The organism is Streptomyces sp. NPDC048002, from assembly GCF_040653275.1.
In the GTDB taxonomy this organism is placed as follows: domain Bacteria; phylum Actinomycetota; class Actinomycetes; order Streptomycetales; family Streptomycetaceae; genus Streptomyces.
Genome location: NZ_JBEZNL010000045.1, coordinates 1 through 57,106 on the forward strand (window position 1 = coordinate 1; position 57,106 = coordinate 57,106).

Sequence of the window (57,106 nt, forward strand, 5' to 3'; positions counted from 1 at the left end):
GCGACCTCCGGCGCAGCCGCCTCCGCCGCCTCCGTGGCCGCGCTCTGGCTCGCCGAGCCCTCCGTCACGGACCGGGTACGGCGTACGGGACGGTCCCCCGCGGCCGTGCCACGCGCCGGACGCTCGCCCGCCGCGCGGCCCGCTCCCCGGGCCGGACGGGCCGGGGCTGCGGGCAGTTGGCCCTTGAGCGGGCCCCACTCGTTGGGGTCGGGGACGCCGGGGGGAAGCATCTGGCGGCGCTTGGGGCCGCCGTGGTCGGACTCGCCGGGCTCCTTGGCGCCCGGCCATGCCTTGGCGACGCGCGCGGCGAGTACGAAGTCCTTGCGCAGGGGGTGTCCCTCGAAGGTCTCCGGGAGGAGGAGGTGGTCCAGTCCGGGGTGGCCCTCGAAGGTGACTCCGAACATTTCGTGCGTCTCGCGCTCGTGCCAGGCCGCCCCCGCGAAGACGGTGACCGCGGACTCCAGTACCGGGGCCTCGTGCGGCACCGTGGTGCGCAGGAGCAGTCGGCGTACCGGGGCCAGGGCTGCCACGTGGGCGGCCACGCGGAACCCGGTGCCGGGTTCGTCGACGGCGCTCAGCCAGTCGAAGTAGGTGCAGCCGAGTTCGTCACGCGCCGTGCGGAGCGCCGCGGTCCAGGACGCCGGCGGTACGTCGACGGTCAGGACCTCGTAGGACTCCTCGGCGGTGGCCCCCGTGCCGAACAGTTCCTCGGCGGTGGCCGGCAGCCAGCCGATCGTGGTCATCTCGCCTCCCCGGAGCCGGAGCCGGAAGCGGACTCGGAGTCAGCCCTGGACCCGGACTCAGACCCGGACCCGGACTCGGCCCCGGAACCCGGAGCGGATTCCCCCGCGGATCGGGAACTCGGCTCCCCGGCCGAGCCGTTGGAAGAAGCAGACCCTGACCCAGCCGCAGGCCCCTGCACCAGTCCGCTCTGCAACGCCGCCGCAGAAGGACGCGTCACCCCGTACCGCTCCCCCAGCGACTCCCGGGCGATCTTCTCCTGGAGCTTCAGGATGCCCTGGAGCAACGCCTCGGGGCGGGGCGGGCAGCCCGGTACGTAGACGTCCACCGGGATGATCTGGTCGACGCCCTTGGTGACCGCGTACGAATCCCAGTACGGGCCGCCGCAGTTGCTGCACGCGCCGAAGGAGATGACGTACTTCGGCTCGGGCATCTGCTCGTACAGGCGCTTGACCGCGGGTGCCATCTTGTCGGTGACCGTGCCGGATACGACCATCAGGTCGGCCTGGCGCGGGCCCGGCGCGAAGGGGATCACGCCGAGGCGGATGAAGTCGTGGCGGGCCATCGACGCCGCGATGAACTCGATCGCGCAGCAGGCGAGGCCGAAGTTGAAGACCCAGAGCGAGTAGCGACGGCCCCAGTTCAGGACCACCTTCATCGGCTCGGGCGCCAGTCGGGCGAGCGCGCCCAGCCGCTTCGGCTCCGGCAGCGGCACGGGCTCGGAAGGGGAGGGGGTCACGTCCATGCCAGGACGCCCTTCTTGTATGCGTACAGCAGCCCCACGGTCAGGAAGCCGAGGAAGATGAACATCTCGACGAGGGTGGTGGCGCCGTAACCGGGCGCGGCGAAGACCGTCGCCCAGGGGAACAGGAAGATCGAGTCCACGGCGAAGATCACGTAGAGGAAGGCGTAGACGTAGTAGCGGACCTGGGTGTGGGCCCAGCCCTCGCCGACGGGGTCGACGCCGCACTCGTACGTCATGAGTTTCTCGGGGGTCGGGACCACGGGGCGCAGCAGGCGCCCGGCCCCGAAGGCGACCGCGACGAACAGCACGCCGACCAGGGCGAGCAGTCCGACGACCGAGTAGGACTGGAAGTAATCCGCCGAGACGACGACACCCTTGTCCGCCGCGACGACGACGGTCGTTTCCGGCACGTCCGTCCCTCGCTCCCTGACCTCAGTGAACACAGCCGTTCGACGATCTATACGCACGGGAGTCTAGGCCCTGCTAAAGCGAGCGTAAGCAGCCTGTCACGGCTTGTGGGGCGTGGGTGGGGTTTTCCCCAGGGGAGCGCGGCGGTCCGCCTCATGGCGCGAGGGCGGCTCGACCGGCACGCTAGCCCATATGACCGAACGCCATCCGTCTCCCCAGCACGCCCCGAGGGGCGGCCGAGCCCAACGGGCGGACACCGCCGAGCCGCTGCCGCCGGCCCGTTTCGCGTACGACCGGCACACCTGGAAGGAGATCGCGCACCTCCTGGTGAACCTGCCGGCTTCCCTGTTCGGCTTCGTCTATGTGGTGACGATGCTGTGCACCGGGGTCGGGATGACGGTGACGGTGGTCGGTTTCCCGCTGCTCGCGCTGGGGCTGCTGGGCGCCCGGCAGCTGGGCAAGCTGGAGCGGGCGAGGGCCCGCGCGCTGCTCGGGGTGCGGGTGGACGAACCGAGCCCGTTGCGGCTGCGCGGCAGCCGCAACGGCTTCTTCGCACAGTTGTGGCTGATGCTGAAGGACCCGGTGGGCTGGCGCACGGTGCTCTACGACTTCATCCGGCTGCCGTGGGGCATCCTCACCTTCACCATCACGCTGACCTCGCTGTTCGTGCTGTGGCCGGTGCTGCCGTTCATCGCGCGGGGCCTCGCCAACGCGGACCGGGCGATGGTGCGCGGGCTGCTGTCCCCGTCGGACGAGTTGGAGCGCCGGATCGCCGAACTGGAGTCCGACCGGGGCGTGGTGGTCGACACCGCCGCCGCGGATCTGCGCCGGATCGAGCGCGATCTGCACGACGGGGCGCAGGCCCGGCTGGTGGCGCTGGCCATGGGGCTCGGTCTGGCCAAGGAGAAACTCCTGGAGGACCCGGACTACGCGGCCGCGATGGTGGCGGAGGCGCACGGCGAGGTGAAGCTCGCGCTCCAGGAGCTGCGGGATCTGGCCCGCGGGATCCATCCGGCGGTGCTGACCGACCGCGGCCTGGACGCGGCCCTGTCCTCGGTCGCCTCCCGGTGCACGGTGCCGGTGAAGGTGACGGTCGACGTGGAGGAGCGACCGGCCGCCGCGATCGAGGGCATCGCCTACTTCACCGTCTCCGAGCTGCTCCAGAACATCAGCAAGCACAGTGGCGCGCGCTCGGCCTCGGTGGAGGTCTGGCGGACGGACGACCGGTTGCTGCTCCAGGTCTGGGACGACGGACACGGGGGCGCGCGGCTGGACGCCGGGACCGGGATGCGCGGGCTCGCCGACCGGCTCGGCGCGGTGGACGGGCTGTTCGTCATCGACTCCCCGCAGGGCGGGCCCACCACGGTGACGGCCGAGCTGCCCTGGCGCGACCGGGTCCCGGAGCGGGGGTAGGGAAAACCCCCCTTCGAAGACGCCGGACGACTCCATGTCGCCGGGACCTGGGACGCAGGAGGGTGGAGGTACGCACCCGAGGTACGCACCCACCCGCAGGACACGAGCAGAAACGGACGACGTCGATGGCCATGGAGTACGGACAGGGGTACGGGCTCGACATGACGGAGCGGCACCGGCTGCCCGCCGGGCTGCGGGCACCGTTCGAGGCGCGGCACTGGCGGGAGCTGAGCTTCGTCCTGCTGAGCCTGCCGATCAGCGTCCTGTTCTTCACGTACGCGGTCACCATGGTGTCGCTGGGCGCGGGACTGCTGGTGACCTTCCTGGGGATCCCGGTGCTGGCGGCGGGTCTGGCCGGCTGCCGCGGGCTGGGCTCGCTGGAGCGGGCACGCGCGCGTGGGCTGCTGGATCTGGAGGTCTCCGAGCCGGAGCCGCTGCGGATGCGCGGGCGGGGTTTCATGGCGTGGATGGGCGCCGTGCTGAAGAGCGGCGTCTCCTGGCGCTCGCTGCTGTACGCGGTGCTCCAGCTGCCGTGGGCGACCTTCGCCTTCGTCGTCGCGGTGAACTTCTGGGTCATCGGCTGGACCCTGCTGACGTACCCCCTGTGGTTCTGGGTGTTCCCGCTGTACGGCGGCCAGGGCGGCATACAGCTCTACGGCGACGAGACGCACCGTATCTATCTCGACAACGCGTTCGAGATCACGGTGACGGCGCTGGTGGGACTGCTCTTCACGCTGGCCACGCCCTGGATCGTGCGGGCGCTGACGATGGTGGACCGGCTGCTGGTGCACGGGCTGCTCGGGCCGTCGCGGCTGGCGACGCGGGTGGTGGAGCTGGAGTCGGACCGCGGGGTCGTGGTCGACACGGCCGCCGCCGACCTGCGGCGCATCGAGCGGGATCTGCACGACGGGGCGCAGGCCAGGCTGGTGGCGCTGGCCATGGACCTGGGGCTGGCGAAGGAGAAGCTGGCCGAGGACCCGCAGGCCGCGGCGCGCATGGTGGACGAGGCGCACGGCGAGGTGAAGACGGCCCTTCAGGAACTGCGCGACCTGGCCCGTGGCATCCATCCGGCGGTGCTGACCGACCGGGGCCTGGACGCGGCCCTGTCCTCGGTGGCCTCCCGGTGCACGGTGCCGGTCGAGGTGCAGGTCGATCTGGCCCAGCGGCCGGTGCCCGCCATCGAGGGCATCGCCTATTTCACCGTCTCCGAGCTGCTCCAGAACATCAGCAAGCACGCGCGGGCCACCTGGGCGGGCGTGGACGTCTGGCGGGTGGAGAACCGGCTGATGATCCAGGTGGTGGACAACGGCGTCGGCGGCGCGGACACCTCGGCCGGCTCGGGTCTCGCGGGTCTCACGGAACGGCTGGACGCGGTGGACGGGATCCTGGTCGTGGACTCGCCGGCCGGTGGTCCCACCCGAATCACGGCCGAGCTGCCCTGGCGGGCGGTGTAGCGCCTCTCGCTCTCCGTGTCCGTCTCCCGGGTTCCGGCCCGGGCGGCGGACACTTTCGCGCGTCCGGGCGGACACGTTCGGGCCGTCCGGGCGGACACGTTCGGGCCGTCCGGGCGGACGTTTGCGCGTGCCGCGGGTGCCCCCGCCCGTCGGACGTTCCCCGCCGGTCACGGGTGCCCGGAAATCGGCAGGCCAGGTTATCCACAGGCCCGGTGAGGAAAGGCCGATCGCGGGATACTGAGGAGCCGTGGGGCAAGGCCGGGGACAACCGGCCGAGGACAACAGGCTCGGGGGGCCGGACGTCGTGGAGGACAAGGTGCGGGTGGTTATCGCCGAGGACTCAGTGCTGCTCAGGGAGGGCCTGACCCGGTTGCTGACCGACCGCGGGCACGAGGTGGTCGCCGGCGTCGGCGACGGAGAAGCGCTGGTCAAGACGATCACGGACCTGGACGCGCAGGGCGCACTGCCGGACGTCGTGGTCGCGGACGTACGGATGCCGCCGACCCATACCGACGAAGGGGTCCGGGCCGCAGTGCAACTGCGCAAGGCCCATCCGGGACTCGGTGTGCTCGTGCTGTCACAGTACGTGGAGGAGCGCTACGCCACCGAACTGCTGGCCGGTTCCAGCCGTGGTGTGGGGTATCTGCTCAAGGACCGGGTGGCCGAGGTCCGGGAGTTCGTCGACGCGGTGGTGCGGGTCGCCGAGGGAGGCACCGCGCTGGACCCGGAGGTGGTGGCGCAGCTGCTGGGGCGCAGCCGCAAGCAGGACGTGCTGGCGGGGCTCACCCCGCGGGAGCGGGAGGTACTGGGACTGATGGCCGAGGGGCGGACCAACTCCGCCATCGCCCGTCAACTCGTGGTCAGCGACGGGGCGGTGGAGAAGCATGTCAGCAATATCTTCCTGAAGCTCGGACTGTCCCCGAGCGACGGGGACCACCGGCGGGTCCTGGCGGTGCTGACCTACCTGAACTCATGACGAACTGACACTGTGTCAGCCAGGGTCGACGGGTGCCGCCGGCCGGAGAACCACACCACGAGCGGGGAGCGTCTTCACAGAGAGCGTCGGGGGGCTCGTAAATCATGACAAGTCAGGGTGGCAAAGCGTCTCAAAACCGTGTCCGTCATGCGAATGGCCCGGGGAATGCGACCTTTACGGACGTAGGGTTGATCCTGTGGGGAGGGCCTGCGGGAAGGCCCCTCCCCGACAGCCGCCTCGAGGGAGGTCCAGTTCAGTGACCAGCCAGGTCAGCAGCCCAGCGGAGCAGGCCGACGAAGCAGTAGTGGGAGAACAGCGCAATCCGGCGACGGGCAAGGACGTCCGCCGGCTGGACCGGGTGATCATCCGGTTCGCGGGGGACTCGGGTGACGGTATGCAGCTCACCGGTGACCGGTTCACCTCGGAAACGGCATCCTTCGGCAACGACCTTTCGACGCTGCCGAACTTCCCCGCCGAGATCCGCGCTCCCGCCGGGACCCTGCCCGGCGTCTCCTCCTTCCAGTTGCACTTCGCCGACCACGACATCCTCACTCCGGGCGACGCACCGAACGTGCTGGTCGCGATGAACCCGGCGGCCCTGAAGGCGAACGTCCAGGACCTGCCGCGCGGCGCGGAGATCATCGTCAACACCGACGAGTTCACCAAACGGGCGATGCAGAAGGTGGGCTACTCCTCCTCGCCCTTGGAGGACGGCTCGTTGGACGGCTACCACCTGCATCCGGTGCCGCTGACGACACTGACGGTGGAGGCCCTCAAGGAATTCGACCTGTCCCGCAAGGAGGCCGAGCGCAGCAAGAACATGTTCGCGCTCGGCCTCTTGTCATGGATGTACCACCGGCCCACCGAGGGCACGGAGAAGTTCCTGAGGTCGAAGTTCGCCAAGAAGCCGGAGATCGCGGCGGCGAACCTCGCGGCGTTCCGCGCGGGCTGGAACTTCGGTGAGACGACGGAGGACTTCGCGGTCTCCTACGAGGTCGCGCCGGCCGCCAAGGCGTTCCCCGTCGGCACCTATCGGAACATCTCCGGGAACCTGGCGCTCTCCTACGGCCTGGTCGCCGCCTCCCGGCAGGCGGATCTGCCGCTGTTCCTGGGCTCGTACCCCATCACCCCGGCCTCCGACATCCTCCATGAGCTGAGCCGGCACAAGAACTTCGGAGTGCGGACCTTCCAGGCCGAGGACGAGATCGCCGGTATCGGGGCGGCGTTGGGGGCGGCGTTCGGCGGTTCGCTCGCGGTGACCACCACCTCCGGTCCCGGTGTGGCGCTGAAGTCGGAGACGATCGGCCTCGCGGTGTCGCTGGAGCTGCCGCTGCTGGTGGTGGACATCCAGCGGGGCGGCCCGTCGACCGGTCTGCCGACCAAGACGGAACAGGCGGACCTGCTCCAGGCGATGTACGGCCGCAACGGCGAGGCCCCGGTGCCGATCGTGGCGCCGCGGACACCGGCGGACTGCTTCGACGCGGCCCTGGAGGCGGCCCGTATCGCGCTGACGTACCGGACTCCGGTGTTCCTGCTCTCCGACGGCTACCTGGCCAACGGGAGCGAGCCCTGGCGCATCCCGGAGCTGGACGAACTCCCTGACCTCCAGGTGCAGTTCGCGCAGGGGCCGAACCACGTGCTGGAGGACGGCAGCGAGGTCTTCTGGCCGTACAAGCGCGACCCGCAGACGCTCGCCCGGCCCTGGGCCGTGCCCGGCACGCCCGGTCTGGAGCACCGCATCGGCGGCATCGAGAAGGAGGACGGCACGGGGAACATCTCCTACGCCCCCGCCAACCACGACTTCATGGTGCGCACCCGGCAGGCGAAGATCGACGGCATCGACGTGCCGGACCTGGCGGTCGACGACCCGGACGAGGCCGACACCCTGGTCCTGGGCTGGGGTTCGACGTACGGCCCGATCACCGCGGCCGTCCGCAGGCTGCGCACCGCCGGGCACCGCATCGCGCAGGCTCATCTGCGGCACCTCAACCCCTTCCCGCGCAATCTCGGTGACGTTCTGGGGCGCTACGACCGCGTCGTCGTCCCCGAGATGAACCTGGGTCAGCTCGCCACGCTGATCCGGGCCAAGTACCTGGTGGACGCCCACTCGTACAACCAGGTCAACGGAATGCCGTTCAAGGCCGAACAGCTCGCAACGGCTCTGAAGGAGGCCATCGATGGCTGAGACGTCCAGGGAAGGCACGGGCACGGTCGAGGCGCTCTCGCTCGTTCCCAAGGCCGAGGCCAGGCAGTCCATGAAGGACTTCAAGTCCGATCAGGAGGTGCGCTGGTGCCCGGGGTGCGGTGACTACGCGATTCTGGCGGCGGTGCAGGGCTTCATGCCCGAACTGGGCCTGGCGCGCGAGAACATCGTGTTCGTCTCGGGCATCGGCTGCTCCTCGCGCTTCCCGTACTACATGAACACGTACGGGATGCACTCGATCCACGGCCGTGCGCCCGCCATCGCCACCGGGCTGGCCGCCAGCCGCCGCGATCTGTCGGTGTGGGTGGTGACCGGGGACGGAGACGCGCTGTCCATCGGCGGCAACCACCTCATCCACGCCCTGCGCCGGAACGTCAACCTCAAGATCCTGCTGTTCAACAACCGGATCTACGGTCTGACCAAGGGTCAGTACTCCCCCACCAGCGAGGTCGGGAAGGTCACCAAGTCGACGCCGATGGGCTCGCTGGACGCGCCGTTCAACCCGGTGTCGCTGGCGATCGGGGCGGAGGCGTCCTTCGTCGCCCGCACCGTGGACTCCGACCGCAAGCACCTCACCGAGGTGCTGCGCCGGGCCGCTGCCCATCCGGGCACCGCGCTGGTGGAGATCTACCAGAACTGCAACATCTTCAACGACGGCGCCTTCGACGTCCTCAAGGACCGGCAGCAGGCCGAGGAGGCGGTGATCCGGCTGGAGCACGGCGAGCCGATCCGGTTCGGCGCCGACGGTGCGCGGGGTGTGGTCCGGGACCGTGCGACGGGCGATCTGAAGGTGGTCACGGTGACGTCGGAGAACGAGGGGGAGATCCTGGTCCACGACGCGCACTCCGCGTCGCCCACGACCGCCTTCGCGCTCTCCCGCCTCGCCGACCCGGACACGCTGCACCACACCCCGATCGGGGTCTTCCGCAGCGTGGACCGGCCGGTCTACGACACGCAGATGGGCGAGCAGTTGGACGCGGCCATCGAGCAGAACGGCAAGGGCGACCTCGCGGCACTGCTGGCCGGCGGCGACACATGGACGGTCGTCGGCTGACCACCGTGCCGGACAGCGGGAATGGGCCCGGTCACCTCGGAGGTGACCGGGCCCTCGCCGACTCGACCTCGCCGACTCTCCCTAGCCGCGGGCCTTCTCCGCGTCGTACCGCTCCCGGGCCTCCCGCACGTCGGCCATCCGGACCTGCGTCCACTCCGCCAGCCCCCGTACCTGTTCCGCCGCCTCGCGGCCCAGGTCGGTGAGGGAGTAGTCGACGCGGGGTGGGATGACCGGCTTGGCGTCGCGGTGGATCATGCCGTCGCGTTCCAGGGTCTGCAGGGTCTGGGTGAGCATCTTCTCGCTCACCGGACGGACCCGGCCGATCGCCCGGCGCAGCTCACTGAAGCGGTGGGGGCGCTCCAGCAGACCGATCAGGACGAGCACACCCCAGCGGCTGGTGACATGCTCCAGCACCAGCCGGTAGGGACACATGGTCTCACCGTCGGGCTTCCATTCCTGCTCCGTGACACTTACCACCATGGAAGTACCTTACTTCAAAGTGGGTACTTTCCAGAAGTTAGTACTCCTCCTACGGTGAGTACCAGACCACCCCACGAGGAGTTTTCATCATGAGCATCGTCGTCACCGGAGCCACCGGACACCTGGGCCGCCACGTGGTGGAGCAGTTGCTCGACCGGGTGCCGGCCGACCGGATCACCGCCGTCGTCCGCACCCCGGAGAAGGCCGCCGACCTCGCCGAACGCGGGGTGCGCATCGCGGTCGCCGACTACAACGCGCCCGAGACCTTCGACGGCCTGTTCGCGGCCGGCGACAAGGTGCTGCTGATCTCCGGCAACGAGTTCGACAAGGGCCGCGTCGCCCAGCACCAGGTGGTCATCGACGCAGCCAAGGCGGCAGGTGTCGCGCTGCTCGCCTACACCAGCGCCCCGGGCAGCCTGACGGCCGCGCTCGCCGACGACCACCGCGGCACCGAGAAGGCGCTCACCGCCTCCGGCGTCCCCTACGTGCTGCTGCGCAACGGCTGGTACCACGAGAACTACACCGAGAACCTCGCCCCCGTCCTGGAGCACGGCGCCGTCGTGTCCGCCGCCGGAGAGGGCCGGGTCTCCTCCGCCTCACGCGCCGACTACGCCGCGGCCGCCGTCGCCGTGCTCACCGGCGAGGGGCACGAGAACCGGACGTACGAACTGGGCGGCGACGAGGCGTGGAGCTTCGCGGAGTACGCCGCCGAGGTGGGCCGGCAGACCGGCCGGGAGATCGCGTACAACGCCGTCTCCGGGGAGGTCATGAAGGGCATCCTCACCGGCTCCGGCATGCCCGAGATGTTCGCCGACGTCCTCGTCGGCGTCGACGCCTCGATGGCCAAGGGCGAACTGGTCGTCTCCTCCGGGGATCTGTCCCGGCTGGCGGAGCGTCCGACGACGCCGTTCGCCGAGGCCGTCGCCGCGGCCGTCAAGGGCTGACGGCCCGCTCGGGACCCACACCCTCGGGTGTCATGACCGTATGGCGATACGGGCATGACAGCCGAGGGCGATCGGCGCTACCTTCTTCCCGGCGAGTACGACCAGAGGGAGGGCCCGTGAGCGGGAAGCCGAGGGGCGAGCGGCACATAGGACTGCTGAACGGCTTCGCGGCTTATGGGATGTGGGGGCTGTTCCCTCTGTTCTTCCCGCTGCTCAAGCCCGCCGACCCCTTCGAGGTGCTGGCCCACCGGATGGTGTGGTCGCTCGTCGTGGTCGTCCTGGCCCTGCTGGTCGTACGGCGGTGGCGGTGGGCCGCCGAGCTGCTGCGGCAGCCGAGGCGCCTGGCGCTGATCGCGGTCGCCTCGGCCGTGATCGCCGTGAACTGGGGCGTCTACATCTGGGCCGTGAACAACGACCGGGTCGTCGAAGCCTCCCTCGGCTACTTCATCAACCCGCTGGTCACCATCGCGATGGGCGTCCTGCTGCTGAAGGAACGGCTCCGGCCGGTGCAGTGGGCCGCCGTCGGGGTCGGCTTCGCCGCGGTCCTGGTCCTCACCGTCGGCTACGGCCGTCCCCCGTGGATCTCCCTCGTGCTGGCCTTCTCCTTCGCCACCTACGGTCTGGTCAAGAAGAAGGTCAACCTCGGCGGCCTGGAGTCGCTGGCCGCGGAGACCTCGATCCAGTTCCTGCCGGCGCTGGCCTATCTGCTGTGGCTGTCGGCCGACGGCGGCTCCACCTTCACCACCGAGGGACCGGGCCACGCGGTGCTGCTGGCCATGACCGGGCTCATCACCGCGCTGCCGCTGGTCTGCTTCGGAGCGGCCGCGATCCGCGTGCCGCTGTCCACCCTGGGCCTGTTGCAGTACCTGGCGCCCGTCTTCCAGTTCCTGCTGGGCATCCTCTACTTCCACGAGGCCATGCCCGCCGAGCGCTGGGCCGGGTTCGCGCTCGTCTGGCTGGCGCTGACGCTGCTCACCGCCGACGCCTGGCGCTCGGCACGGGCCGCGCGGGTCACCCGGTCCCTGCGGGCCGAGATGGTCAGCCCCACCGCCGCCGCCGGCCCCGTAGGAGACGCCGACAAGGTGGCCTCGGGGCCCGATCCGGTGGACGCCAGGCCGTAGCGTCCGCGCCCCGCCGACGCGGTTCTGTCAGTGGCGGCGGCTATAAGTGACGGCATGACGCAGAGCCCTGAAACCGCATCAGCACCCGCTCCGCTGCACTGGAAGCTCGTCGTCGACTGCGCCGAGCCGCAGTCCCAGGCGGACTTCTGGGCCGCCGCGCTGCGCTACGAGGTCGAGGACAACGGCGCGTTCATCGAACGGCTGCTGGAACTCGGCGCGCTGCCGCGCGCGGCCACCGTCGAGTTCCATGCCCGGCTCGCCTTCCGGGACCTGGTCGGCGTACGACATCCCGAGGACCCCTACGACGAGGACAGCGGGACCGGCCTCGGGCGCCGGGTGCTGTTCCAGCGCGTACCGGAGGAGAAGACGGTCAAGAACCGGCTCCATCTCGATCTGCACACCCCGTCCGGACAGCGGGAGGCCGAGGTCGCGCGGCTGGGTGAGCTGGGCGCGAGCGTCCTGCGGGAGGTCGCGGAGCCGTCCGGATCCTGGGTGGTGATGGCGGACCCGGAGGGCAACGAGTTCTGTGTGCACTGAGGTGCCACGCGTTGTGCGTGCCCTGACGTGCCACGGCCCGGCCGGGACCCCATGGCCCAGCCGGGGCGCCGCGGTCTAGCCGGGGCTCCGGGCGGCGTCGGCGGCCCGCGCGGTGAGGCGGTCCATGCGGGCGTGCGCCGACTCCAGCTGCTCGGAGTCCTCGGCGGCCGGGCCGCCCTCCGCCACCAGTTCCTCCCACAGCGCGATCAGGTCCCGGCCGAAGCGAAGGCCGGACTCGGGATCGCGTACGCCACGCCAAGCGGTCGCCGCGCTCATGACGTTGCCGTAGGCCGACTCGGCGTCCCGGGATCGGTGGTGCGTGCGTGCCAGGTCGAGGGAGAGGGCGAAGGCGCGGGCCGGTTCGCCGCTCAGGTAGGCGATGTAGGCGCTCAGCTCGCGGAGGCGCAGCACCTCGGGGTGGTCCGGGCCGAGCGTGCCGGTCGACTCGGTCACGGTGCGTTCCGCGAGTTCCGCCGCGTCCTGGGTACGGCCCTGCCGGACCGCCTCGTTGATCCGGGCGACCGGTTCCGCGAGGAGCGCGGTGCCGCGGGGCGGGGTCTCGTCGCCCAGCACCGCCTCGGCCACGGCGTCGAAACCCCGGGGCGGCGTGGGCGCCTTCGGACTCACGTCGGATCCCGAGGCGTAGGCCGGGCCCATGGGCGGGGTCTGCGTACGGGCGGGCGTGGGGGTCCGCCGGGAACCGGAGGTGGTGGCGGGCGCCGGGGGTGGGGTCGGGGTCGAGGGTCGGGCGGCCGGTGATGCGGTCGGGATCGGCTTGGGCGGCGGGGGCGGCTCGTCGAGGTGGGGGCGGACCTGGGTGACCGGGCGGGTGTAGGCCCCGACGTGGGAGTGGGCGCCGGGAGGGGTCGCCGGGTGCACGTTCATCACCGGCGGCGGTCCGAACACGCCCGTGGGCGGGGCCACCGTGCCGGGCGCCGCGCCCGGTCCGGACGACGGGGGAGAGGCCGGAGCGGGGTGGTCGGCCGACGGCGGAGAGGCCGGAGCGAGGTGGTCGGCCGACGACAGAGAAGCCGGAACACGGTGGTCGGCCGACAACGGAGAAGCCGGAACACGGTCGGCCGACAACGGAGAGGCCGGAGCACGGCGGTCGGCCGACGACAGAGAAGCCGGAACACGGTGGTCGGCCGACGACGGAAAGGCAGGCTCGGAGCCCGGCAGCGGGCGCCGGAGATGGGTGGGGCTGTCCCGGCGAGCGGGGGCCGTCGGCTCGGGTGCGGCCGCCCCCGGCGAGGACGTCCCCGAGAAGGCCGGTCCGACCGGGCCCTGGGGGGCCACACCCGCCGCAGGCACCCCCGATGGGCGCACCCCCGGCGCGACCGGAAGAGTCGTGTCCTCCGGGTCCCCCGTCAGTTCGCTCGATCCGTCCAGGTTCACGCGGAGCGGTACGGCGTAGCCGGTCCGGTCGTCCCGGATCGTGGCGAACACGGGGCGGCCGGCGGCGAGCGCGACGCGATGCAGATGGCGCAGCACCGCCTGCTGGATCTCCTGCCCGGCGGCAGCCACGACAGGGACACCGTCCACCGAGGCGCGGCCGGGGCCACCCGCGGGGACGCGGACCTCGATCGGAGCGGTGCCGTCGGCACCCGCGACCACGGGCGCGGGCGCGGCGGGAACCACGGGGTCCTCGACAGCGGCGGGATGCGCGATCCCGTCCTGTCGTCCCCGTCCCCCCTGCCCACCCATCGCCCGATTCTCCGCACGGCTGAGTCGAGTCATCGGTTCCTCACTCGCTGGCAACACCTACGTCGAGTGTCTCCGCCGGCCCCCCTCCCACACGTCACCGGCGCGTCACAGCCTCGTTCCAGGACCTCACCCCCCGTGACTCGACAAATGCTTGCGTACGCATATAATGCAGATGCAGTTTGTTCGCGTACGCCGACCAATCGCATCCCTGGGGGACCCATGACCCGCCGTTTCCTGTTCGTCCTCGGCAGTAGCCGCCCCGACGGCAACACCGAACTGCTCGCCCGCCGCGCCGCCGAACAGCTCCCCGCGGACGTCGAGCAGCAGTGGGTCGAGCTGGCCGCGCACCCGCTGCCGGACTTCGTGGACCTGCGCCACGACAGCGACCACGTCCGCGCGACGGAGGGCGACACGGCCCTGCTGCTGGACGCCACCCTCGCGGCCACCGACATCGTGATCGCGTCCCCGCTGTACTGGTACTCGGTCTCAGCCCACACCAAGCGCTACCTCGACTACTGGTCCGGCTGGCTGCGCACCCCCGGCCTGGACTTCAAGGCGACGATGGCCGGGCGCACCCTCTGGGGCGTCACCGCCTTCGCCGACCACGAACCGGCCGTCGCCGACCCGCTGGTCGGCACGCTCAACAACTCGGCCGCCTACCTGGGGATGCGCTTCGGCGGGGTGCTGCTCGGCAACGGCAGCAAGCCCGGCGACGTACTGAAGGACACGGAGGCGCTGGCCCGCGCCAAGACGTTCTTCCAGGGCGAGACCCCCCTCGCGCGGTTCCCGCACGAGGGCTGACGGCTCAGGCGGTGATGTCCTTCGCCATGAACCGCGCCCAGGCCGCCGTGCCGAACACCCCGGCGTACAGGGCCTGGAGACCGAGGTTCCTGACCAGGTCGTCCCAGTAGACGGGTTCGCGCATCAGGTCGGCGAAGGACAGCCAGTAGTGCGAGAACAGGTACGGGTGGATCGCGTGCAGCTGGGGGATCTGGTCGAGGATCTGGACGGTGATCAGCAGCCCCACCGTCGTCGCCATCGCCGCGATGCCGCTGTTGGTCAGGGTCGACACGAAGAGGCCGAGGGCCGCCACCCCGGTCAGTGAGGCGGCGACGACCAGCGCGATCAGCAGGGCGCGGCCCAGTCCCTCGGCGAAGCTGATCCGGGTTCCGGAGATCGTGGTCAGCTCGCCCAGCGGGAAGAGCAGCGCGCCGACCGTCAGCGCCGAGACCGCGACCGTCAGCGTGGCCAGCAGACAGAAGGCCATGGTGGTCGTGTACTTGGTGAGCAGCAGCCGGGTGCGGCCGGCGGGGGCGACCAGGAGGTAGCGCAGGGTGCCCGCGTTGGCCTCGCCGGCGACGGCGTCGCCCGCGACCACCCCGACGGCCATCGGCAGGAAGAACGGCAGGGTGGCGGCGAGGGCGGTGAACACCAGGAACAGGCCGTTGTTGGTGATCTGCGCGATGAACGCGGGTCCTTCGCCGCCGCCTCCCCCGCCGACCGATCCGCCGTCCCCGGTCTCGATCCGGACGGCGACGCCGACCAGGACCGGAACGGCGGCCAGCACCCCCAGCAGGGCGAGGGTGCGCCAGCGGATCAGCGTCGTGCGCAGCTCGCTGCGCAGCAGGCCGAACGTCCACAACGGGCTTGCCGGACGGACCGGTTCAGCGTGCGACATCGAAACCCTCTCCGGTCAGTGCCACGAACGCGTCCTCCAGCGATGCCCGCTCCACGCCGAAACCGCGGACGCGGACGCCCGCGGTCACCAGGGCCGCGTTGAGTTCCGCGGGATCGCGGTCGGGGGGCTCTGCGGTGACCCGGTCCTCGGTGACGACGACGTCGGCGGCGCCCTGTTCCTTCAGGATCCGGGCGGCGTCGGTGGTGTCGGGCGTGGTGACGGAGAGCCGGCCGCGCATCCCGGCCGCCAGCTCGCCGACCGCGCCCTGGGTGACGAGCCGGCCCTGGGTCATCACGGCCACATGCGTGCACACCTGCTCGATCTCGTCGAGCAGGTGCGAGGAGAGGAAGACGGTGGTGCCGTCGGAGGCCAACTCGCGTATCAGGGAGCGGATCTCGCGCATGCCCTGCGGGTCGAGGCCGTTGGTCGGCTCGTCCAGCACCAGCAACCGGCGCGGCTGGAGCAGGGCGGAGGCCAGCCCCAGGCGCTGCTTCATGCCGAGCGAGTACGCCTTGGCCTTCTTGCCCGCGGCGGCCGTCAGGCCCACCCGGTCCAGTGCCGCCGCCACGCGTCGGCCGCGGGTGCGGGGGTCGGCGGTGGGGTCGGCGGCGTCGTAGCGCAGGAGGTTGTCGCGGCCGGAGAGGAAGCCGTAGAGCGCGGGGCCCTCGATCAGGGCGCCGACGTGCGGCAGGACGGACCGGGTGGCGCGGGGCATGGGGCGGCCGAGCACCCGGGCGGTGCCGGAGGTGGGTTCGATCAGGCCCATCAGCATGCGGATCGTGGTGGTCTTGCCGGAGCCGTTGGGGCCCAGGAAGCCGAAGACGCTGCCCGCCGGGACGGTCAGATCGAGTCCGTCGACGGCGAGCTGTCCGCCGCGGTAGCGCTTGGTGAGCGCGCGGGTGACGATCACTCCGTCACCCGCGCGAGGCCCTTCGGGCGCCGGCTCCGCGGCGGACGTCTCTGTCATGGGTGCCTTACTACCCGTCCTTCACGGTGCCTCGCCACCATTCCGTCATGGACGCCCTACTGCCCGGCGTCGGCGGCCTTGACCAGCGCGTCCTTGGTGACCGCGCCGACGTAGACCGTTCCGTCCTCGGTGATGAGGGCGTTGACCAGGCGGGTCTTGAAGACCGTGCCCTCGCCGAACTCTCCCTTCACCTTGTCCCCGAGCGAGTCCATGAAGCCGCCCAGGTCGCCGCCGACCTCGGAGCCGGAGGGGATGCCCTCACCGCCGGTGTCCAGGACGGCGATGGAGTTCCAGCCCTCGCCGATGACCTTCGGCTCGCTCTCCGGGGCCCGCTCGGGCGCCTTGGAATGCTTCTCCTCGGGGGCCTCGAACTCGCCCTCCTCGGTGACCTTCGCGCCCTTGGGCGGGCTGAAGTCGAAGGTCGAGGCGGCCGGCTTGGCGAAGCTGACCTGGGTGAAGCCCGCGTCCACCACGGCGGCGCCGCCGCTCGCCGGGGTCAGCGTGAACTTCAGCGGCATCCCGGTCCCGGCGTCCACGGCGACGGTGATCTGGCCGACCGTGGTGCCGGACTGCTTGGGTTTGATGACGAGGCGGTAGGCGTCCCGTCCCGCGACGTGCGCGGTGCCGTCGACGGTGACGGACGTGGTGTCGTCGACCGCCTTCAGGGCCTCCTCGGTGAGGTCCTTGGGCGTGGCCGGGACCTCCTTCTGGCGCTCGGCACTCTCGTCGGCGGTGCCGTGGAAGACCTCGTTGGACGCGCTGTCGTAGCCCCAGACGTCCTTGCCGTTGTGGATCAGGCTGTACTCGGCGGCGTTCTCCAGCACCGAGAGCTTCTGCCGGTCGGGGCCGTCGGCGGCGACGCGCAGCGTGTGCGTACCGGAGACCAGCTCGGTGAGCTTGGCCGACGGGTCGGCGGCCGAACCGTCCCCGGAGTCCATCGCCCCGGACGCCAGCGAGCCCCCGAGCCCGCCGAGGTCGGGCAGCCCCAGATCGGTGCTGATCTTCACCGTCCCGGACAGCTGCTGTACGTCGGACGCGGCGATCTTCTCGATGAGCCGCTGCGCGCTGATCTCCGGCAGGTCGGGGTCGCCGGAGTCGGCGAGCGCCGGGACCAGGCCGATGGTCGCCGCCGCCACGCCCACCACCGCCACGGGGACGACGTACCGCGCCGCCTTGCGCCGCCCCGATCGCAGGTCGTCGGTCTCGTCCCCGGTCGTGCTGTCGTCGGATCCGTACGGTGCCATGTGTGCCTTACCTCCGTCGTCGGCGGCGGCCTGCCAACTCCCGTGCGTCCAGCCCGTAGCCGCCATTCTCACCCGAATCGGTGAGGAGTGGTGTTTTCCGTAGTCACCATCTGACCAAATCGGCGGCGACGAAGCGTCAGACCCCGGACTCAACTCCGTGTACACCTGCGGTATGACACGAGAGGGCGGCACCTCCCCCGACCCGTAGGGGTCGCGAGCGGCACCGCCCTCTCAGGGCCGGTGGCCGGCCCTGGACGTACGGAGGGGTCCGGGCGGTCAGCCCGCCCGGTGGACCACGGCGTCGCACAGCTCCATGAGGGACGCCTTCGCGTCGCACTCGGGGAGCGGCGCCAGGGCGGCGCGCGCGTCCTGCGCGTAGCGCACGGTGTCGCGGCGGGCCTGCTCCAGCGCCGGGTGCGCCCGGAGCGCGGCGAGGGCCTCGGCGTGGCGGGTGTCGTCGGTCAGGTCGGAGTCGAGCAGCTCGCAGAGCGCGATGTCCTCGGCGAGGCCCAGCCGCTCCGCCCGCTCCCGCAGCCGCAGCACCGGCAGGGTCGCGATGCCCTCGCGCAGGTCCGTGCCCGGGGTCTTCCCCGACTCGTGGGAGTCGGAGGCGATGTCCAGCACGTCGTCGGCGAGCTGGAAGGCGACCCCGAGCCGCTCGCCGTACTGGGTGAGCACGTCCACGACCGTCTCGTCGGCCCCCGACATCATCGCGCCGAAGCGGCAGGACACGGCCACCAGGGAGCCCGTCTTGCCGCCCAGCACGTCGAGGTAGTGGCTGACGGGGTCGCGGCCGTCCTGCGGGCCCGCCGTCTCCAGGATCTGGCCGGTGACCAGCCGCTCGAACGCCTCGGCCTGCACCCGGACCGCCTCCGGGCCGAGGTCGGCGAGGATGTGCGACGCGCGGGCGAAGAGGAAGTCCCCGGTGAGGACGGCGACGGAGTTGCCCCAGCGGGTGTTCGCGCTGTCCACCCCGCGCCGGACGTCGGCCTCGTCCATCACGTCGTCGTGGTAGAGCGTCGCCAGGTGGGTCAGCTCCACCACCACGGCCGACGGCACGATCCCCGGCGCGTACGGGTCGCCGAACTGCGCGGCGAGCATCACGAGCAGCGGCCGGAACCGCTTCCCGCCCGCGCGCACGAGATGCTGGGCGGCCTCGGTGATGAAGGGGACCTCGCTCTTGGTGGCCTCGAGCAGTCCCTCCTCGACAGCCGCCATCCCGGCCTGGACATCGGCTTCCAGAGCCTGGTCCCGCACGCTCAGCCCGAACGGCCCGACGACGGTCACGAGGGGTCTCCTGTCTGCTGGTGTCTTCCGGCGATTACGCGGTTTGTCGATAGGTCGCTGCCTTCACTCAAGTCAGCGTATCCGGTCAGGTTTCGATCACCGATGCCGCCCGCCGGTCCACGACGGGCGGTATCGGATCATGGCGTCCATGTTTTTTGATCACCCGATAAGACCCGATATCGACCGACTTACGCGGCCACGGTGGAGTCCGCCTCGAATCGAGGCCGATCGGCGCACCCTCCGGAACACCTTCCGGCACGCCCTCCAGCCCTGCGAACGAGTCGGCGATAAAACACCATTGAGCCTATTGCCCGATTTGATACTCCTTGCGCGCACGCGTGACTTGACTCACGCACATCCACCCACAGCCCGTCCGCAGAATCACGCCGACATGCGTCCCCCGCTTCCCAGTTGAGCCTTGGCGACAGCAAACGATCATTTGCCCCACACCCCCCGATGAAGATCAAAACCCTGGATATGTGAATCCGCTACTTGTTTCGGACATGCGCTCTCGCATACGTTCCCGGCCTGTCGGGCGGACGCCGAATCCTGCCGCCGCCCGATTCCACCGAATTTTCTTCGTACGGCAGGAGCGGGGGACCCACAGGTAAGCCGCCGGACCGGACGTCCTCGGACGCGCCGGAACGGCTCGGGGTGCAGTCGCGTGTCCTTCGGGGTGCGCGGCCGGGCAGCTCCCGCCCGAACCCGACAGCTCACCTCGCAGGCGCCGGAGAGGAACACAGTCATGCCTGCTGCCGCTCAGCGCCGCACCCGTATCGCCCGCAAGCTCGCCGTCATCGGCACCGGAGCCGCCGTACTGGCGCTCCCGCTCATCGGCTCCACCACCGCCTCCGCGGCCACCCCGACGGTCACCACGGCCACCTCGCTCGGGTACTCCAACACCCTCGACGGCTGGATCCGCGCCTCCCTCCAGGTCATGGCGGAGAAGGGGATCCCCGGCACCTACAACGGGATCTACCGCAACGTCATCCGGGAGTCCTCGGGCAACCAGTACGCGATCAACAACTGGGACTCCAACGCCGCCGCCGGCACCCCGTCCAAGGGCCTGCTCCAGGTGATCGACCCGACCTTCCGGGCCTACCACGTGGCCGGCACCTCGTGGGACCCGTACGACCCGGTCGCCAACATCACCGCCGCCTGCAACTACGCGGCCCAGCGGTACGGCTCGATCGACAACGTCTTCGGCGCCTACTGATCAGACGCCCCGCGGGAAGAGTCTTTCGAGGACGACGGCGATGCCGTCGTCCTCGTTCGACGTGGTGACCTCGTCCGCCACCGCCTTGAGTTCGGGGTGGGCGTTGGCCATCGCCACCCCGTGGGCCGCCCAGTCGAACATCGGGATGTCGTTGGGCATGTCGCCGAAGGCGATGGTCCGCTCCGGGCCGAGGCCCAGATGGTCGGCGGCCAGCGCCAGGCCCGTCGCCTTGGTGATGCCGCACGGCTGAAGCTCGACGGTCCCGGGTCCCGACATGGTGACCGTGGCCAGCGAGCCCACCACCGTGCGCGCCGTCGCCGCCAACTCGTCGTCGGACAGCTCCGGATGGCGCAGCAGCACCTTGCTGATCGGCTCGCACCACAGATCGTCGCGGCGCCCGACCCGCACCGCGGGCAGGGTGGGGTGCGGCATCAGATAGCCGGGCTCGATCAGCGTCAGCCCGTCGACGCCGTCCTGGTCGACCGCGGCGTAGACCTGACCCACCTCGGCCTCGATCTTGCCGAGCGCGGTCTCCGCCAGCTCCCGGTCCAGGGTGACGGACCACAGCAGTCGGTCCGCGCCGGCGTCGTACACCTGCGCGCCCTGCCCGCACACCGCGAGCCCCCCGCGGCCCAGGTCCTCCAGGAGCGGCCGGACCCGGGGAGCCGGGCGGCCGGTCACCACCAGATGCCGGGCTCCGGACTCCGCCACCCGCGCGAGCGCGGCGTACGACCGGTCGGAGAGCGTGTCGTCGCCACGGAGCAGCGTGCCGTCCAGGTCGGTGGCGACAAGTGAATATGCGAGGGGTGCGGCCATGATCAGAGAATACGGACAGGACGCGCTCCCGACTCAAGCGGGAACCGGCCGAGCACGAGTCCACCGGACCCCGCCAACTCCCCTGCCGCCGCACGGCGTTCGCCCGGGGACCGGAACGGACCGCGGCGGAGTTGGAGTGCGGCTCGCACGACGGCCGACCGCGGGCGACTCGGCGGCCGCTTCTTCGGCCTCCTCGCCGGCCTCCTCCCCTGCCTCCTCCCCTGCCGACGGCACCGCACCATACGCACTGCCCAAGACGGGTGCCCCACCCGTAACGTGTGCGGCGACGACACGGACCCGTGGCACGCACGAGAGTGAGGCAGTACCCATGCCCCCCTTTGATGTCCCCGAGGGCGACCCCTTCGGCCCGCACAACCTTCCGTACGGTGTCTTCTCCGTCCCCGGCGACGACAGCGGGCGGCGGGTCGGCGTACGGCTCGGCGATCACGTCCTCGACGCGGGCGCGGCCGCGCTGGCGCTGGGCTCCCCGTACTCCTCCCTGCTGGCCCGGCCCACGCTGAACCCGCTGCTGGCCGCCGGCCGCACCGCCTGGTCCGACGTGCGCCGCGCGCTGACGGCCTGGGTCACCGTCCCGTCCCACCGGGAGACCATCGAGCCGCTGTTCCACCCGCTCTCCTCGGTGACCCTGCACCTGCCCTTCGAGGTCGCGGACTACGTCGACTTCTACGCCTCCGAGAACCACGCCCGCAACGTCGGCCAGATCTTCCGCCCGGACGCGGCGGACTCCCTCACCCCGAACTGGAAGCACCTCCCGATCGGCTACCACGGCCGCTCCGGCACCGTCGTGGTCTCCGGCACGGACGTCGTACGGCCCTCGGGCCAGCGCAAGGCACCCACCGACGCGGCCCCGGTCTTCGGCCCCTCGGTCCGCCTGGACATCGAGGCCGAGGTCGGTTTCGTGGTGGGCGCGCCCTCGGCGATGGGCAGCCCGGTCGCCCTCGCCGACTTCCGCGAGCACGTCTTCGGCCTGTGCCTGCTCAACGACTGGTCCGCGCGGGACGTCCAGGCCTGGGAGTACGTCCCCCTCGGCCCGTTCCTCGGCAAGTCCTTCGCCACCTCGGTGTCGGCGTGGATCACCCCGCTGGACGCCCTCGACGCGGCCCGTGTGGCGCCGCCGGAGCGCACCCACGCACTGCTTCCCTACCTGGACGACGCGTCCGAGGAACCCGGCGGCTACGACCTGCGCATCACGGTCTCCCTCAACGGCCATGTGATCTCCGAACCCCCCTTCTCCACGATGTACTGGACCGCCGCCCAGCAGCTGGCCCACATGACGGTCAACGGCGCCTCCCTGCGCACCGGCGACCTCTACGGCTCCGGCACCGTCAGCGGCCCGGCGGAACACGAGCGCGGCTCCCTGCTGGAGCTGACCTGGAACGGCCGCGACGCCCTCGAACTCCCCGACGGCAAGCGGACCTTCCTGGAGGACGGCGACGTGGTGACCCTGTCGGCCTGGGCGCGGGGCACGGACGGCTCCCGGGTGGGGCTCGGCGAGGTCACCGGACGCGTGGTGTCCGGCTGACCCCTCGGGCTCGCCCCCGCTGAAGAGCAGCGGTCCGCAGGGGAGTTGAGGCTCGTGGCCGACTCCCCCGGGCCGCTACCCGGCCGGTCCCGGTCCTGCCGCGGGTGGTTCCCGACCACTGCCGTGCACCGTCCGCCGCCGTCATACTGGGCGGTGGACGGTACGCGCGGCACCCGCCGCACTTGGCCCGCGCGCTCCCGCCCCGAGCCGCACTCGTCCCGATCAGGATCCGGAGCCCGTGGCATGACCGTCTGCCTGCTCCTGCTGAGCGCCGTCGCGCTGACGGCCGCCGTGCCGGTGCCGCGTTCCCTGACCCGGGCCGCCTGGCCCGAACGGGAGCCGGTGGTCGGCCTGTGGGTGTGGCAGTGCCTGGTCGCCACCGTGCTGCTGTGCTGTCTGACGGCCCTGGTCCTGGGCGCGGCCGCCGTCTTCCACACCGTCCGCGACCATGTCTTCGCACCCGCGCCGCCCGCGGTGACCGCCGCCTACGACCTCTCCGCGGCGCCCCTGTGGGCCTCCGGTCTCACCCTGCTGCTGGCCTGCGGCGCCGCCTGGACGACGGCGATGCTCGGCCGGCAACTGGTCGAGGCCCGCCGCGGCCGGGGTGTGGCCAGGGCGCATCTGCAGGAACGCGCCCCGGACCTGCCGCCCGGCCTGCCCGCCGCACGCGGCCCCCTGCTGGTGCTGGAGGACGAGTACCCGGACGCCTGGTGGATGCCGGGCAGCCCACCCCAGCTGATCGTCACCACGGGTGCCCTGCACCGGCTGACCGACCACCAGCTGGACGCCGTCCTCACCCACGAACGCGGCCACGCCCGCGCCCACCACGACTGGCTGCTGCACCTCTCCACTGCACTGGCCACCGGCTTCCCCCGTATCCCGCTGTTCGCCCACTTCTGCGACCAGACCCACCGCCTGGTCGAACTGGCCGCCGACGACACGGCCTCCCGCCGCTGCGGTCACCTGACCACGGCGCTGGCGCTGATCGAGCTGAACCAGCACCGAGGCGTGCTCTCCTGCGCCTCCAGCCGCCGCCTGCTGGGCGAGCGGGTGGACCGTCTCCTGGCTCCCCCGCCCCGGCTGACCCGCCACCGCAGGGCGCTGACCACGGCAGCGGCGGCGCTGGTTCCGCTGCTGCCCCTGCTGATCACCTTCGCGCCGGGGCTGACGGCGCTGGGCTGATCCCTGACGGCCGCCGGGCCCTCACCTGGTCAGCCACGCCCCGCGGCGGCTACGCCCAGTCCTCCGGTTCCGGTTCGAAGTCGGGCTCGGTGTCCGGCTCGGGCCAGTGGTCGTCCTCCGGCCCCGCGGCCGGAGTCTTGGTCGGCGCCTCGGTCGGCGCCTCGGCCGGCGCCTTGGTCGGCGCCGCGGCCGTCCCGGCGGCCGCGCCTTCACCCGCCGTGCCGTCCAGCCCCGCCAGGACCTCGATCACGCCCTCACCGTAGGTCGCCAGCTTCTTCTCCCCCACTCCGCCGACGCCTCCCAGCTCGCGCACCGACGAGGGCCAGACCGTCACGATCTCCCGCAGGGTCGCGTCATGGAAGATCACATACGCCGGAACACCCTGTTCGCGGGCGCGCTCGGCCCGCCAGGCCCGCAGTGCCTCGAAGGCGGGCTGGAGCTGCTCCGGCAGCTCTGCCGCCGCGGCCTTCGCCCTGCCCTTCCCGGACGCCCCGGACGACCCGGACGCCCCCGACGAGGAGCGGGCGGCCGTCGGCTTCTTCGGCTCCTTGCGCAGCGGCACCTCCCGCTCGCGCCGCAGCACCGCGCCGCTGGCCTCGGTGAGCACCAGCGTGCCGTACTCCCCCTCGACCGCCAGCAGGCCCTGCGCCAGCAACTGGCGGACGACCCCGCGCCATTCGCCGTCGCTCAGCTCCTCCCCGATGCCGAAGACGGACAGCTGGTCGTGATCGAACTGGATCACCTTCGCGGTGCGCTTGCCGAGCAGGATGTCGACGATCTGCACCGCCCCGAACTTCTGCCCCCGCTCCCGCTGCAACCGGACCACCGTCGACAGCGCCTTCTGCGCGGCGACCGTCCCGTCCCAGGTCTCGGGCGGGGTCAGGCAGGTGTCGCAGTTCCCGCAGCCGGACGGGTCGGGCTCCTGGCCGAAGTAGACGAGGAGCTGGCCCCGCCGGCACCGCACGGTCTCGCACAGCGCCAGCATCGCGTCCAGATGCGCCTGCGCCCGCCGCCGGAAGGCCTCGTCGCCCTCGCCCGACTGGATCAGCTTGCGCTGCTGGATGACGTCGTTGAGGCCGTACGCCATCCATGCCGTGGACGGCAGCCCGTCCCGCCCCGCGCGGCCCGTCTCCTGGTAGTAGCCCTCGACCGACTTCGGCAGGTCCAGGTGCGCGACGAACCGTACGTCCGGCTTGTCGATGCCCATGCCGAACGCGATGGTGGCCACCACGACCAGGCCGTCCTCGCGCAGGAACCGGGACTGGTGCGCCGCGCGCGTCCCCGCGTCCAGGCCCGCGTGGTACGGCACCGCCTCGATGCCATGGGCACTGAGGTACTCCGCGGTCCGCTCCACGGAGTTGCGCGACAGGCAGTACACGATGCCCGCGTCCCCGGCGTGCTCCTCGCGCAGGAAGCCCAGCAGCTGCTTCTTGGGGTCGGCCTTGGGCACGATCCGGTACTGGATGTTGGGCCGGTCGAAGCTCGCCACGAAGTGCCGGGCCGTCGGCATGTTCAGCCGCTCGGTGATCTCCCGGTGCGTCGCGTCGGTGGCGGTCGCCGTGAGCGCGATCCGCGGCACGTCCGGCCAGCGCTCGCCGAGCAGGGACAGGGCCAGGTAGTCGGGGCGGAAGTCGTGGCCCCACTGGGAGACGCAGTGCGCCTCGTCGATCGCGAACACGGAAATCTTGCCGCGGGACAGCAGTTCCCGCGTGGACTCCAGGCGCAGCCGCTCCGGCGCGAGGTACAGCAGGTCCAGCTCACCGGCGAGGTACTCGGCCTCCACCACCCGGCGCTCGTCGAAGTCCTGCGTGGAGTTGATGAAGCCCGCCCGCACGCCGAGCGCCCGCAGCGCGTCCACCTGGTCCTGCATCAGCGCGATCAGTGGCGAGACCACGACGCCCGTACCGGGTCTGACCAGGGACGGAATCTGGTAGCAGAGGGACTTTCCGCCACCGGTCGGCATGAGCACGACGGCGTCACCGCCGGCCACCACATGCTCGATGACCGCTTCCTGCTCGCCCCGGAAGGACTCGTACCCGAAGACCTTGTGGAGCGTGGCCAGCGCCTCGCTGCTCTCGGCTGTCGCTGTCATGCCACCGATCCCGCCCGTCCCGCCCATCGCCGTGCCCCCGTACGTCGCTCCTCGACCACTGCGTCCACGATAGGGGCCCCGACTGACAGCGACGGAGTTATCCACAGGCTGCCCCGGATCGGGAGCGGGCGGTGCCGCGCGGACGGCGAGCGGAGGACCGGGCGTCCCGGAGAACGCGGCCGCCCGGCACCCCTGGAGCGGGATGCCGGGCGGCCGTGGGTCCGGACCGGGTCGGCGGTCAGTGGGTCGGCGGGCAGGGGGTCAGCGGTTCAGCGCACGAACACGCCCGCCTGCCCGGCCAGGTCCAGGAAGTACTGCGGCGCCACACCGAGCACCAGCGTGACCGCCACCCCGAACCCGATCGCCGTCATCGTCAGCGGCGACGGCACGGCGACCGTCGGGCCCTCGGGCCGCGGCTCGCTGAAGAACATCAGCACGATGACGCGGATGTAGAAGAACGCCGCGATCGCCGAGGAGATCACACCGACGACGACCAGCGGGGCCGCTCCGCCCTCGGCCGCCGCCCGGAACACGGCGAACTTGCCCGTGAACCCGGAGGTCAGCGGGATGCCCGCGAAGGCCAGCAGGAACACCGCGAAGACGGCCGCCACCAGCGGCGACCGCCGGCCGAGCCCCGCCCACTTGGACAGGTGCGTCGCCTCGCCCCCGGCGTCCCGGACCAGCGTGACCACCGCGAAGGCGCCGATCGTCACGAAGGAGTAGGCGGCCAGGTAGAACAGCACCGAGGAGACGCCGTCCGGCGTGGTCGCGATGACACCGGCGAGGATGAAGCCCGCGTGTGCGATCGACGAGTACGCCAGCAGCCGCTTGATGTCGGTCTGCGTGATCGCGACGATGGCGCCGCCCAGCATGGTGATGATCGCGACGGCCCACATCACCGGCCGCCAGTCCCAGCGCAGCCCCGGCAGCACGACGTACAGGACGCGCAGCAGGGCGCCGAACGCGGCCACCTTGGTCGCCGCCGCCATGAAGCCGGTCACCGGGGTCGGCGCGCCCTGGTACACGTCCGGCGTCCACATGTGGAACGGGACGGCGCCGACCTTGAACAGCAGGCCCATGACGAGCAGCGCGGTGCCGATGAGCAGCAGCGCGTCGTTGCCCATGGTGTCGGCGAGGGCCGGGTCGACGGTGGTGAGGGTGCCGTCGACGACCTGGGCGATCGTGGCGTAGGACACCGAGCCCGCGTAGCCGTAGAGCAGGGCGATACCGAACAGGGTGAACGCCGAGGCGAAGGCGCCGAGCAGGAAGTACTTCACGGCCGCTTCCTGCGACATCAGCCGCTTGCGGCGGGCGAGGGCGCACATCAGGTACAGCGGCAGCGAGAAGACCTCCAGCGCGATGAAGAGCGTCAGCAGGTCGTTGGCGGCCGGGAAGACCAGCATGCCGGCGACGGCGAAGAGCAGCAGCGGGAACACCTCGGTGGTGGTGAACCCGGCTTTCACCGCGGCCTTCTCGCCGTCGCTGCCCGGCACGGAGGCGGCCTGCGCGGCGAAGGAGTCGACCTGGTTGCCGTGGGCCGCGGGATCCAGCCGCCGTTCGGCGAAAGTGAACAGGCCGACGAGTCCGGCGAGCAGGATCGTGCCCTGGAGGAACAGGGCGGGACCGTCGACGGCGATGGCGCCCATCGCCGCGATGCCCGCCTTGGTGGTGGCGTATCCGTCGGCCGCGAGCGCGACCACCGCGGCGAAGGCGGCGGTCAGCGCGACGGCGGAGACGAACAGCTGCGCGTGGTAGCGCAGTTTGCGCGGGACGGCCGCCTCGATGAGCACGCCCACGACCGCCGCGCCCACGACGATCAGAATGGGTGACAGCTGTCCGTATTCGATCTTCGGCGCGTCGATCTTGGAGATCGGGTCGGCCGCGGTTGTCCACAGGCTGTGGACGGCTGATGCGCTCACTTGGCCGCCTCCACCTCGGGCTGGGGGTCCTTCTTCTGTACGTCGGACAGGGTCTGCTCGACCGCCGGGTTGACGATGTCCGTGACGGGCTTCGGGTAGACGCCCAGGAAGATCAGCAGTACGACCAGCGGGGCGACGACGGCGAGTTCCCTCACCCGCAGATCGGGCATCGTGGAGACCTCGGGCTTCACCGGGCCGGTCATCGTCCGCTGGTAGAGGACCAGGGTGTACAGCGCGGCGAGCACGATGCCGAAGGTGGCGATGATGCCGACCACCGGATAGCGCGTGTACGTCCCGACCAGGACCAGGAACTCACTGACGAACGGGGCCAGTCCGGGCAGCGACAGCGTCGCCAGACCGCCGATCAGGAAGGTGCCGGCGAGCACCGGTGCCACCTTCTGCACTCCGCCGTAGTCCGCGATGAGCCGCGAGCCGCGCCGGGAGATCAGGAAGCCCGCCACCAGCATCAGCGCGGCCGTGGAGATCCCGTGGTTGACCATGTAGAGCGTCGCGCCCGACTGGCCCTGGCTGGTCATCGCGAAGATGCCCATGATGATGAAGCCGAAGTGCGAGATCGACGCGTACGCCACCAGGCGCTTGATGTCCCGCTGGCCGACCGCGAGCAGCGCGCCGTAGATGATGCTGATCAGCGCGAGGACGAGGACGGCGGGCGTCGCCCACTTCGACGCCTCGGGGAACAGCCCGAGGCAGAAGCGGAGCATCGCGAAGGTGCCGACCTTGTCGACGACCGCGGTGATCAGGACGGCGACGGGGGCGGTGGCCTCACCCATGGCGTTGGGCAGCCAGGTGTGCAGCGGCCACAGGGGCGCCTTCACCGCGAAGGCGAAGAAGAAGCCCAGGAACAGCCAGCGTTCGGTGTCGGTCGCCATGTCCAGCGAGCCGTTGGCGCGGGCCTCGGCGATCTCGGGGAGCGAGAAGCTCCCGGCGACCACGTACAGGCCGATCACCGCGGCCAGCATGATCAGCCCGCCGGCCAGGTTGTAGAGGAGGAACTTCACCGCGGCGTAGGACCGCTGGGTGGACGCCACCTCCTCGCCGTGCTCGTGGGCACGGTCCCCGAAGCCGCCGATGAGGAAGTACATCGGGATGAGCATGGCTTCGAAGAAGATGTAGAAGAGGAAGACGTCGGTGGCCTCGAAGGAGAGGATCACCATCGCCTCGACGGCCAGGATCAGGGCGAAGAAGCCCTGGGTGGGCCGCCACCGCTTGCTGCCGGTCTCCAGCGGGTCGGCGTCGTGCCAGCCCGCGAGGACGATGAACGGGATCAGCAGCGCGGTCAGCGCGATGAGGGCCACCGCGATGCCGTCCACGCCCAGGTCGTAGCGGACCCCGAACTCCCTGATCCAGGAGTGGGATTCGGTGAGCTGGTAGCGGTCGCCGTCCGGGTCGAAGCGGACCAGGATCGCGACGGCGAGCGCGAGGGTGGCGAGTGAGAAGAGCAGCGCCAGCCACTTGGCGGCGGTGCGCCGCGCGGCCGGTACGGCGGCCGTGACGATCGCCCCGATCGCGGGGACCGCCGCCGTCGCTGTCAGCAGGGGAAAGGACATCGGTATCAGACCGCCCTCATCAGCAGGGTCGCGGCGACGAGGAGTGCCGCACCGCCGAACATCGAGACCGCGTACGACCGCGCGAAGCCGTTCTGGAGCTTGCGCAGCCGTCCGGAGAGGCCGCCGACCGAGGCCGCCGTGCCGTTGACGACGCCGTCGACCAGGGTGTGGTCGACGTACACCAGGGAGCGCGTGAGGTGTTCGCCGCCGCGGACCAGGACGACGTGGTTGAAGTCGTCCTGGAGCAGGTCGCGGCGGGCGGCCCGGGTGAGCAGCGAGCCGCGCGGGGCGACGACCGGCACCGGGCGGCGCCCGTACTGGAACCAGGCCACCGTCACTCCGATGACGAGCACCACCACGGTGGACAGGGTCACCGTCAGCGCGCTGATCGGCGGGTTTCCGTGGGCGTGGCCGGTGATGGGCTCCAGCCAGTGAACGAAGCGGTCACCGATGCTGAACAGGCCGCCCAGGAAGACCGATCCGAAGGCCAGCACGATCATCGGGACCGTCATGGAGCTGGGCGACTCGTGCGGGTGCGGCTCGTGGCCGTGCTCGTCGGGCTGCCAGCGCTTCTCGCCGAAGAAGGTCATCAGCATCACGCGCGTCATGTAGTACGCGGTGATCGCCGCGCCCAGCAGGGCGCAGCCACCGAGGATCCAGCCCTCGGTGCCGCCCTTGGCGAACGCCGCCTCGATGATCTTGTCCTTGGAGAAGAAGCCGGACAGGCCCGGGAAGCCGATGATGGCCAGGTAGCCGAGGCCGAAGGTGATGAAGGTGATCGGCATGTACTTGCGCAGGCCGCCGTACTTGCGCATGTCGACCTCGTCGTTCATGCCGTGCATGACCGAGCCCGCGCCGAGGAACAGCCCGGCCTTGAAGAAGCCGTGCGTCACCAGGTGCATGATCGCGAAGACGTAGCCGATCGGGCCGAGACCCGCGGCGAGGACCATGTAGCCGATCTGCGACATGGTCGAGCCGGCCAGCGCCTTCTTGATGTCGTCCTTCGCGCAACCGACGATCGCACCGAACAGGAGCGTGACGGCGCCGACGATGGTGACGACGAGTTGCGCGTCCGGGGCGGCGTTGAAGATCGCGCCGGAGCGGACGATCAGGTACACGCCCGCGGTCACCATGGTCGCGGCGTGGATCAGGGCCGAGACCGGGGTCGGGCCCTCCATCGCGTCCCCGAGCCAGGACTGGAGCGGCACCTGGGCCGACTTGCCGCAGGCGGCGAGGAGCAGCATCAGGCCGATGGCGGTCAGCGTGCCCTCGGAGGTCTCACCGACCAGGCCGGGCTCCTCCAGGGTGCCGAGCACCGGACCGAAGGCGAAGGTCCCGAAGGTCGCGAACATGATCATGATGGCGATCGACAGACCCATGTCGCCGACGCGGTTGACCAGGAACGCCTTCTTCGCGGCCGTCGCGGCGCTGGGCTTGTGCTGCCAGAAGCCGATCAGCAGGTAGGAGGCGAGACCGACGCCTTCCCAGCCGACGTACAGCAGCAGGTAGTTGTCGGCGAGGACCAGCAGCAGCATCGCCGCGAGGAACAGGTTCAGGTAGCCGAAGAAGCGGCGGCGCCGCTCGTCGTGCTCCATGTACCCGATGGAGTAGATGTGGATCAGGGATCCGACACCGGTGATCAGCAGGACGAACGTCATCGACAGCTGGTCCAGGCGGAAGGCGATGTCCGCCTGGAAGCCCTCGACCGGGATCCAGCTGAACAGGTGCTGCGTCAGCGTCCGGTCCTCGGCGCCCTTGCCGAGCAGGTCGAAGAAGAGGACCGCGCCGAACACGAAGGACAGGGACGCCAGCAGCGTGCCGATCCAGTGCCCGACGGCGTCCAGGCGCCGGCCACCGCACAGCAGGACCGCCGCTCCGAGCAGAGGCGCCGCGATGAGCAGCGCAATCAGGTTCTCCACGATTCAGCGACCCCTTACAGCTTCATCAGGCTGGCGTCGTCGACCGAGGCCGAGTGGCGGGAACGGAACAGCGACACGATGATCGCGAGCCCGACCACGACCTCCGCGGCGGCCACGACCATCGTGAAGAAGGCGATGATCTGGCCGTCTAGATTGCCGTGCATGCGGGAGAAGGCCACGAGCGAGAGGTTGCAGGCGTTGAGCATCAGCTCGACGCACATGAACACGACGATCGCGTTGCGCCGGATCAGTACGCCGGTGGCGCCGATCGTGAACAACAGGGCCGCGAGATAGATGTAGTTGACGGGGTTCACTTCGACGCCTCCTCGGCCCGCTTGAGGTTCGCCGGCTCCGCCTCGGTCCGCTCCAGGCGCTCCTCGGCACGCTGCTCCAGGGCCTTGAGGTCGTCCAGCGCCTCGGTGGACACGTCCCGGATCTGGCCGCGCTCGCGCAGCGTCTTGCTGACGGTCAGCTCGGAGGGGGTGCCGTCGGGCAGCAGGCCCGCGATGTCCACGGCGTTGTGCCGCGCGTACACACCGGGCGCCGGCAGCGGCGGCACGTGCTTGCCCTCGCGCACCCGCTGTTCGGCCAGCTCGCGCTGGGTCATGGCGCGCTCGGTGCGCTCCCGGTGGGTGAGCAGCATGGCGCCGACGGTGGCCGTGATCAGCAGGGCGCCGGTGATCTCGAAGGCGAAGACGTACTTGGTGAAGATGAGGGTCGCGAGACCCTCCACGTTGCCGTTCGCGTTCGCCTGGGCGAGGCCGTTGAACTCGGTCAGGGCGGCGTTGCCGATCCCGGCGAACAGCAGGATGCCGAAGCCGAGACCGCACAGCAGGGCCAGCCAGCGCTGGCCCTTGATGGTCTCCTTCAGGGAGTCCGCCGCGGTCACGCCGACCAGCATCACCACGAAGAGGAACAGCATCATGATCGCGCCGGTGTACACGATGATCTGCACCACGCCCAGGAAGTAGGCGCCGTTGGCGAGGTAGAACACCGCAAGGATGATCATGGTTCCGGCCAGGCAGAGCGCGCTGTGCACGGCCTTCTTCATGAAGACGGTGCACAGGGCGCCGATCACCGCGACCGTGCCGAGCACCCAGAACTGGAACGCCTCGCCGGTGGAGGTGGAGTAGGCGGCGAGCTGCGCGCTCATGCGTCCACCTCCCGGTCCTCGGTGGCGTCCGCGCGGCCCGCCGGCGAGGGCTCCTCGCCCTTGGAGACGGCGACCTGGACCTCCGTACCGGGCGCGGCCTCCGTCACCAGGCCCCGGTAGTAGTCCTGTTCGTCGGTGCCGGGGTAGATCGCGTGCGGGGAGTCCACCATGCCGTCCTCAAGACCGGCGAGCAGCTGCTCCTTGGTGTAGATGAGGTTGGCGCGGCTGGAGTCGGCGAGCTCGAACTCGTTGGTCATCGTCAGCGCGCGCGTGGGGCACGCCTCGATGCACAGTCCGCACAGGATGCAGCGGGCGTAGTTGATCTGGTAGACCCGGCCGTACCGCTCGCCCGGCGAGTAGCGCTCCTCGTCGGTGTTGTCGGCGCCCTCGACGTAGATCGCGTCGGCGGGACAGGCCCAGGCGCACAGCTCGCAGCCGACGCACTTCTCCAGGCCGTCCGGATGGCGGTTGAGCTGGTGCCGTCCGTGGAACCGGGGAGCGGTTGTCTTCTGCTGCTCCGGGTACTGCTCGGTCAGCCGCTTCTTGAACATGGCCTTGAAGGTCACGCCGAAGCCGGCCACCGGGTTCTGGAAGCCGGACTGCGACTGCCCGGTCTCCTGGGGCTCCTCAGCCATCGGACGCCTCCTTTCCATCCAGAGATTCGTCGTCACTCTGAGTATTGATCCCGCCACTGACAATCAGCTCCCGCTCCCGGCGCGAACGGCGTCGCGGCACGGGCGGCAACTCCTGTCCGGGCAGCGGCGGCACGGGGAATCCGCCTGCCATCGGGTCGAATCCGGCGGCCGGACCGGTCTCCTGCTCGTCCTTGGGCTTGCCGCGGAACATGTCCGCGACGAAGGAGAGCAGCAGGAGCACCAGGACGCCGCCGCCGACGTAGAGGGCGATGTCGGCGAAGTCGTAGTTCTCGTTGCGCAGGGTCCGCACGGTCGCGACGAGCATCAGCCAGGCCACGGAGACCGGGATGAGGACCTTCCAGCCGAGCTTCATCAGCTGGTCGTAGCGGACCCGCGGGAGCGTGCCGCGCAGCCAGATGAAGAAGAACAGCAGCAGCTGCACCTTGATCACGAACCAGAGCATCGGCCACCAGCCGTGGTTCGCGCCCTCCCAGAAGGTGGAGACCGGCCAGGGGGCCCGCCAGCCGCCGAGGAAGAGCGTCACCGACACCGCGGAGACCGTCACCATGTTCACGTACTCGGCGAGCATGAACAGCGCGAACTTGATCGACGAGTACTCGGTGTTGAAGCCGCCGACCAGGTCGCCCTCGGACTCCGGCATGTCGAAGGGGGCGCGGTTGGTCTCACCGACCATCGTGATGACGTAGATGATGAACGAGACCGGCAGCAGCACCACGTACCAGCGGTCCGCCTGCGCCTCGACGATCGTGGACGTCGACATCGACCCCGAGTAGAGGAAGACGGAGGCGAAGGCGGCGCCCATCGCGATCTCGTAGGAGATCATCTGCGCGCAGGAGCGCAGGCCGCCGAGGAGCGGGTAGGTGGATCCGGAGCTCCAGCCGGCGAGGACCATGCCGTAGATGCCGACCGAGGCGACCGCGAGGACGTAGAGCATCGCGATCGGCAGGTCGGTGAGCTGCATCGTGGTGCGCTGGCCGAAGATCGACACCTCGTTGCCCGCGGGCCCGAAGGGGATCACCGCGATGGCCATGAAGGCGGGGATCGCGGCGACGATCGGCGCGAGGACGTAGACCACCTTGTCCGCGCGCTTGACGATGACGTCTTCCTTCAGCATCAGCTTGACGCCGTCGGCGAGCGACTGGAGCATCCCCCAGGGGCCGTGCCGGTTGGGGCCGACGCGCAGCTGCATCCAGGCGACGACCTTGCGCTCCCAGACGATGGAGAACAGCACGGTCACCATCAGGAAGGCGAAGCAGAAGACGGCCTTGACGGCCACCAGCCACCAGGGGTCGGTGCCGAACAGGGAGAGGTCCTCAGCGGCGAGGTACGGGCTCATGCCTCCACCTCCTTGGGGGCCCGGGCCGACGGGGTCGACGGGCCGATACGGACGAGGGAGCCGGGCCGCGCCCCGGTGTCGGAGGCGACACCGCCACCGGTGGAGTTCAGCGGGAGCCAGACCACCCGGTCGGGCATCGCGGTGATCCGCAGCGGGAGTTCGACCGTCCCGGCGATGCCGGTGACGGCCAGGACGTCGCCGTCCTTCACGCCCGCCTCGGCGGCCGTCGCGGCCGACACGCGCGCGTGGGCCGCGTGCCGGGTCCCGGCGAGCGCCTCGTCGCCGTCCTGGAGGCGGCCCTGGTCGAGCAGGAGCCGGTGCCCGGCCAGTACGGCCTCCCCGGCGGCCGGCCGCGGCAACTGCACCGCAGGCTCCACGGGTTCACCGGCCTTCGGACCGTCCCAGGCGCCCAGCCGGTCCAGCTCCGCGCGCGTGGTGCGTACGTCCGGCAGACCGAGGTGGACGTCCATGGCGTCGGCCAGCATCTGAAGGACCCGGCCGTCGGTCGGGGGCAGCGGGCGGGTCATCTGCTCCGGCTTGAGCGCGGCCTCGAAGAAGCGCACCCTGCCCTCCCAGTTCAGGAAGGTACCGGTCTTCTCGACGACGGCCGCCACGGGCAGCACCACGTCGGCCAGTTCGGTGACCTCGCTCGGCCGCAGCTCCAGCGAGACCAGGAACCCGGCCTCGGTGAACGCCTCACGCGCGCGTGCCGGATCCGGCAGGTCGGCGATCTCGACGCCCGCCACCAGCAGGGCCTGGAGTTCGCCGGCGGCGGCGGCCTCCACGATCTGCCCGGTGTCGCGGCCGTAGCGGTGCGGGAGTTCGGCCACCCGCCAGACCTCGGCGACCTCCTCCCGCGCGCGCGGGTCGGTCGCCGGGCGGCCGCCGGGAAGCAGCGACGGCAGCGCGCCCGCCTCGACGGCTCCGCGCTCACCGGCCCGGCGCGGAACCCAGACCAGCTGGGCGCCGGTCGCCGACGCGGCCCGTACCGCGGCGGTCAGTCCGCCCACCACACCGGCCAGCCGCTCACCGACGACGATCACCGCGCCCTCGGCGCGCAGCGCCTCGGCGGCCCGGGTGCCGTCCTCGTCGAGGCCGACGCCGCTCGCCAGCGCGTCCAGCCACTCGGTCTCGGTGCCCGGAGCGGCCGGCAGCAGCGTGCCGCCCGCCTTCTCCAGGCCGCGCGTGGCGTGGGTGGCGAGCGAGAAGACCTTCTGGCCGTGCTGACGCCACGCCTTGCGCAGCTTCAGGAAGATCCCGGGGGCCTCCTCCTCGGCCTCGAACCCGGCCAACAGCACCGCGGGCGCCTTCTCCAGCGCGGTGTACGTGACGCCCTTGCCGTCGAGGTCCCGGCCGCGTCCGGCGACCCGGGCGGCGAGGAAGTCTGCCTCCTCGCCGCTGTGCACGCGCGCGCGGAAGTCGATGTCGTTGGAGTCGAGCGCCACGCGTGCGAACTTGCTGTACGCGTACGCGTCCTCGATGGTCAGCCGGCCGCCGGTCAGGACGCCGGCCCGGCCGCGCGAGGCGAGCAGTCCCTGGGCGGCGATCTGGAGCGCCTCCGGCCAGGAGGCCGGCACCAGCTCACCCTCGGGATTGCGGACCAGGGGGGTCTGCAACCGGTCGCGCTGCTGCGCGTACCGGAAGGCGAACCGGCCCTTGTCGCAGATCCACTCCTCGTTGACCTCGGGGTCGTTCGCGGCGAGCTTGCGCATGACCTTGCCGCGGCGGTGGTCGGTACGCGTGGCGCAGCCGCCCGAGCAGTGCTCACACACGCTGGGCGTGGAGACCAGGTCGAAGGGGCGGGAGCGGAACCGGTAGGCGGCCGAGGTGAGCGCGCCCACGGGGCAGATCTGGATCGTGTTGCCGGAGAAGTACGACTCGAAGGGGTCGCCCTCGCCGGTGCCGACCTGCTGGAGCGCGCCCCGCTCGACCAGCTCGATCATCGGGTCGCCGGCGATCTGGTTGGAGAAGCGGGTGCAGCGGGCGCACAGCACGCACCGCTCGCGGTCGAGGAGCACCTGGGTGGAGATCGGGACCGGCTTCTCGTACGTCCGCTTGCGGCCCTCGAAGCGGGACTCGGCCTGGCCGTGCGACATGGCCTGGTTCTGCAGCGGGCACTCGCCGCCCTTGTCGCAGACCGGGCAGTCCAGCGGGTGGTTGATGAGGAGCAGCTCCATCACACCGTGCTGGGCCTTCTCGGCGACCGGCGAGGTGAGGTGGGTCTTCACCACCATGCCGTCGGTGCAGGTGATGGTGCAGGACGCCATCGGCTTGCGCTGGCCCTCGACCTCGACGATGCACTGGCGGCAGGCGCCGGCCGGGTCGAGGAGCGGGTGGTCGCAGAAGCGGGGGATCTCGATGCCGAGCTGTTCCGCGGCCCGGATGACCAGGGTGCCCTTGGGCACGCTGATCTCGGCGCCGTCGATGGTCAGCGAGACGAGATCCTCCGGCGGGACCGCCGCCTCGCCGCCCCCGGAGGGAGCGCTGGTGGTCACCGTCATGCGTTCACCTCCGTGTGCTGGTCCGCCCAGGCGGTCGACTTGGCGGGGTCGAAGGGGCAGCCGCGGCCCGTGATGTGCTGCTCGTACTCCTCACGGAAGTACTTGAGCGAGGAGAAGATCGGCGAGGCGGCACCGTCGCCGAGGGCGCAGAAGGACTTGCCGTTGATGTTGTCGGCGATGTCGTTCAGCTTGTCGAGGTCGCTCATCACGCCCTTGCCGGCCTCGATGTCGCGCAGCAACTGCACGAGCCAGTACGTGCCTTCACGGCAGGGTGTGCACTTGCCGCAGGACTCGTGGGCGTAGAACTCGGTCCAGCGGGTGACGGCGCGCACGACGCAGGTCGTCTCGTCGAAGCACTGGAGTGCCTTCGTGCCGAGCATCGAACCGGCGGCGCCGACGCCCTCGTAGTCGAGGGGGACGTCGAGGTGCTCGTCGGTGAACATCGGCGTCGAGGAGCCGCCCGGCGTCCAGAACTTCAGCCGGTGGCCGGGGCGCATTCCGCCGCTCATCTCCAGCAGTTGGCGCAGGGTGATGCCGAGCGGCGCCTCGTACTGGCCGGGGCTCGCGACATGGCCGCTGAGCGAGTAGAGCGTGAAGCCCGGGGACTTCTCGCTGCCCATCGACCTGAACCAGTCTTTTCCTTTGTGCAGGATCGCGGGAACCGACGCGATCGACTCGACGTTATTCACCACAGTCGGGCACGCATAGAGGCCCGCGACGGCAGGGAAAGGGGGACGGAGCCGCGGTTGGCCACGGCGGCCTTCGAGCGAGTCGAGCAGTGCGGTCTCCTCACCGCAGATGTACGCCCCCGCGCCGGCGTGCACGGTGATGTCGAGATCGAGGCCGCTGCCCAGGATGTTCTGTCCGAGGTAGCCGGCCTCGTAGGCCTCGCTCACGGCCGAGTGCAACCGCCGCAGCACGGGGACGACTTCACCACGCAGATAGATGAAGGCATGCGAAGACCTGATGGCGTAACACGCGATGATCATGCCCTCGATGAGGCTGTGCGGGTTCGCGAAGAGAAGCGGGATGTCCTTGCAGGTTCCCGGTTCCGATTCGTCGGCGTTGACAACTAGATAGTGCGGCTTTCCGTCTCCCTGCGGAATGAACTGCCATTTCATTCCGGTGGGGAATCCCGCGCCGCCCCGGCCGCGCAGACCGGATTCCTTCACATAGGCGATGAGGTCGTCCGGCGACATGGCGAGCGCCTTGCGGAGTCCCTCGTATCCGTCGTGCCGCCGGTAGACGTCCAGCGACCAGGACCTGTCCTCGTCCCAGAAGGCCGACAGCACGGGTGCCAGCAGCTTCTCGGGGCTGGTGTCTTTCAGCTCGGGTGCCAAGGTCATCACTCCCCCTCCTCGGCGGCGGGCCCGGCCGGGTGGGCCGGGTCGGAGGCCGATGTGTCCTGCGGCGCGTCGTGCGAGCTGAGGTGCTCGGCCGCCGACTGCTCGCGCGCGGCCCTGTCCTGCGACTCCTGGTGGGGTCCGCCGTCGCGCGGGTGGACCACCCGGGCAGGGGCCGCCTCCCCCTTGGCCAGCTTCAGGCCGACCAGCGAGGCGGGTCCGGCGCTTCCGCCGGCCTCGACCGCGCCCTCCCGCTGGTCGGGGAAGCCCGCCAGGATCCGGGCGGTCTCCTTGAAGGTGCACATCGGCGCCCCGCGGGTCGGGGAGACCGGCTCGCCCGTGCGCAGGTCGTCCACCAGGCGCTTGGCGCTCTGCACGGTCTGGTTGTCGAAGAACTCCCAGTTGACCATCACGACCGGTGCGAAGTCGCAGGCCGCGTTGCACTCGATGTGCTCCAGCGTGACCTTGCCGTCCTCGGTGGTCCCGCCGTTGCCGACGCCGAGGTGCTCCTGGAGCGCCTCGAAGATCGCGTCACCGCCCATCACCGCGCACAGGGTGTTGGTGCACACCCCGACCTGGTAGTCGCCGCTGGGGCCGCGCCGGTACATGGTGTAGAAGGTGGCGACCGCGGTGACCTCGGCCGTGGTCAGGTCCAGCATGTCCGCGCAGAACCGCATCCCGGTGCGGGTGACATGCCCTTCCTCGGACTGCACCAGGTGCAGCAGCGGCAGAAGCGCGGACCGGGAGTCGGGGTAGCGGGCGATGACCTCGCGCGCGTCCCGCTCCAGGCGGGCCCGGACGTCGTCCGGGTAGGCGGGCGCGGGCAGTTGGGGCATGCCCAGGCTGACGCCCTGCTCAGAACTTGTGGTCACCGGTCGACGCCTCCCATCACGGGGTCGATGGACGCGACGGCGACGATGACGTCGGCGACCTGGCCGCCCTCGCACATCGCCGCCATGGCCTGAAGGTTGGTGAAGGACGGGTCGCGGAAGTGGACCCGGTAGGGGCGGGTGCCGCCGTCGGACACGGCGTGCACCCCGAGTTCGCCCTTGGGGGACTCGACGGCCGCGTACGCCTGTCCCGGCGGTACGCGGAAGCCCTCGGTGACCAGCTTGAAGTGGTGGATCAGGGCCTCCATGGAGGTGCCCATGATCTTCTTGATGTGGTCGAGGGAGTTGCCGAGGCCGTCCGGGCCGAGCGCGAGCTGGGCGGGCCAGGCGATCTTCTTGTCGGCGACCATGACCGGTCCGGGCTGGAGCCGGTCCAGGCACTGCTCGACGATCCTGAGGGACTGGCGCATCTCTTCCAGGCGGATCAGGAAGCGCCCGTAGGAGTCGCAGGTGTCGGCGGTCGGGACCTCGAAGTCGAAGGTCTCGTAGCCGCAGTACGGCTGGGTCTTGCGCAGGTCGTGCGGGAGGCCGGTGGAGCGCAGGATCGGGCCGGTGGCGCCGAGGGCCATGCAGCCGGCCAGGTCGAGGTAGCCGACGTCCTGCATACGGGCCTTGAAGATGGGGTTCCCGGTGGCGAGCTTGTCGTACTCCGGGAGGTTCTTCTGCATCTTCTTCACGAACGCGCGGATCTGGTCCACCGCGCCGGGCGGCAGGTCCTGGGCGAGTCCGCCGGGCCGGATGTACGCGTGGTTCATCCTGAGGCCCGTGATGAGCTCGTAGATGTCGAGAATCATTTCACGATCACGGAATCCGTAGATCATGATCGTGGTGGCGCCGAGTTCCATACCGCCGGTGGCGATGCACACCAGGTGGGAGGAGAGGCGGTTCAGCTCCATCAGCAGCACCCGGATGAGGGTGGCGCGGTCGGGAACCTGGTCCTCGACGCCGAGGAGCTTCTCGACGGCGAGACAGTAGGCGGTCTCGTTGAAGAAGGACGTCAGGTAGTCCATGCGCGTCACGAACGTGGTGCCCTGCGTCCACGTGCGGAACTCGAGGTTCTTCTCGATGCCGGTGTGCAGGTAGCCGATGCCGCAGCGGGCCTCGGTGACCGTCTCGCCCTCGATCTCCAGGATCAGGCGGAGCACTCCGTGGGTGGACGGGTGCTGGGGACCCATGTTGACGACGATGCGCTCGTCGTCGGCGCGGGCCGCCGACTGGACGACCTCGTCCCAGTCGCCACCGGTGACCGTATATACGGTGCCCTCGGTGGTCTCGCGCCCGGTGGCGTGCTGCGTGCTCATGAGTACGACCTCCGCTGGTCCGGAGCCGGGATCTGGGCGCCCTTGTACTCGACGGGGATGCCGCCGAGGGGGTAGTCCTTGCGCTGCGGGTGGCCCTGCCAGTCGTCCGGCATCATGATCCGCGTCAGGGCGGGGTGGCCCTCGAAGACGATGCCGAAGAAATCCCAGGTCTCCCGCTCGTGCCAGTCGTTCGTGGGGTACACGGAGACGAGCGAGGGGATGCGGCGGTCGCCGTCGGGGGCGCTGACCTCCAGGCGGATCAACCGGTTGTGGGTGATCGAGCGCAGGTGGTAGACGGCGTGCAGCTCGCGGCCCTTGTCGTTCGGGTAGTGCACGCCGCTGACGCCGGTGCACAGTTCGAAGCGCAGGGCCGGGTCGTCGCGCAGGGTGCGGGCGACGCGCAGCAGGTGCTCGCGCTCGATGTGGAAGGTCAGCTCGTCGCGGTCGACGACCGTCTTCTCGATGGCGTTCTCGGGCAGCAGTCCCTGCTCCTCCAGCGCGCCCTCCAGCTCGTCGGCGACCTCGTCGAACCAGCCGCCGTAGGGGCGGTTGGCCGGTCCCGGGAGCCGGACGGAGCGGACCAGGCCGCCGTAGCCGGAGGTGTCGCCGCCGTTGTTGGCGCCGAACATGCCGCGCTGGACGCGGATCTCCTCGCCGCCCTCGCCCCGCTGGCCGGGGAGGTTGTCGGAGCCGAGGTCCTTCTCGGGGTTCACCCCGTTGCCGGCGTCGCTCATCGCAGCAGCCCCTTCATCTCGATCGTGGGGAGTGCCTTGAGCGCGGCCTCCTCGGCCTCACGGGCCGCTTCCTCGGCGTTGACGCCGAGCTTGGAGGTCTGGATCTTCTGGTGGAGCTTGAGGATCGCGTCCATCAGCATCTCGGGCCGGGGCGGACAGCCGGGCAGGTAGATGTCGACCGGGACGATGTGGTCGACGCCCTGGACGATGGCGTAGTTGTTGAACATGCCGCCCGAGGAGGCGCAGACCCCCATGGAGATCACCCACTTGGGGTTCGGCATCTGGTCATAGACCTGCCGCAGCACCGGCGCCATCTTCTGGCTGACCCGGCCGGCGACGATCATGAGGTCCGCCTGCCGCGGTGAGCCGCGGAAGACCTCCATGCCGAAGCGCGCCAGGTCGTAGCGGCCGGCGCCGGTGGTCATCATCTCGATGGCACAGCAGGCGAGGCCGAAGGTGGCGGGGAAGACGGACGCCTTGCGCACCCAGCCCGCGGCCTGCTCGACGGTGGTCAGCAGGAAGCCGCTCGGCAGTTTTTCTTCGAGTCCCATGAGTTAAAGGCCCCTCAGTCCCATTCCAGGCCGCCGCGCCGCCATACGTACGCGTACGCGACGAAGACGGTGAGCACGAAGAGCAGCATCTCCACGAGCCCGAAAATCCCCAGGGCGTCGAAGGTGACGGCCCAGGGGTAGAGGAAGACGATCTCGATGTCGAAGACGATGAAGAGCATCGCCGTCAGGTAGTACTTGATGGGGAAGCGCCCGCCGCCGGCCGGCGTGGGGGTCGGCTCGATACCGCACTCGTACGCATCGAGCTTGGCCCGGTTGTACCGCTTCGGACCGATCAGCGTGGCCATGACCACGGAGAAGATCGCAAAGCCTGCCCCGAGGGCTCCCAGTACGAGGATGGGCGCATACGCGTTCACCGCTCCTCGCTCCTCTCAGTCGGCACTGACTGCTGGCGGTTGCATCGGGCCCGTCACTCGCGTCTCTCCAGTCACTCGAACCCCGCCCGTCCCGGCGAAGATCGAGAACATGTGAAGCAGGTCACAAGCCCAACTGCCTCGCATCCTATGCCCGCCGCTCTGTGATCTGCGACACGGGGTATTGCACAAGCTTTGTGATCTCCACCACCTGACGAAGGATCATGAAGTCGGATGAGTGGTGATCTTCGTACGCGAGGCATCCAAGTGATCACCTGAGGTGACATTTCCGCTCGTCGGCGCAGTTCGCGAGGGGCGTCTCAATATCAAGAGACTTCCTCTGCATGCAAATTGGTGATGGACGCGGCGCCTTGATAGTGGACCGCGTTCACACATCAGAGGGAGGGGTGGTGCGAGGTGTGGACGTGTGCGCGCGTTCACGAGCGGAGCGGGCCGTGCCGCATGCGCGGGACGCGACGGCAGCCGTAACCGTTGCGTGACCTCCGCCACATCCATGAGAGGCACGTGAGAAGCGGGCTTGGCCACCCGGTTCAACCAGTGGTAGGCGCGGGGCAATTCGGGCGAACCGACGAAAGGGCGTGATCAAGGGCGGGATGGGCCTGGTCCGCAATGTCCGTTACGGCGTCAATAAAGAGCGACACACCCGGGATTCACCACGCCGATTGAACAACTGTGGCGCAGCACACGTTTCTTGTAGGTATGGAGGAGCCCCTGGTACCCGTTGTTCTCATGTCCCACACCGCTCACATACGAAGCCACCGGAAACCCCGCCGCACGGGGTCGACGACCCTGGCCATGCGCGCCGGAGTCGCCGGTGGCGTCCTCAGCATGGCAGCGGCGGGCGCGTCGGCCACGGCGAGCGCCGCCGAGCCGGTCACGCAGACCCTCGAACTGCCCACCCTGACGGCCGACCTGGCCGCTCAGGTCGCGGAGTCCGCGGACGCCACCCAGCAGGCCGCGGCCGGCTGGGAGCTGCAGGCGGAGCGCGACGCCGCCGCGGCGGCTGCCGCCAAGGAGGCCAAGGCGGACCTCGCCGTGGCCAAGGAGAAGGCGGAGGCCAAGAAGAAGGCCGCCGAGGCCGCTCGCAAGGCCGCTGCCGAGCGCGCCGAGCGCAGCGCGGAGCGGGCCACCCTGACCGCCGACACGACCGTCGCGACGTCCGCTCCCGCGAGCGGCAGCGTCGGCACGGTCATCGCCTTCCTCAAGGCGCAGTTGGGCGACGCCTACGTCATGGGCGCCACCGGCCCCAACGCGTGGGACTGTTCCTCGCTGGTCCAGGCCGCCTTCAAGCAGGTCGGCGTGGACCTCCCCCGTGTCTCCCAGGACCAGTCCATGGCGGGCACGGACGTCTCCCTGTCGAACCTTCAGGTCGGCGACATCCTGTACTGGGGCGGCAAGGGCTCGGCGTACCACGTGGGCGTCTACATCGGCGACGGCCAGTACCTGGACGCCGCCAACCCGTCCAAGGGCGTGGTCATTCAGGACCTTTCCGGCTATCCCGCCTCGGGCGCGGTGCGCGTACTCTGACGCACGGCCCATATGGGGCACAGCAGTACGGATGGGGCCGCAGCCGCTCGGGGGCAGCGGCCCCTTCCGGCGTTCCGCGCGCGGGAGCGCAAGAAAGACGGCGGCCCGACGGACGAGGTGTTCGCCCGCCGGGACGCCAACATTCGGGCGCTGAGCGGCTGATCAGGCCTTGGGGGCCACCTTGCTCAGGCCGTTGATGACCCGGTCCATCGCATCGCCGCCCGTGGGGTCGGTGAGGTTGGCGAGGAGCTTCAGGGTGAACTTCATCAGCATCGGGTGGGTCAGGCCGCGCTGGGCCGCGATCTTCATGACCTTCGGGTTGCCGATGAGCTTCACGAAGGCGCGGCCGAGCGTGTAGTAGCCGCCGTAGGTGTCCTTGAGCACGCGCGGGTAGCGCTGGAGGGCCATCTCACGCCCGGCCGGCGTGGACCGCGCGTGCGCCTGGACGATGATGTCGGCGGCGATCTGGCCGGACTCCATGGCGTAGGCGATGCCCTCGCCGTTGAAGGGGTTCACCAGGCCGCCCGCGTCACCGACCAGCAGCAGGCCCTTGGTGTAGTGGGGCTGGCGGTTGAAGGCCATGGGGAGCGCGGCGCCGCGGATCGGGCCGGTCATGTGCTCGGGGGTGTAGCCCCACTCCTCCGGCATCGAGGCGCACCACGCCTTGAGGACCTCGCGCCAGTCCAGCTCCTTGAAGGAGTCGGAGGTGTTGAGGACGCCGAGGCCGACGTTGGAGGTGCCGTCGCCCATGCCGAAGATCCAGCCGTAGCCGGGCAGGAGACGGTCCTCGCCGGGGCCGCGGCGGTCCCACAGCTCCAGCCAGGACTCCAGGTAGTCGTCCTCGTGGCGCGGGGACTCGAAGTAGGTGCGGACGGCTACGCCCATGGGGCGGTCCTCGCGGCGGTGCAGGCCCATCGCGAGGGACAGCCGGGTGGAGTTGCCGTCGGCGGCGACCACGAGCGGCGCGCGGAAGGTGACCTCGCGCTTCTCCTCGCCGAGCTTGGCGTGGACGCCGGTGATACGGCCGGTGCGCTCGTCGACGATCGGGGCGCCGACGTTGCAGCGCTCGTAGAGGCGGGCGCCGGCCTTCTGGGCCTGGCGGGCGAGCTGCTCGTCGAAGTCGTCGCGCTTGCGCACCAGACCGTAGTCGGGGAAGGAGGCGAGGTCGGGCCAGTCGAGCTGGAGCCGGACACCGCCGCCGATGATCCGCAGGCCCTTGTTGCGCAGCCAGCCTGCCTCTTCGGAGATGTCGATGCCCATCGCGACCAGCTGCTTGACCGCGCGCGGCGTGAGGCCGTCGCCGCAGACCTTCTCCCGTGGGAACTCGGTCTTCTCCAGCAGGAGCACGTCGAGCCCGGCCTTGGCCAGGTGGTACGCGGTCGTGGAGCCGGCTGGCCCCGCGCCCACGACGATCACATCGGCGGAGTTGTCGGAGAGGAGGGGCTCGGTCACGGCGGGATCTCCCCAAGTTCGAAATCTGCGTGCCGACCGGCACTGGACATGGGCAGTCTATTCAGCAGCAGTGATCACCCGGCTGAAGGGCTGCCCCCGTGAACCGTGCTCTGCCCGTAGTACGACTGCGTGTTCCCACCGACGAGGACGCCGTGGCCTGGCACCGGCTCTTCGACGACCCGGACGTCATGGAGTTCCACGGCGGCCGGTCCGCGGGTCTGTCCGTCTACGAGGAGCTCACGGCCCGGCAGCGGCGGCACGACGCCGAGCGCGGCTTCTGCCTGTGGTCCGTGCTGGACGGGTCCGGGGAGGCCATCGGGTTCACCGGCGCGCAGCCCTGGGAGCGGGACTGGGGCCCTCGGGGCGAGATCGAGATCGGCTGGCGGCTGGCGCGGCCGCACTGGGGCCGGGGCTACGTCACCGCCGCGGCCCACGAGACCCTGGACAGGGTGCGGGCGGCGGGCGTGGAGAGCGTGGTGGCCATGGTCGACGCCGGCAACGAGCGCTCGATAGCGGTGACCCGGCGTCTGGGCATGCGGCTGGCCGAGGTGTTCACGATTCCGGCGAGCGGGCGACCGGGCCACTGCTACCGGCTGGACCTGACAAGCGGAACCGCCTGACTCGGATGTACTACGTACAGTAACCGACTGTCACAGAAAGACACTTGACGCTTCCATGCGATACCCGGCGGGGGTTACCCTGCCGGTATCGCTGGGGGTGACGTCTGTGTACAAACCGCCCAATACGCCTGAGGTGCGCGTACCTCGGCTCGTCGGCCTGATGGCCGTGGACGCGCGCAGGTCGGCCGAGGCACGCGGTGTGCTGCTCGGCTCGCCCGACCGGCCGGACCTGCGGCTCGCCGTCGTGGACTACGTCGTACGGCAGTACCCGGCGCCCGGCGTCGAGGTGCCGCGCGGGGCCGTGGTCACCGTGTGGTTCGACTTCGGCGAGGGTGAGGGCGGCGGAGGCTCCTCGGTGCGCGAGCCGCGGTCGCCGGGGCCGCCGGGCGACGGACTCCGCCGGGAACTGGACGAGCCGCGCGGGCATTCCTACGCCGCGGCGGCCGGATTCGGCTGAGCACGCAGCGCACCGCCCCGGCCCACGTGCCTCGAAGCCCCGGCCCGCGCGACTGGCCTCGAAACCCCGCCCCGGCCGGTTCGGCTCAGCTCTCCTTGAAGCCGCGGTGCAGGGCGACGATCCCGCCGCTCAGGTTCCGCCAGGCGACCTTCGACCAGCCGGCCTTCCCCAGGCGCTCGGCGAGGGCGGGCTGGTCGGGCCAGGCACGGATGGACTCCGCGAGGTAGACGTACGCCTCGGGGTTGGAGGAGACCGCGCGGGCGACCGGCGGCAGCGCGCGCATCAGGTACTCGGTGTAGACGGTCCGGAACGGCGCCCACGTCGGGTGCGAGAACTCGCAGATCACCACCCGCCCGCCGGGCCGGGTCACCCGGTACAGCTCGCGCAGCGCGGCGTCGGTGTCCTGGACGTTGCGCAGCCCGAAGGAGATCGTGACGGCGTCGAAGGTGTCGTCGCGGAACGGCAGCTTCGTGGCGTCGCCCGCCGTCAGCGGCAGCCAGGGGTGCTTGCGCTTGCCGACCCGGAGCATGCCGAGCGAGAAGTCGCAGGGCACGACGTAGGCGCCGGTGCGGGCGAAGGGCAGCGAGGAGGTCGCCGTACCGGCCGCCAGGTCCAGGATCCGCTGCGCGGGGCGCGCGTCGACCGCTCTGGCGACCTCCTTGCGCCACACCCGGTCCTGGCCCAGCGACAGCACGTCGTTGGTCAGGTCGTACCGTTCCGCGACGTCGTCGAACATCGAGGCGACTTCGTGCGGCTGCTTGTTCAGGGAAGCGCGGGTCACGGGCCCATTCTTGCAGCCGCCCGCGCGCCCGCCTCGGACGGCCTCACGGTAGGAGACGCGGCTTCTTCCGCGCCGCCACGTCCTCCACCCAGCCGCACAGCAGCACGAACCCCGCGATCAGCACCCAGCCGACGCCGAACATGAACCACTGGCTCTCCAGCGGCAGGTGCGCCTCGAAGGCGGGCACCTTCCAGAACTGGTCGATCAGCGGCACGGCGAGGATGAGGGCGATCTCGTGCCAGAGGTAGATCGTCACGGCACGCGCGTTGAAGACCGTCACCAGCCGGTCCAGCCTCGGGTACCGGGTCAGACCCGCGAAGTCGATCCGCAGCCGCGCCTTCGCCCACATCAGCAGCATCACGAACCCGGCGGACCAGAAGGCCTGCGCGAGCGGGATCTCGTCCAGGTCGTAGGTGCCGTACTCGCCCTGGTGCGCGAAGGCGTACCAGCCGCCGTAGCCGAGCGCGGCCAGCGACAGCAGGACCACCACGGCCGGCTTCATCCGCTGGAGCACCCCGTCGCGGTGCGCGAAGCCGAGGATCCAGCAGAACAGGTACGTCGACAGGTCCCACAGTTCGGCGCCGAGGCGGTTGTCCGGCACCTGCCGGACGAAGCTCAGCACCAGGATCGGGGCGAGCGAAGCCAGCAGCGCGGGGACCGGGGCGAGCCGGAACACCTTCAGCAGCAGCGGGGACAGCAGCACGAACCAGAGGTACGTCCGCAGGTACCAGAGGATCTCGTAGGCCTGCATGCCCCACGGGTTGCCCGGCGGGTCGCCGAACGGGACGATCCAGAAGACGATCTGCCAGCCCGGCATCCAGCCGTGGATCAGCATCGCGACGACCACGAACAGGCCCCAGAACCAGAACGGCGGCAGCAGCCGGCGCAGTCGCCCGCGGATCACCTTGACCGCGGGCCGCTCCAGGGACTTGGCCATGAGGGTGCCGGCCAGACCGAACATGATGCCCATGGAGGGGAAGACCATCCCCGCCCAGGCCCACCCGAAGGTGTGGTAGGTCACGACCCTGACCAGGGCCACGGCTCGAAGGGTGTCGAAGTAGCGGTCCCGGGTGGCCGAGGTGGCGGCCGGGCGGGCCGCCACGTCCGTCACCTCCGCCGTCGCCACGCCACCGCGGCGGTGCGAGCCCACTCAGCTCACTCCCGTCGACGCGCCGACCTCGCCGGTGCGCTTCAGCTTCTGCCAGCGCAGCCGGCCGCCGGTCAGGGCCGTGATGGAGGAGTGGATGAGGACCAGGTACATCATCTGCCGGTAGGCCAGCTGCTGGAGCGGCATCATCAGCAGATAGCGGTACTGCTCGCGATCCAGGCGGAACGCGTACGCCGCGCAGACCAGTTGGACGCCCAGCACCGCGAGCCAGGCCAGCAGGGACGCCTTGAAGTCGATGAAGATCATCGAGTAGATCGTGAACACGTCGATCAGCGGGGCGAAGACCGGCGTGATGATCTGGAAGATCACGACGAGCGGCATCCCGACCCGGCCGAAGCGCCCCGAAGGCCCCTTGTCCGTCAGGGACTTGCGGTGCTTCCACAGCGCCTGCATGGTGCCGTAGGACCAGCGGTAGCGCTGCGACCACAGCTGCTTGAGCGAGCCCGGCGCCTCGGTCCAGGCGCGCGCGTGCTCCTGGTAGACGACCCGCCAGCCCGCGCGGTGCATGGCGATGGTGATGTCGGTGTCCTCGGCGAGGGTGTCCTCGCTCATGCCGCCGACCTCCAGCACCGCGTCCCGCCGGAACGCGCCGATCGCGCCCGGGATCGTGGGCATGCAGCGCAGCAGGTCGTACATGCGCCGGTCGAGGTTGAAGCCCATCACGTACTCGATGTGCTGCCAGGCGCCGATGACCGTGTTGCGGTTGCCGACCTTGGCGTTGCCCGCGACCGCGCCCACCTCGGGGTCGGCGAAGGGCTGCACGAGCTGGTGCACGGCGTCCGGTTCGAAGACCGTGTCGCCGTCCATCATCACGACGATGTCGTAGCTGGCGCTGCGCACGCCGTTGTTGAGGGCGGCGGGCTTGCCGGCGTTCTCCTGGCGGATGACGCGGACGTTGCGCATGCCGAGTTCCTCGGCGGCGGCGCGGGCGATCTCGGAGGTGCCGTCGCTCGATCCGTCGTCGACCACGATGATCTCGATCGGATGGGTGCTCTTCGCCAGCGACTGGAGGGTGTTGGCGATGCACTCCTTCTCGTTGTACGCGGGGACGATGACGGTGACCGGTTCGGTGACCGGTGGGCCCCAGCTGAATCTGCGTTTGTTGCGTTTGCGGTAGTGGCGGCGGGCGAGGATCAGCATCATCCCGAACCGGCCCATCACGGCCACGCCGACGACCATGAGACCGACCGAGAGCGCGGGCACGGTCCACTCGGCGACGGCTACCGCGGCGATCAGCGCCTTGCCCTCGTACAGGGTCGCGCCGGTGGCCTCACGGTGGGCGGCCAGCAGCTCCGAGGCCGTCCCGGAGGGGGCCGAGCCCGAAGGGGCCGAGCCCGACGGCCCCGAGCCCGAGCCCGAGCCCGCGGCACCGTCCTCGGCGGCACCGTCCTCGGCGGCACCGAGATCACCAGCACCCGCCGTGCCACCAGCACCCGCCGTGCCACCGGCACCCGCGCCGCCACCGCCGCCACCGCCGCCACCGCCGGCACCGCCGGCACCGCCGCCACCGCTGGCACCGCCGACGCCGCCTCCCGTGGCCTGCTGCTCCTGCATGACGCCGCTGATCGTGGTGAAGGTGTACCCCTTCGCCTTCATCTTCTCGATGTACTTCGGCAGCGCCTTGATCGTCTGCGACCGCTCGCCGCCCGCGTCGTGGAAGAGCACCGAGGCACCCTCGCCGTCACTCGGCGTGGCCCACTTGATGATCTTCGAGACGCCCGGCCGCTTCCAGTCGTCGCTGTCGGTGTCGATGAAGACGCTGGTGTAGCCGTCCGCGCCGAGCTCCTGGTAGACGGGCCAGCTGTAGTTGTCGATGGCGTCCGTCTCGGAGGAGTACGGCGCCCGGAACAGGGTCGTCGTGATGCCGGCCGCGCCCGCCAGCGCGAGCTGGGTCTGGGTCATCTCGCGCTGGACACGGGCGTCGCTCTGGTACGACAGGTCGACGTGGGTGAAGGTGTGGATACCGACCTCGTTGCCCTGCTCGACGAGGTCCTTCACGATCGACGGATAGCGGGCGACCATCGACCCGACCACGAAGAACGTGCCCGGGATGTCGTACTCCTCCAGGATCTCCAGGACCTGCGGCGTCCAGGTGGGGTTGGGGCCGTCGTCGAAGGTGAGGGCGATCGTCTTGTCCGGCACCGACATCGTGGTGGCCTGTCCGCCCTGGAAAGTAAGGATCGGGCCGCCGTCGAGGACGTCGTCCGGTACGTCGCTGGAGCTGGCCCCGCTGCGGACCCGCTGGTCGCCGCCCACCTCGGAGCGCAGATAGCCGTCGAGCAGCATGATGCTCGTCAGTGCGAGCAGGAGCAGCAGGGCGAGGATGACACGCGGTTTCTGCAGCGCCGCGGCCTTGCCCGCCACCCGTTCCATCCGGGTGGGGGCGCGCCGACGGCCACGCGAGGGCGTCGTCGAAGTCATGGGAGTGGCTGCGTCCAGGGTCAGTTGGCGGTGTCCGCCACGGCGGAGGCTGAGGCGGAGGCGGACGGGGCGGGCGCACCGGAGGGCGGGGCGGACGGTGTGCCGCTGGGCGGCACCTGGCCGCCGACGCCGCCCTGCGGCTGCTGGCCGGGGCCACCGCCCGGCCCGCCACCCTGGGCGCTGTTGCCGAAGGGCAGCAGTTCGGCCGGGTCGATCGAGGTGCCGATGCCCATGAAGGCCATGCCCAGCACGACGGCGTACCCGACGCAGCCGAGACCGACGAGGATGCCGATACGGCGCAGCATCTTCGAACGGCGTCCGGAGTTGTCAACGAACACGGGCCCCTCGACGGACCCGTTGCCGCGTTTGCGGCGGCGACCACGCACGATGGCGCGGCTTTCGACGGCAGGCTCGGAATGCATTCCCCGGATATTAGGGAGGCTTTATGTGTCCAGGGCTGCGGAGTTCATGTGAGGCGCCCATGAGGAACGCCTTAACCTGTCCTTTCACTGAGAGAATCGGCCCTGCGCCCCCAGTACCCGGGGCGCACCCAGGCAGATGTGAGACATTTCCAGCCCCTGGAACGTAATTCTGTTTCGGACTTGAGACGGAAATCACGAGAGCTGGTGCGTACGCGATGCGGAGTTTTCTGAAGCCGACGGCCGGGCTCGTCCTGCTGTTTGCCCTGGCAACCAGCGGTTGCTCGGCGGACACGCCGGACTCGGACAGCGGTGCGGCGGCCTCGGAGGCACCGTCGTCGTCCGGGGCGACCCCGGAGGAGTCCGCCGCCACCGTGTACGCCCCCTACGTCAGCGCGCTGACGTCCTCCGACAACGACACGGCCGGGTCCCCGGCGGCGTACAACCTGGCCTTCGCGATCGCCGACGACGGTGCGTGCCGTGCGAGCTGGAGCGGGGTGTACGGCGTCGACGACGCGACCGTGGCGGACCGGATCGCCGAGCTGACGGACACCGGTGTCCCGATCCGTGTCTCCTTCGGCGGCGCGTCCGGCGACGAACTCGCCACGCACTGCGACAGCGCCGAGGAGCTGGCCGAGGCGTACGACGAGGCGCTGGACACGGCCGGCGCCACCCGCGCCGACTTCGACATCGAGGGCGACGAACTCTCCGACTCCGACTCGGTGGACCTGCGTTCCGAGGCGATAGCCCTGCTCCAGCAGGAACGCGAGGACCTCACCGTCTCCTTCACGCTCCCGGTGATGCCGTCCGGGCTGGACGACGACAGCGTGGCGCTGCTGAACTCCGCCAACAACCACGCCGTCCAGGTCTCCACGATCAACCTGATGACCATGAACTACGGCGAGTCCTACGACGGTGACATGGGCGACTACGCGCTCACCGCCGCCGAGGCCGCGCACACCCAGCTCCAGGACATCTTCGGCACCTCCTCCGCCGCGGCCTGGCGGGGCATGGCGCTCACCTCGATGATCGGGGTGAACGACGTCGACGGGGAGACGTTCACCCTCCAGGACGCGGCGCAGGTACGGCAGTTCGCGGAGGAGAAGGAGATCGCCTGGGTGTCGATGTGGTCCACCTTCCGCGACCAGGAGTGCGAGGCGGACAACGCCGACGAGGACGACGCGCAGACCGACTGCAGCGGGGTGGAGCAGGGCGCCGGTGCGTTCGCGGAGGCGTTCTCGGGCTGAAGCCTTCTCGGGCTGAAGCGTTCTCGGGCTGAAGCGTTCTCGGGCTGAGGGCCCTCGGCCGCCGGCGCCTCAGTGGCGCCGGCCGGTTCGCGCGGCTCAGCGGCGCCGGTGCACCAGCCGCCCCGCGCACACGGTGGCGATGCACGCGCCGCCCGCGTCGAAGACGGCGAGATCGGCGCGGCCCACGTCCACGATGGCGACGGGCCGCGCCCTCTCCAGTACGACGACGTCGTTCCGCTGGGCCGCGGCCCGGAGTTCGGGGGTGTCGGCGTACTCGGCGAGGACGGCGACCGCACCCCGCTTGAGCACCTCGTGCACCCGCTCACGGGGACTCGGTGCCTCGGGCAGCGGCCCCTCGTGGACGTGCGCGGGACCGAGCACCCCGGGCCACCGCCGTATGCGGGCGCCCGGGAAGCGTTCGGTCAGTTCCGCCAGCGTGCCGACGGCGGCGACCCGGATGCCCTGGACGGCGACCGCGCCGTCCTCGATGGGCTCCGAGTCCCAGGTGTACCGGACCTGCTCCGCGGCGTGGATGGTCAGCATCTGAGGGACGGTGGCGGCTAGTTGGACGCGAGGAGCTTCAGCTCGGGGTGGGCCGTGCCGCCCTCGATCGCGGTCGAGGAGATGTGCGACATGACCCGCTCGTCGACGGGGTCGTTCGCCGGGTCGTCGTGGACCACGAGGTGCTCGTACGTGGTCGCCCGCTGCGCCGGGACCCGCCCCGCCTTGCGGATCAGGTCGATGATCTCCAGCCGGTTGGAACGGTGCTTGGCGCCCGCGCTGGAGACGACGTTCTCCTCCAGCATGATCGAGCCGAGGTCGTCCGCGCCGTAGTGCAGGGAGAGCTGGCCGACCTCCTTGCCGGTGGTCAGCCAGGAGCCCTGGATGTGGGCGATGTTGTCCATGAAGAGCCGGGCGACGGCGATCATCCGCAGGTACTCGAAGAGCGTGGCCTGCGTGCGGCCCTTCAGGTGGTTGTTCTCGGGCTGGTAGGTGTACGGGATGAAGGCGCGGAAGCCGCCCGTGCGGTCCTGTACGTCGCGGATCATCCGCAGGTGCTCGATGCGCTCGGCGTTGGTCTCGCCGGTGCCCATCAGCATCGTGGAGGTGGACTCGACGCCGAGCTTGTGCGCGGCCTCCATGATCTCCAGCCAGCGCTCGCCGGACTCCTTCAGCGGGGCGATGGCCTTGCGGGGCCGGGCGGGCAGCAGCTCGGCGCCGGCGCCGGCGAAGGAGTCGAGGCCGGCGGCGTGGATGCGCTGGATGGCCTCCTCCACCGACACCTTGGAGATCCGCGCCATGTGCTCGACCTCGGAGGCGCCCAGCGAGTGGATGACCAGCTGGGGGAAGTCCTTCTTGATGGCGGAGAAGTGGTGCTCGTAGTACTCGACGCCGTAGTCCGGGTGGTGACCGCCCTGGAACATGATCTGGGTGCCGCCCAGCTCGACGGTCTCCGCGCAGCGGCGCAGGATGTCGTCGAGGTCGCGGGTCCAGCCCTTGGCCTTGTCCTTGGGGGCCGCGTAGAAGGCACAGAACTTGCACGCCGTCACGCAGACGTTCGTGTAGTTGATGTTGCGCTCGATGATGTACGTCGCGATGTGCTCGGTACCCGCGTACCGGCGGCGGCGTACGGCGTCGGCGGCGGCGCCGAGTGCGTGCAGCGGGGCGTCGCGGTAGAGGTCGAGCGCCTCCTCTGGGGTGATCCGCCCGCCCTCTGCGGCACGGTCGAGCACAGACTGGAGGTCGGCCTTCTCGGTCACCGGGGGCGTCCCTTTCGTCAAGGGTTGTGGACGGACCAAGCCAGCCTACGCCAGCGCCCGCGGGGGCCGGACGTCAGGCCGCGTACGCCCCGGACGTCGGGCCGCGTGCGCCCCGGCGTCAGGCCGCGTGCGCCCCGGACCTCAGGCCGCGTACGCCCCGGCCAGCAGTCCCAGGAACGCGCCGGTGATCAGGAACGGGCCGAACGGGATCGCCGTCTTGCGCCCCGCCCTCCGTACGACGACCAGCGCGCCCCCGTACAGCGCCCCGAGCAGGAACCCGGCGAAGGTGCCGAGCATCAGCGTGGACCAGCCGTACCAGCCGAGGACCGCGCCCGTGCCGAGGGCCAGCTTGACGTCGCCGAAGCCCATGCCGGCGGGGTTGATCAGGAAGAGGACGAGGTAGCCGCCGCCGAGGGCGAGGGCGCCATAGAGAGCGGTGGGCCATTCCCCCGCGTGCTCGGGGAGCAGGGCGACCACGCCGAGGAGTACGAGCGCGGCCCCCGCGAGCGGCAGGGTCAGGGCGTCCGGCAGCCGCTGCACCCGGAAGTCGACCACCGCGAGCAGCACCCCGACGGGCCCGAGGAGCAGCCAGACGCCCAGCTCGGGACGGGTGCCGGTGGCCGCGGCGAGGACCGCGCAGACGAGGGCGGTGGCGAAGGAGAGGGGAAGGACGCCGGGACCGTACGACGTCCCGCACTCCGCGCACCGCGCGCGGCCGAGCCAGCCGCGCACGGCATGCCCCTCCGGGCAGGTGTCGCGCCAGGGCTCGCCCGCCGGGGCGGAGAAGCGGTAGGCGGCCCGGGGCAGGAACGCGCCCGCCGCCGCGCCCCACAGCGCGGCGGCGAGCACCAGGACGAGTTCGGTCATCCCGCGGCGGTGGCGTCGGAGCGCCAGGCCGGCAGCAGCTCGTCGAGCAGCGCCTCCGTGCGGGGCGGCAGACCGCGGGCCCCACTGCGCGCGACCAGGTCGGCGGCGAGCGCCTGGAGGCGCGCGGGGTCACCGGTGGAGTGGGTGGCGCGCAGCAGCTCGTGCCACAGGCGCTCGTCGGCGGGCGCGGAGTTCAGGGCCGCGGTGAGCGCCTCGATGGCCTTCTCCGCGCGGTCCTTCTCCAGGTGGAACGCCGACAGGGCGAGCCCGATGTCCGCGACGAGCAGCGGCAGTTGGGCGTCGATGATCTCGTGGGTGAGCCAGCGGTAGCGGCCCTCGGGCCGGTCGGCGAGGAGCGGGCCGCGCACCAGTACCAGCGCGTCGGTGAGCAGCCGCCCGCGCACCGCGCGACTGCCGACGCCCCGGCCCTGCGTGGCCTCGTGGTACAGCGACCGCAGCACGTCCAGGTCGGAGACGACGGACCGGGCGAGGGTGAGCCGGCCGGTGGAGTCGGTACGCAGTCGCGCGCCGCCGTCCGGGTCGGTGCCGAGCCAGGTGCCGAGCCGCTCCAGCAGCGCGTCGCGCACGTCCTCGGTGACACCGCGCGGCCACAGCGCGGAGGACAGCACCCTCGGGTGCACGCCCTCACGGTGCAGCAGCAGCAGCGCGAGTGCCTCGTGGAGCAGGGCGCTGCGCTCACCGTCCGGGGTGTCGAGGCCGATGATCTCGTACGGGCCGACGAGGCGGGCGTAGACCGCGGGCCGCCCCTGTTCGCTGACGTCGACGAGGAACGGCGGGGTGTTGACGGGGCCGTCGGGACCGTCGCCGTCGGGGTCGGCCTGGACGAACAGCTCCACCACGGCCCGCTGTTGGGCGGCAGGCAGCGACTGCGCCTCCAACTCAAGGCCGAGCAGCGGTGCGAGCAGCTTGCCCTCGCCGGTGATCTCCATCTCCCAGGCGGCGCCCGGCAGATCGCCGGTCTCGGTGCCGACGAGGTAGCCGATGCCGAGCCGGCTCGCGTCGGAGGCGAGTTCGGCGAGCCGGACGGCGTCCTCGGCGGAGGGCTCGGCGGCGAGCAGCACCAGGTGCGGGGCCCAACGGGTGTGCTGGGCGGGCCCGGTGCGGCCGGTGAGCACGGAGTCCTGGCCGGCCGCGCCGAGCGCGCCGCGCCGCTGCCGGGTCTCGGCCTCCATGGTCTCGATGAGGTCGTCGATGCCGTCGAGGTGGCGCAGCCGGTTCGGGGCGAGCGGGGTGAGGTCCTGCCCGAACCCGACGAGGGTGATGGTCATCCGGTCCGACCACCCGTTGGTGGCCAGTTCGGCGGCGACGGACGCGAACACGGCGGCCCGGTCGGCCTCGCGGCCGGCGAGGGAGACGATGCCGGGCACGGACTCCAGGTTCAGCAGCAGCCGCGAGTCGTCCATGGTGCCGAGGCTGACCAGTCCGGGGTACGGGGCGGCGGTGTCGACGTCCTCGTACTGCTCGGCGTCGGTGCGGGCCAGCATCCAGAAGGTCTGGTCCTGCCCGAGCTGCCAGGGCGTGGGCGGCTTCCCGGCGGGCTGGGCGAGCTGGAGGTGCAGGTCGCCGTTGCTGAGCCAGGCGGCGTAGACGGTGGGCAGGGCACGGGACTCCTGCGCGAGCGAGGCGGCGAGCCCGCGCAGGGACCGGTCCAGCAGCCGTACGCCCTCGGGGTCGGCGCCGACCAGCAGGGCGTCCTGCACGTCCGCGGCGTCGCCGGTCGGGGTGGGCGGCTCCATACCGCGCCGCCCGCCGACGGAACCGAGCGCCGACTGCCACAGCGCCTGGCGGCGACGGCGGCCGAGGGCGCCGAGGAGACCGGCGGCGAGGAGAGGGGCGCCGAGGAGAGCTTCGGGGAGCCCGAAGGAACGTTCCGAGGACTCGGCGGCGGGGGTGGCGGCGGGCGTCTGCTGCCGGTGCCCGGCCTGGCGGTCCTGACCGCCCTCTCCTCCCTCGGCCTGCCGGTCGGGGGTGGCGGGCCGCTGGGCGGGGACGGAACCGCCGTCCGAACCTTCCGCTCCCCCTCCGCCCTGGGCGTGGTCGCCGGTCTTGGCGTAGTCGTGGATCTGCTGCTGGACCTCGGGCGAGACCTCGGGGCTCGCGTCGGGCATCTCGACCAGGTCGCCGCCGCGGGCGTCGCCCGGCATCTCCATGATCCAGCCGGGCCGGATGAGGCTGGCCTCCGACAGCCGCGAACCGTCGGGCTGCACCCGGTCCTTGTTCAGCTGGTAGATCTCCTTGTACCGGCGGCCGTCGCCGAGGTGCCGTTCGGCTATCTCCCACAGGGAGTCGTGGTGGCGG

General features: G+C 70.8%; 50 protein-coding genes and 1 riboswitch (1 of these 51 cut by a window edge). Of the genes, 16 read left to right on the forward strand and 34 right to left on the reverse strand.

The features are described 5' to 3' along the window. The 3 genes from AB0E07_RS34305 to AB0E07_RS34315 all read right to left on the reverse strand — a co-directional run. Positions 1–743 (reverse strand): NADH-quinone oxidoreductase subunit C (locus tag AB0E07_RS34305; RefSeq protein WP_362260860.1); only part of this gene is annotated, 743 nt, incomplete at its 3' end. Further along, positions 740–1,486, reverse strand: a complete 747-nt coding sequence (locus AB0E07_RS34310) for an NADH-quinone oxidoreductase subunit B family protein (RefSeq protein ID WP_362260862.1) — start codon at positions 1,484–1,486, stop codon at positions 740–742. The genes AB0E07_RS34310 and AB0E07_RS34305, both read right to left, overlap by 4 nt. Then, positions 1,477–1,896, reverse strand: coding sequence for an NADH-quinone oxidoreductase subunit A (locus AB0E07_RS34315; RefSeq protein ID WP_362260864.1), 420 nt, complete (start codon positions 1,894–1,896; stop codon positions 1,477–1,479). Before AB0E07_RS34315 ends, AB0E07_RS34310 begins: the two co-directional genes overlap by 10 nt. Positions 1,897–2,086: 190 nt before the next feature. Between AB0E07_RS34315 and AB0E07_RS34320 the strand changes: the two genes are divergently transcribed. The 5 genes from AB0E07_RS34320 to AB0E07_RS34340 all read left to right on the forward strand — a co-directional run bounded on the left by AB0E07_RS34320 (position 2,087) and on the right by AB0E07_RS34340 (position 8,994). Beyond that, on the forward strand, positions 2,087–3,307 hold the full coding sequence (locus AB0E07_RS34320; RefSeq protein ID WP_362260866.1) for a sensor domain-containing protein: 1,221 nt from the start codon (positions 2,087–2,089) through the stop codon (positions 3,305–3,307). A gap of 125 nt (positions 3,308–3,432) precedes the next feature. Then, positions 3,433–4,761: a sensor domain-containing protein gene (locus tag AB0E07_RS34325; RefSeq protein ID WP_362260868.1), complete on the forward strand. Its 1,329-nt coding sequence runs from the start codon at positions 3,433–3,435 to the stop codon at positions 4,759–4,761. Between the two features lie 316 nt (positions 4,762–5,077). After that, positions 5,078–5,737, forward strand: coding sequence for a response regulator transcription factor (locus tag AB0E07_RS34330; protein ID WP_362260964.1), 660 nt, complete (start codon positions 5,078–5,080; stop codon positions 5,735–5,737). A 256-nt stretch (positions 5,738–5,993) separates the two neighbouring features. Beyond that, on the forward strand, positions 5,994–7,922 hold the full coding sequence (locus AB0E07_RS34335; protein ID WP_362260870.1) for a 2-oxoacid:acceptor oxidoreductase subunit alpha: 1,929 nt from the start codon (positions 5,994–5,996) through the stop codon (positions 7,920–7,922). Next, positions 7,915–8,994, forward strand: a complete 1,080-nt coding sequence (locus AB0E07_RS34340) for a 2-oxoacid:ferredoxin oxidoreductase subunit beta (RefSeq protein ID WP_362260872.1) — start codon at positions 7,915–7,917, stop codon at positions 8,992–8,994. The genes AB0E07_RS34335 and AB0E07_RS34340 overlap by 8 nt, the downstream gene beginning before the upstream one ends. A gap of 81 nt (positions 8,995–9,075) precedes the next feature. On the opposite strand, the gene AB0E07_RS34345 is transcribed toward AB0E07_RS34340, so the two are convergent. Further along, a complete protein-coding gene (locus tag AB0E07_RS34345; protein ID WP_362260874.1) occupies positions 9,076–9,474 on the reverse strand; it encodes a helix-turn-helix domain-containing protein in 399 nt (132 codons plus the stop codon). Positions 9,475–9,563: 89 nt separating this feature from the next. Here AB0E07_RS34345 and AB0E07_RS34350 point away from each other — a divergent pair, with 89 nt between their 5' ends. The 3 genes from AB0E07_RS34350 (at position 9,564) to AB0E07_RS34360 (ending at position 12,076) form a co-directional block, all read left to right on the forward strand. Continuing rightward, positions 9,564–10,418 (forward strand): SDR family oxidoreductase, encoded by an 855-nt coding sequence (locus tag AB0E07_RS34350; RefSeq protein WP_362260876.1) that lies wholly within the window; start codon positions 9,564–9,566, stop codon positions 10,416–10,418. Between the two features lie 116 nt (positions 10,419–10,534). After that, the gene (gene rarD, locus AB0E07_RS34355; RefSeq protein WP_362260878.1) at positions 10,535–11,539 is read left to right on the forward strand and encodes an EamA family transporter RarD; all 1,005 of its coding nucleotides are present in this window, start codon (positions 10,535–10,537) and stop codon (positions 11,537–11,539) included. Positions 11,540–11,593: 54 nt separating this feature from the next. Then, complete coding sequence (locus AB0E07_RS34360) at positions 11,594–12,076, forward strand: VOC family protein (RefSeq protein ID WP_362260880.1); 483 nt, start codon at positions 11,594–11,596, stop codon at positions 12,074–12,076. A 75-nt stretch (positions 12,077–12,151) separates the two neighbouring features. On the opposite strand, the gene AB0E07_RS34365 is transcribed toward AB0E07_RS34360, so the two are convergent. After that, on the reverse strand, positions 12,152–13,780 hold the full coding sequence (locus AB0E07_RS34365) for a tetratricopeptide repeat protein (protein WP_362260882.1): 1,629 nt from the start codon (positions 13,778–13,780) through the stop codon (positions 12,152–12,154). 219 nt (positions 13,781–13,999) lie between these two features. Between AB0E07_RS34365 and AB0E07_RS34370 the strand changes: the two genes are divergently transcribed. Further along, positions 14,000–14,581 (forward strand): NAD(P)H-dependent oxidoreductase, encoded by a 582-nt coding sequence (locus AB0E07_RS34370; RefSeq protein ID WP_362260885.1) that lies wholly within the window; start codon positions 14,000–14,002, stop codon positions 14,579–14,581. A 4-nt stretch (positions 14,582–14,585) separates the two neighbouring features. Here the strand turns inward: AB0E07_RS34370 and AB0E07_RS34375 are convergent, their stop codons facing one another. The 4 genes from AB0E07_RS34375 to AB0E07_RS34390 all read right to left on the reverse strand — a co-directional run bounded on the left by AB0E07_RS34375 (position 14,586) and on the right by AB0E07_RS34390 (position 18,956). Continuing rightward, positions 14,586–15,458 carry an ABC transporter permease gene (locus tag AB0E07_RS34375; protein ID WP_362260887.1) on the reverse strand — a complete coding sequence of 291 codons (873 nt, stop codon included), beginning with the start codon at positions 15,456–15,458 and terminating at the stop codon, positions 14,586–14,588. Continuing rightward, positions 15,445–16,425 (reverse strand): ABC transporter ATP-binding protein, encoded by a 981-nt coding sequence (locus AB0E07_RS34380; RefSeq protein ID WP_362260888.1) that lies wholly within the window; start codon positions 16,423–16,425, stop codon positions 15,445–15,447. The genes AB0E07_RS34375 and AB0E07_RS34380 overlap by 14 nt, the downstream gene beginning before the upstream one ends. A 56-nt stretch (positions 16,426–16,481) precedes the next feature. Further along, positions 16,482–17,669 carry a DUF2092 domain-containing protein gene (locus tag AB0E07_RS34385; RefSeq protein WP_362260890.1) on the reverse strand — a complete coding sequence of 396 codons (1,188 nt, stop codon included), beginning with the start codon at positions 17,667–17,669 and terminating at the stop codon, positions 16,482–16,484. A 276-nt stretch (positions 17,670–17,945) separates the two neighbouring features. After that, positions 17,946–18,956, reverse strand: coding sequence for a polyprenyl synthetase family protein (locus tag AB0E07_RS34390; RefSeq protein ID WP_362260892.1), 1,011 nt, complete (start codon positions 18,954–18,956; stop codon positions 17,946–17,948). A 556-nt stretch (positions 18,957–19,512) separates the two neighbouring features. Next, positions 19,513–19,696: riboswitch (cyclic di-AMP (ydaO/yuaA leader) on the forward strand. A 5-nt stretch (positions 19,697–19,701) separates the two neighbouring features. Here AB0E07_RS34390 and AB0E07_RS34395 point away from each other — a divergent pair. Next, entirely contained in the window at positions 19,702–20,172 is a 471-nt protein-coding gene (locus AB0E07_RS34395; RefSeq protein ID WP_362260894.1) for a transglycosylase SLT domain-containing protein, read from the forward strand. On the opposite strand, the gene AB0E07_RS34400 is transcribed toward AB0E07_RS34395, so the two are convergent. Continuing rightward, positions 20,173–20,988, reverse strand: coding sequence for an HAD family hydrolase (locus tag AB0E07_RS34400; protein WP_362260896.1), 816 nt, complete (start codon positions 20,986–20,988; stop codon positions 20,173–20,175). Positions 20,989–21,316: 328 nt separating this feature from the next. On the opposite strand from AB0E07_RS34400, the gene fahA reads away from it, so the two are divergent. Together fahA and AB0E07_RS34410 are read left to right on the forward strand one after the other, a co-directional pair. Beyond that, positions 21,317–22,531, forward strand: a complete 1,215-nt coding sequence (gene fahA, locus AB0E07_RS34405; RefSeq protein ID WP_362260898.1) for a fumarylacetoacetase — start codon at positions 21,317–21,319, stop codon at positions 22,529–22,531. Positions 22,532–22,774: 243 nt separating this feature from the next. After that, the gene (locus tag AB0E07_RS34410; RefSeq protein WP_362260900.1) at positions 22,775–23,713 is read left to right on the forward strand and encodes a M56 family metallopeptidase; all 939 of its coding nucleotides are present in this window, start codon (positions 22,775–22,777) and stop codon (positions 23,711–23,713) included. Positions 23,714–23,762: 49 nt separating this feature from the next. Here AB0E07_RS34410 and recQ read toward each other — a convergent pair whose 3' ends face one another. The 15 genes from recQ to AB0E07_RS34485 all read right to left on the reverse strand — a co-directional run bounded on the left by recQ (position 23,763) and on the right by AB0E07_RS34485 (position 42,050). After that, positions 23,763–25,832, reverse strand: coding sequence for a DNA helicase RecQ (recQ, locus tag AB0E07_RS34415; RefSeq protein ID WP_362260902.1), 2,070 nt, complete (start codon positions 25,830–25,832; stop codon positions 23,763–23,765). Positions 25,833–26,074: 242 nt separating this feature from the next. Beyond that, a complete protein-coding gene (gene nuoN, locus AB0E07_RS34420; protein WP_362260904.1) occupies positions 26,075–27,724 on the reverse strand; it encodes an NADH-quinone oxidoreductase subunit NuoN in 1,650 nt (549 codons plus the stop codon). Next, positions 27,721–29,292, reverse strand: a complete 1,572-nt coding sequence (locus AB0E07_RS34425) for an NADH-quinone oxidoreductase subunit M (protein ID WP_362260906.1) — start codon at positions 29,290–29,292, stop codon at positions 27,721–27,723. The genes nuoN and AB0E07_RS34425 overlap by 4 nt, the downstream gene beginning before the upstream one ends. Before the next feature lie 5 nt (positions 29,293–29,297). Then, positions 29,298–31,211 (reverse strand): NADH-quinone oxidoreductase subunit L, encoded by a 1,914-nt coding sequence (gene nuoL, locus AB0E07_RS34430; protein ID WP_362260908.1) that lies wholly within the window; start codon positions 31,209–31,211, stop codon positions 29,298–29,300. 14 nt (positions 31,212–31,225) lie between these two features. Next, positions 31,226–31,525 (reverse strand): NADH-quinone oxidoreductase subunit NuoK, encoded by a 300-nt coding sequence (gene nuoK / locus AB0E07_RS34435; RefSeq protein WP_186287247.1) that lies wholly within the window; start codon positions 31,523–31,525, stop codon positions 31,226–31,228. Beyond that, the gene (locus tag AB0E07_RS34440) at positions 31,522–32,364 is read right to left on the reverse strand and encodes an NADH-quinone oxidoreductase subunit J (protein ID WP_362260911.1); all 843 of its coding nucleotides are present in this window, start codon (positions 32,362–32,364) and stop codon (positions 31,522–31,524) included. The genes nuoK and AB0E07_RS34440 overlap by 4 nt, the downstream gene beginning before the upstream one ends. Further along, a complete protein-coding gene (gene nuoI, locus AB0E07_RS34445; protein WP_362260913.1) occupies positions 32,361–32,999 on the reverse strand; it encodes an NADH-quinone oxidoreductase subunit NuoI in 639 nt (212 codons plus the stop codon). The genes AB0E07_RS34440 and nuoI overlap by 4 nt, the downstream gene beginning before the upstream one ends. Continuing rightward, entirely contained in the window at positions 32,992–34,356 is a 1,365-nt protein-coding gene (gene nuoH / locus AB0E07_RS34450) for an NADH-quinone oxidoreductase subunit NuoH (protein WP_362260915.1), read from the reverse strand. Before nuoH ends, nuoI begins: the two co-directional genes overlap by 8 nt. After that, positions 34,353–36,857, reverse strand: coding sequence for an NADH-quinone oxidoreductase subunit G (locus AB0E07_RS34455; protein WP_362260917.1), 2,505 nt, complete (start codon positions 36,855–36,857; stop codon positions 34,353–34,355). The genes nuoH and AB0E07_RS34455 overlap by 4 nt, the downstream gene beginning before the upstream one ends. Further along, on the reverse strand, positions 36,854–38,203 hold the full coding sequence (gene nuoF / locus AB0E07_RS34460; protein WP_362260919.1) for an NADH-quinone oxidoreductase subunit NuoF: 1,350 nt from the start codon (positions 38,201–38,203) through the stop codon (positions 36,854–36,856). The genes AB0E07_RS34455 and nuoF overlap by 4 nt, the downstream gene beginning before the upstream one ends. Next, positions 38,203–39,036, reverse strand: coding sequence for an NADH-quinone oxidoreductase subunit NuoE (nuoE, locus tag AB0E07_RS34465; RefSeq protein ID WP_362260966.1), 834 nt, complete (start codon positions 39,034–39,036; stop codon positions 38,203–38,205). The genes nuoF and nuoE overlap by 1 nt, the downstream gene beginning before the upstream one ends. 32 nt (positions 39,037–39,068) lie before the next feature. Continuing rightward, complete coding sequence (locus tag AB0E07_RS34470; protein WP_362260921.1) at positions 39,069–40,391, reverse strand: NADH-quinone oxidoreductase subunit D; 1,323 nt, start codon at positions 40,389–40,391, stop codon at positions 39,069–39,071. Then, positions 40,388–41,125, reverse strand: a complete 738-nt coding sequence (locus AB0E07_RS34475) for an NADH-quinone oxidoreductase subunit C (RefSeq protein ID WP_362260923.1) — start codon at positions 41,123–41,125, stop codon at positions 40,388–40,390. The genes AB0E07_RS34470 and AB0E07_RS34475 overlap by 4 nt, the downstream gene beginning before the upstream one ends. Then, positions 41,122–41,676: an NADH-quinone oxidoreductase subunit B gene (locus AB0E07_RS34480; protein ID WP_003998928.1), complete on the reverse strand. Its 555-nt coding sequence runs from the start codon at positions 41,674–41,676 to the stop codon at positions 41,122–41,124. Before AB0E07_RS34480 ends, AB0E07_RS34475 begins: the two co-directional genes overlap by 4 nt. Positions 41,677–41,690: 14 nt before the next feature. Continuing rightward, entirely contained in the window at positions 41,691–42,050 is a 360-nt protein-coding gene (locus tag AB0E07_RS34485) for an NADH-quinone oxidoreductase subunit A (RefSeq protein ID WP_053654533.1), read from the reverse strand. A 717-nt stretch (positions 42,051–42,767) separates the two neighbouring features. Here AB0E07_RS34485 and AB0E07_RS34490 point away from each other — a divergent pair. After that, positions 42,768–43,595, forward strand: a complete 828-nt coding sequence (locus AB0E07_RS34490) for a C40 family peptidase (RefSeq protein ID WP_362260926.1) — start codon at positions 42,768–42,770, stop codon at positions 43,593–43,595. Between the two features lie 162 nt (positions 43,596–43,757). Here AB0E07_RS34490 and AB0E07_RS34495 read toward each other — a convergent pair whose 3' ends face one another. Further along, positions 43,758–45,047 (reverse strand): geranylgeranyl reductase family protein, encoded by a 1,290-nt coding sequence (locus AB0E07_RS34495; protein ID WP_362260928.1) that lies wholly within the window; start codon positions 45,045–45,047, stop codon positions 43,758–43,760. A gap of 98 nt (positions 45,048–45,145) precedes the next feature. Between AB0E07_RS34495 and AB0E07_RS34500 the strand changes: the two genes are divergently transcribed. Further along, a complete protein-coding gene (locus tag AB0E07_RS34500; RefSeq protein ID WP_362260930.1) occupies positions 45,146–45,667 on the forward strand; it encodes a GNAT family N-acetyltransferase in 522 nt (173 codons plus the stop codon). Positions 45,668–45,773: 106 nt separating this feature from the next. Next, positions 45,774–46,124, forward strand: coding sequence for a PASTA domain-containing protein (locus AB0E07_RS34505; protein WP_362260932.1), 351 nt, complete (start codon positions 45,774–45,776; stop codon positions 46,122–46,124). 85 nt (positions 46,125–46,209) lie between these two features. Here AB0E07_RS34505 and AB0E07_RS34510 read toward each other — a convergent pair whose 3' ends face one another. The 4 genes from AB0E07_RS34510 to AB0E07_RS34525 are packed head-to-tail and all read right to left on the reverse strand — an operon-like array spanning position 46,210 to position 50,916. Further along, positions 46,210–46,905, reverse strand: coding sequence for a demethylmenaquinone methyltransferase (locus AB0E07_RS34510; RefSeq protein ID WP_362260934.1), 696 nt, complete (start codon positions 46,903–46,905; stop codon positions 46,210–46,212). A 43-nt stretch (positions 46,906–46,948) separates the two neighbouring features. Beyond that, the gene (locus AB0E07_RS34515; protein ID WP_362260968.1) at positions 46,949–48,031 is read right to left on the reverse strand and encodes an acyltransferase; all 1,083 of its coding nucleotides are present in this window, start codon (positions 48,029–48,031) and stop codon (positions 46,949–46,951) included. 24 nt (positions 48,032–48,055) lie between these two features. Then, positions 48,056–50,494 (reverse strand): bifunctional polysaccharide deacetylase/glycosyltransferase family 2 protein, encoded by a 2,439-nt coding sequence (locus AB0E07_RS34520; protein ID WP_362260936.1) that lies wholly within the window; start codon positions 50,492–50,494, stop codon positions 48,056–48,058. Positions 50,495–50,514: 20 nt separating this feature from the next. Further along, on the reverse strand, positions 50,515–50,916 hold the full coding sequence (locus AB0E07_RS34525; RefSeq protein ID WP_362260938.1) for a hypothetical protein: 402 nt from the start codon (positions 50,914–50,916) through the stop codon (positions 50,515–50,517). Positions 50,917–51,131: 215 nt separating this feature from the next. Here AB0E07_RS34525 and AB0E07_RS34530 point away from each other — a divergent pair, with 215 nt between their 5' ends. Beyond that, positions 51,132–52,160, forward strand: coding sequence for a chitinase (locus AB0E07_RS34530; protein ID WP_362260940.1), 1,029 nt, complete (start codon positions 51,132–51,134; stop codon positions 52,158–52,160). 96 nt (positions 52,161–52,256) lie between these two features. Here the strand turns inward: AB0E07_RS34530 and AB0E07_RS34535 are convergent, their stop codons facing one another. From AB0E07_RS34535 to AB0E07_RS34550, 4 genes are all read right to left on the reverse strand, one after another. Next, positions 52,257–52,703, reverse strand: coding sequence for a hypothetical protein (locus tag AB0E07_RS34535; protein WP_362260942.1), 447 nt, complete (start codon positions 52,701–52,703; stop codon positions 52,257–52,259). 17 nt (positions 52,704–52,720) lie between these two features. Beyond that, on the reverse strand, positions 52,721–53,920 hold the full coding sequence (mqnC, locus tag AB0E07_RS34540; RefSeq protein WP_362260944.1) for a cyclic dehypoxanthinyl futalosine synthase: 1,200 nt from the start codon (positions 53,918–53,920) through the stop codon (positions 52,721–52,723). A gap of 141 nt (positions 53,921–54,061) precedes the next feature. Beyond that, positions 54,062–54,787: an A24 family peptidase gene (locus AB0E07_RS34545; protein WP_362260946.1), complete on the reverse strand. Its 726-nt coding sequence runs from the start codon at positions 54,785–54,787 to the stop codon at positions 54,062–54,064. Next, positions 54,784–57,106 carry the 3' portion of a BTAD domain-containing putative transcriptional regulator gene (locus AB0E07_RS34550; protein WP_362260948.1) on the reverse strand. Its footprint extends 680 nt past the window's final position, so only the last 2,323 of its 3,003 coding nucleotides appear in the window; its start codon lies beyond the right edge, outside the window; it ends in the stop codon at positions 54,784–54,786. Before AB0E07_RS34550 ends, AB0E07_RS34545 begins: the two co-directional genes overlap by 4 nt.

Excerpts from the sequence above, each read along its gene's own strand:
- AB0E07_RS34470 (WP_362260921.1), bottom strand. The coding sequence starts at position 40,391 with ATGAGCACGCAGCACGCCACCGGGCGCGAGACCACCGAGGGCACCGTA.
- AB0E07_RS34455 (WP_362260917.1), bottom strand. The coding sequence starts at position 36,857 with ATGACGGTGACCACCAGCGCTCCCTCCGGGGGCGGCGAGGCGGCGGTC.
- AB0E07_RS34385 (WP_362260890.1), bottom strand. The coding sequence starts at position 17,669 with ATGGCACCGTACGGATCCGACGACAGCACGACCGGGGACGAGACCGAC.
- AB0E07_RS34400 (WP_362260896.1), bottom strand. The coding sequence starts at position 20,988 with ATGGCCGCACCCCTCGCATATTCACTTGTCGCCACCGACCTGGACGGC.
- AB0E07_RS34425 (WP_362260906.1), bottom strand. The coding sequence starts at position 29,292 with ATGTCCTTTCCCCTGCTGACAGCGACGGCGGCGGTCCCCGCGATCGGG.
- nuoI (WP_362260913.1), bottom strand. The coding sequence starts at position 32,999 with ATGGCTGAGGAGCCCCAGGAGACCGGGCAGTCGCAGTCCGGCTTCCAG.
- AB0E07_RS34545 (WP_362260946.1), bottom strand. The coding sequence starts at position 54,787 with ATGACCGAACTCGTCCTGGTGCTCGCCGCCGCGCTGTGGGGCGCGGCG.
- AB0E07_RS34475 (WP_362260923.1), bottom strand. The coding sequence starts at position 41,125 with ATGAGCGACGCCGGCAACGGGGTGAACCCCGAGAAGGACCTCGGCTCC.
- AB0E07_RS34440 (WP_362260911.1), bottom strand. The coding sequence starts at position 32,364 with ATGAGCGCGCAGCTCGCCGCCTACTCCACCTCCACCGGCGAGGCGTTC.
- AB0E07_RS34340 (WP_362260872.1), top strand. The coding sequence starts at position 7,915 with ATGGCTGAGACGTCCAGGGAAGGCACGGGCACGGTCGAGGCGCTCTCG.
- AB0E07_RS34520 (WP_362260936.1), bottom strand. The coding sequence starts at position 50,494 with ATGACTTCGACGACGCCCTCGCGTGGCCGTCGGCGCGCCCCCACCCGG.
- AB0E07_RS34360 (WP_362260880.1), top strand. The coding sequence starts at position 11,594 with ATGACGCAGAGCCCTGAAACCGCATCAGCACCCGCTCCGCTGCACTGG.
- AB0E07_RS34345 (WP_362260874.1), bottom strand. The coding sequence starts at position 9,474 with ATGGTGGTAAGTGTCACGGAGCAGGAATGGAAGCCCGACGGTGAGACC.
- AB0E07_RS34365 (WP_362260882.1), bottom strand. The coding sequence starts at position 13,780 with ATGGGTGGGCAGGGGGGACGGGGACGACAGGACGGGATCGCGCATCCC.
- AB0E07_RS34480 (WP_003998928.1), bottom strand. The coding sequence starts at position 41,676 with ATGGGACTCGAAGAAAAACTGCCGAGCGGCTTCCTGCTGACCACCGTC.
- AB0E07_RS34375 (WP_362260887.1), bottom strand. The coding sequence starts at position 15,458 with ATGTCGCACGCTGAACCGGTCCGTCCGGCAAGCCCGTTGTGGACGTTC.
- nuoH (WP_362260915.1), bottom strand. The coding sequence starts at position 34,356 with ATGAGCCCGTACCTCGCCGCTGAGGACCTCTCCCTGTTCGGCACCGAC.
- fahA (WP_362260898.1), top strand. The coding sequence starts at position 21,317 with ATGCCCCCCTTTGATGTCCCCGAGGGCGACCCCTTCGGCCCGCACAAC.
- nuoF (WP_362260919.1), bottom strand. The coding sequence starts at position 38,203 with ATGACCTTGGCACCCGAGCTGAAAGACACCAGCCCCGAGAAGCTGCTG.
- AB0E07_RS34310 (WP_362260862.1), bottom strand. The coding sequence starts at position 1,486 with ATGGACGTGACCCCCTCCCCTTCCGAGCCCGTGCCGCTGCCGGAGCCG.
- nuoE (WP_362260966.1), bottom strand. The coding sequence starts at position 39,036 with ATGCCCCAACTGCCCGCGCCCGCCTACCCGGACGACGTCCGGGCCCGC.
- AB0E07_RS34490 (WP_362260926.1), top strand. The coding sequence starts at position 42,768 with ATGGAGGAGCCCCTGGTACCCGTTGTTCTCATGTCCCACACCGCTCAC.
- AB0E07_RS34320 (WP_362260866.1), top strand. The coding sequence starts at position 2,087 with ATGACCGAACGCCATCCGTCTCCCCAGCACGCCCCGAGGGGCGGCCGA.
- AB0E07_RS34380 (WP_362260888.1), bottom strand. The coding sequence starts at position 16,425 with ATGACAGAGACGTCCGCCGCGGAGCCGGCGCCCGAAGGGCCTCGCGCG.
- AB0E07_RS34525 (WP_362260938.1), bottom strand. The coding sequence starts at position 50,916 with ATGCATTCCGAGCCTGCCGTCGAAAGCCGCGCCATCGTGCGTGGTCGC.
- AB0E07_RS34350 (WP_362260876.1), top strand. The coding sequence starts at position 9,564 with ATGAGCATCGTCGTCACCGGAGCCACCGGACACCTGGGCCGCCACGTG.
- recQ (WP_362260902.1), bottom strand. The coding sequence starts at position 25,832 with ATGGGCGGGACGGGCGGGATCGGTGGCATGACAGCGACAGCCGAGAGC.
- AB0E07_RS34370 (WP_362260885.1), top strand. The coding sequence starts at position 14,000 with ATGACCCGCCGTTTCCTGTTCGTCCTCGGCAGTAGCCGCCCCGACGGC.
- AB0E07_RS34410 (WP_362260900.1), top strand. The coding sequence starts at position 22,775 with ATGACCGTCTGCCTGCTCCTGCTGAGCGCCGTCGCGCTGACGGCCGCC.
- AB0E07_RS34535 (WP_362260942.1), bottom strand. The coding sequence starts at position 52,703 with ATGCTGACCATCCACGCCGCGGAGCAGGTCCGGTACACCTGGGACTCG.
- AB0E07_RS34395 (WP_362260894.1), top strand. The coding sequence starts at position 19,702 with ATGCCTGCTGCCGCTCAGCGCCGCACCCGTATCGCCCGCAAGCTCGCC.
- AB0E07_RS34530 (WP_362260940.1), top strand. The coding sequence starts at position 51,132 with ATGCGGAGTTTTCTGAAGCCGACGGCCGGGCTCGTCCTGCTGTTTGCC.
- AB0E07_RS34325 (WP_362260868.1), top strand. The coding sequence starts at position 3,433 with ATGGCCATGGAGTACGGACAGGGGTACGGGCTCGACATGACGGAGCGG.